Annotated in this window: 35 protein-coding genes; 11 read left to right on the forward strand and 24 right to left on the reverse strand. The window is 47.1% G+C overall.

The window, feature by feature from the left end:
- Both NC997_RS25055 and petH read right to left on the reverse strand, forming a co-directional pair.
- Positions 1-767 (reverse strand): ATP-dependent metallopeptidase FtsH/Yme1/Tma family protein (locus tag NC997_RS25055; protein ID WP_190523917.1); only part of this gene is annotated, 767 nt, incomplete at its 3' end.
- Positions 768-1320: 553 nt separating this feature from the next.
- On the reverse strand, positions 1321-2607 hold the full coding sequence (gene petH, locus NC997_RS25060) for a ferredoxin--NADP reductase (RefSeq protein ID WP_190429953.1): 1287 nt from the start codon (positions 2605-2607) through the stop codon (positions 1321-1323).
- Positions 2608-3170: 563 nt separating this feature from the next.
- Here petH and NC997_RS25065 point away from each other — a divergent pair.
- Together NC997_RS25065 and NC997_RS25070 are read left to right on the forward strand one after the other, a co-directional pair.
- A complete protein-coding gene (locus NC997_RS25065) occupies positions 3171-4181 on the forward strand; it encodes a phosphoribulokinase (RefSeq protein ID WP_190414500.1) in 1011 nt (336 codons plus the stop codon).
- Positions 4182-4363: 182 nt separating this feature from the next.
- Positions 4364-4690 (forward strand): hypothetical protein, encoded by a 327-nt coding sequence (locus NC997_RS25070; protein WP_190523920.1) that lies wholly within the window; start codon positions 4364-4366, stop codon positions 4688-4690.
- Positions 4691-5097: 407 nt separating this feature from the next.
- On the opposite strand, the gene NC997_RS25075 is transcribed toward NC997_RS25070, so the two are convergent.
- The 4 genes from NC997_RS25075 to NC997_RS25090 all read right to left on the reverse strand — a co-directional run bounded on the left by NC997_RS25075 (position 5098) and on the right by NC997_RS25090 (position 8139).
- Positions 5098-5415: a hypothetical protein gene (locus tag NC997_RS25075; protein ID WP_190523923.1), complete on the reverse strand. Its 318-nt coding sequence runs from the start codon at positions 5413-5415 to the stop codon at positions 5098-5100.
- Between the two features lie 54 nt (positions 5416-5469).
- Positions 5470-6894 carry a radical SAM protein gene (locus NC997_RS25080; RefSeq protein ID WP_190523926.1) on the reverse strand — a complete coding sequence of 475 codons (1425 nt, stop codon included), beginning with the start codon at positions 6892-6894 and terminating at the stop codon, positions 5470-5472.
- Positions 6895-6965: 71 nt separating this feature from the next.
- A complete protein-coding gene (locus NC997_RS25085) occupies positions 6966-7397 on the reverse strand; it encodes a hypothetical protein (protein WP_190523929.1) in 432 nt (143 codons plus the stop codon).
- Complete coding sequence (locus NC997_RS25090) at positions 7354-8139, reverse strand: prolipoprotein diacylglyceryl transferase family protein (protein WP_190523932.1); 786 nt, start codon at positions 8137-8139, stop codon at positions 7354-7356. The genes NC997_RS25085 and NC997_RS25090 overlap by 44 nt, the downstream gene beginning before the upstream one ends.
- A 395-nt stretch (positions 8140-8534) precedes the next feature.
- On the opposite strand from NC997_RS25090, the gene NC997_RS25095 reads away from it, so the two are divergent.
- Positions 8535-10409, forward strand: coding sequence for a PAS domain S-box protein (locus NC997_RS25095; protein WP_190523935.1), 1875 nt, complete (start codon positions 8535-8537; stop codon positions 10407-10409).
- A 29-nt stretch (positions 10410-10438) separates the two neighbouring features.
- Here NC997_RS25095 and NC997_RS25100 read toward each other — a convergent pair whose 3' ends face one another.
- The 6 genes from NC997_RS25100 to NC997_RS25125 form a co-directional block, all read right to left on the reverse strand.
- Positions 10439-10855 carry a hypothetical protein gene (locus NC997_RS25100; protein ID WP_347276024.1) on the reverse strand — a complete coding sequence of 139 codons (417 nt, stop codon included), beginning with the start codon at positions 10853-10855 and terminating at the stop codon, positions 10439-10441.
- 125 nt (positions 10856-10980) lie between these two features.
- Positions 10981-11958: a protein translocase subunit SecF gene (secF, locus tag NC997_RS25105; protein ID WP_190438399.1), complete on the reverse strand. Its 978-nt coding sequence runs from the start codon at positions 11956-11958 to the stop codon at positions 10981-10983.
- Positions 11955-13373: a protein translocase subunit SecD gene (gene secD / locus NC997_RS25110; RefSeq protein WP_190523938.1), complete on the reverse strand. Its 1419-nt coding sequence runs from the start codon at positions 13371-13373 to the stop codon at positions 11955-11957. Before secD ends, secF begins: the two co-directional genes overlap by 4 nt.
- Before the next feature lie 137 nt (positions 13374-13510).
- Positions 13511-14494 carry an alpha-ketoacid dehydrogenase subunit beta gene (locus tag NC997_RS25115; RefSeq protein ID WP_190523941.1) on the reverse strand — a complete coding sequence of 328 codons (984 nt, stop codon included), beginning with the start codon at positions 14492-14494 and terminating at the stop codon, positions 13511-13513.
- Between the two features lie 314 nt (positions 14495-14808).
- Positions 14809-15153 (reverse strand): DUF4870 domain-containing protein, encoded by a 345-nt coding sequence (locus NC997_RS25120; RefSeq protein WP_190523944.1) that lies wholly within the window; start codon positions 15151-15153, stop codon positions 14809-14811.
- A gap of 138 nt (positions 15154-15291) precedes the next feature.
- Complete coding sequence (locus NC997_RS25125) at positions 15292-17511, reverse strand: ATP-binding protein (protein WP_190523947.1); 2220 nt, start codon at positions 17509-17511, stop codon at positions 15292-15294.
- A gap of 743 nt (positions 17512-18254) precedes the next feature.
- Between NC997_RS25125 and prfC the strand changes: the two genes are divergently transcribed.
- Positions 18255-19904, forward strand: coding sequence for a peptide chain release factor 3 (gene prfC, locus NC997_RS25130; RefSeq protein WP_190523949.1), 1650 nt, complete (start codon positions 18255-18257; stop codon positions 19902-19904).
- Between the two features lie 239 nt (positions 19905-20143).
- Here the strand turns inward: prfC and NC997_RS25135 are convergent, their stop codons facing one another.
- The 5 genes from NC997_RS25135 to NC997_RS25155 all read right to left on the reverse strand — a co-directional run bounded on the left by NC997_RS25135 (position 20144) and on the right by NC997_RS25155 (position 33638).
- Positions 20144-27865, reverse strand: a complete 7722-nt coding sequence (locus tag NC997_RS25135; RefSeq protein WP_199305995.1) for a hybrid sensor histidine kinase/response regulator — start codon at positions 27863-27865, stop codon at positions 20144-20146.
- 229 nt (positions 27866-28094) lie between these two features.
- Positions 28095-30956 carry a methyl-accepting chemotaxis protein gene (locus tag NC997_RS25140; protein WP_190523952.1) on the reverse strand — a complete coding sequence of 954 codons (2862 nt, stop codon included), beginning with the start codon at positions 30954-30956 and terminating at the stop codon, positions 28095-28097.
- Positions 30957-31041: 85 nt separating this feature from the next.
- Positions 31042-31572, reverse strand: coding sequence for a chemotaxis protein CheW (locus tag NC997_RS25145; protein WP_190414516.1), 531 nt, complete (start codon positions 31570-31572; stop codon positions 31042-31044).
- Positions 31573-31683: 111 nt separating this feature from the next.
- A complete protein-coding gene (locus NC997_RS25150) occupies positions 31684-32049 on the reverse strand; it encodes a response regulator (protein ID WP_190414517.1) in 366 nt (121 codons plus the stop codon).
- A 284-nt stretch (positions 32050-32333) separates the two neighbouring features.
- Positions 32334-33638, reverse strand: coding sequence for a response regulator (locus NC997_RS25155; RefSeq protein WP_190523955.1), 1305 nt, complete (start codon positions 33636-33638; stop codon positions 32334-32336).
- Positions 33639-34162: 524 nt separating this feature from the next.
- Between NC997_RS25155 and hmpF the strand changes: the two genes are divergently transcribed.
- A complete protein-coding gene (gene hmpF, locus NC997_RS25160) occupies positions 34163-35974 on the forward strand; it encodes a pilus motility taxis protein HmpF (RefSeq protein ID WP_242031216.1) in 1812 nt (603 codons plus the stop codon).
- A 77-nt stretch (positions 35975-36051) separates the two neighbouring features.
- Here the strand turns inward: hmpF and tilS are convergent, their stop codons facing one another.
- The 5 genes from tilS to NC997_RS25185 form a co-directional block, all read right to left on the reverse strand.
- Entirely contained in the window at positions 36052-37122 is a 1071-nt protein-coding gene (gene tilS, locus NC997_RS25165) for a tRNA lysidine(34) synthetase TilS (RefSeq protein WP_190523956.1), read from the reverse strand.
- Entirely contained in the window at positions 37122-37424 is a 303-nt protein-coding gene (locus NC997_RS25170; RefSeq protein ID WP_190414523.1) for a KGK domain-containing protein, read from the reverse strand. The genes tilS and NC997_RS25170 overlap by 1 nt, the downstream gene beginning before the upstream one ends.
- 78 nt (positions 37425-37502) lie before the next feature.
- A complete protein-coding gene (locus tag NC997_RS25175) occupies positions 37503-38528 on the reverse strand; it encodes a glycerate kinase (RefSeq protein WP_347276025.1) in 1026 nt (341 codons plus the stop codon).
- Between the two features lie 32 nt (positions 38529-38560).
- Positions 38561-38917 carry a DUF565 domain-containing protein gene (locus NC997_RS25180; RefSeq protein WP_190523958.1) on the reverse strand — a complete coding sequence of 119 codons (357 nt, stop codon included), beginning with the start codon at positions 38915-38917 and terminating at the stop codon, positions 38561-38563.
- A 281-nt stretch (positions 38918-39198) separates the two neighbouring features.
- Positions 39199-39351, reverse strand: a complete 153-nt coding sequence (locus NC997_RS25185; RefSeq protein WP_190523959.1) for a hypothetical protein — start codon at positions 39349-39351, stop codon at positions 39199-39201.
- A 169-nt stretch (positions 39352-39520) separates the two neighbouring features.
- On the opposite strand from NC997_RS25185, the gene NC997_RS25190 reads away from it, so the two are divergent.
- From NC997_RS25190 to NC997_RS25200, 3 genes are all read left to right on the forward strand, one after another.
- Positions 39521-44947, forward strand: a complete 5427-nt coding sequence (locus NC997_RS25190) for an ATP-binding sensor histidine kinase (RefSeq protein ID WP_190523960.1) — start codon at positions 39521-39523, stop codon at positions 44945-44947.
- Positions 44948-45117: 170 nt separating this feature from the next.
- Positions 45118-45660, forward strand: a complete 543-nt coding sequence (locus tag NC997_RS25195) for a hypothetical protein (protein WP_190523963.1) — start codon at positions 45118-45120, stop codon at positions 45658-45660.
- Positions 45661-45940: 280 nt separating this feature from the next.
- Positions 45941-47866: a glycosyltransferase family 39 protein gene (locus NC997_RS25200; protein ID WP_190523965.1), complete on the forward strand. Its 1926-nt coding sequence runs from the start codon at positions 45941-45943 to the stop codon at positions 47864-47866.
- A 61-nt stretch (positions 47867-47927) separates the two neighbouring features.
- Here the strand turns inward: NC997_RS25200 and NC997_RS25205 are convergent, their stop codons facing one another.
- Complete coding sequence (locus NC997_RS25205) at positions 47928-48242, reverse strand: hypothetical protein (RefSeq protein WP_348239123.1); 315 nt, start codon at positions 48240-48242, stop codon at positions 47928-47930.
- Between NC997_RS25205 and NC997_RS25210 the strand changes: the two genes are divergently transcribed.
- A complete protein-coding gene (locus NC997_RS25210) occupies positions 48215-49360 on the forward strand; it encodes a peptidoglycan DD-metalloendopeptidase family protein (RefSeq protein ID WP_348239124.1) in 1146 nt (381 codons plus the stop codon). The genes NC997_RS25205 and NC997_RS25210 overlap by 28 nt on opposite strands.
- A gap of 127 nt (positions 49361-49487) precedes the next feature.
- Entirely contained in the window at positions 49488-50414 is a 927-nt protein-coding gene (locus NC997_RS25215; protein ID WP_190523969.1) for an acyl-CoA desaturase, read from the forward strand.
- A gap of 203 nt (positions 50415-50617) precedes the next feature.
- Here the strand turns inward: NC997_RS25215 and NC997_RS25220 are convergent, their stop codons facing one another.
- Positions 50618-50839, reverse strand: a complete 222-nt coding sequence (locus NC997_RS25220) for a hypothetical protein (protein WP_190523971.1) — start codon at positions 50837-50839, stop codon at positions 50618-50620.
- Positions 50840-51027: 188 nt separating this feature from the next.
- Here NC997_RS25220 and NC997_RS25225 point away from each other — a divergent pair, with 188 nt between their 5' ends.
- Positions 51028-51330, forward strand: a complete 303-nt coding sequence (locus NC997_RS25225; protein WP_190523974.1) for a hypothetical protein — start codon at positions 51028-51030, stop codon at positions 51328-51330.
- Positions 51331-51414 lie beyond the last annotated feature (84 nt).

A 51414-nucleotide genomic window follows, 5' to 3' on the forward strand; every position in this document is an offset into this window, starting at 1 on the left:
TCGCGGACGCGGGATGCACCAACGCCGACGAACATTTCCACAAATTCACTTCCGGAGATGCTGAAGAAGGGAACCCCGGCTTCCCCGGCGATCGCTTTGGCGAGTAATGTTTTTCCGGTTCCGGGAGGACCAATTAACAGAACGCCTTTGGGAATTTTCGCGCCGACTGCGGTGAATTTCTCTGGTAGTTTGAGGAAGGTAACGACTTCTTCGAGTTCTTCTTTGGCTTCTTCTATGCCTGCGACGTCGTCAAATTTGACGCCGGTTTTGGCTTCCATCTGAAATCTGGCTTTTGATTTGCCAAAGTTCATGGCTTGCCCCGGACCGCCAGGAATGTTGCTAGAGCGACGGAATAGGAAGAACAGCCCAGCAATCAACAAAATCGGAAAAATTAAATTCCCCAAAAATCCCCAGATAGCTCCATCGTTGCGAGCGGGATGGGTATCAAAGCTGATATTCGCGTTTCTGAGCTTAGCAATCAATTCTGGGGCAGTGGTTGGCAAATCTACCCGCAGCCGTTGGATGCGGTTATCGAGATCCGGATCGACGGCTTCGACAATTGCTGTCCGACCCCCATCGTAGAGGTCAACACTGGTAACTCTTTGGGCATCTAGGTATTCCAGAAAGCGCCCATAGGTCATGCGGGTACTAGCAGTGTTTTTGCCCATATCGGTGGGAGCAGCAGCAAATGCCCCTTGCCAGAGGAAAAACCCTATGACTAAGGCGGGTAATGTCCAAAGTACTAATATTCTCCAGGAAAATTTCATAAATCGGTTGTCTCTAGATACGGCTAATAGAAGCAGATTCAGCGCAGATAAAGCGTTATCACAAACAAGGGATGAGAGCTAGTTGAAGGAACTGAAACATTCCTTTTTTTACCTAATCGAGCAAAACTTTAGGCAGGAAATCCTAGCCAAGAGCTGGATTTGCTACCACCAGGACATTTAGGCTTGTCCCTATAGGGCGAACATTGGCACCTTAAACGTGAACTTAATTAAATTTAACTTAATTCTCATCATTGGATCAACTGACTGCTTCACTTATATCCTTTGAGGGGTTTTGTCAAGAGAAAATAATCATTGCAGATATTCATCTGTGCGAATCTACGCCCACGCCTGAATATCTTGCAATGAATCAGGAAAATAACCTTCCTCCAAAGGATTGACGCGCCTGCTTCCCAGTTTCAATTCTGGTAAGACAGACGCGCCAGTTGGCTTGAAGCGAGCGCCATCAAACTGAGAAACCCAGTTTCTTTAAGAAACTGGGTTTTTATGAGAGTCAAGGAGAGACGACTAGGCAGGACTTCCAGCCAGTAGTAACCTAGTAGGTTTCTACGTGCCAACGACCAGCCTTCTTGATCGTTCTTTGGTATTCGCTCCAAGTCACCCCATCCTTGGCAGCAGCGGCGGAGAGGGCTTCATCAATGCCCCCTTCCATACCCTTCAAACCGCAGATATAGGTGTGGGTATTCTCTTGCTGAATCATTTTCCAGAGTTCATCAGCGTGTTCAGCCACCCGATCCTGAATGTACATTCTGCCGCCTTCGGGGTTTTTCTGTTCCCGGCTGATGGCATAGGTGAGGCGGAAGTTTTCAGGGTACTGCTGTTGCAGTTCTTCAAGTTCTTCCTTGTACAGGATGTTGGGGCTGGTGGGAATCCCGAAAATGAGCCAAGCTAAACCCTTGTATTCGTAGTCGGTGTTAACTGCTCTTTCATTTTCCTTGAACATCCGCCACAGGTAAGCGCGGAATGGCGCAATACCCGTTCCGGTTGCCAACATGATCACGTTGACATTCGGATCTTCTGGTAACAACATTTCTTTACCAGTTGGTCCGGTAATTTTCACATCGTCCCCAACCTGGAGATTGCACAGATGGGTAGAGCAAACACCATAGACCATTTCGCCCGTTTCTGGATGCTTATACTCTAGTTGCCGGACACACAGCGATACAGTCTTGTCATCAACCTTGTCGCCATGACGAGTCGAGGCAATCGAGTACAGTCTTAGTTTGTGGGGTTTGCCCTTGTTGTCATTTCCCGGCGGGATGATGCCAATACTTTGACCTTCTAAATAACGGAGATCCCCTTGGGAGATGTCAAAGATCAGGTGACGAACGGTGCCGATCCCACCCTCACCAACTAACTCTTCATTACTCAGACACTTACCAATAAAGGGATTATTCGGGCGGTAGATATTAACGGGAATATCTTTTTCCGTTTTTTCCTTCGCTTGAGTCATAGGCTTACTCTCTTTTGGTGCTTGAGTGTCCTGTGCGACGGTTTGCGAAGTGGCAGGAGCATTCGTTGCACTTGACTCAACGCTTGCGGCAGCAGGGGAGCTGGGGGAGCTACCCTTAGAGCCATTTGCTCCGTTGTCAGCACCCAGAGGGTGGATGCTGACAATTTTGCCGCCCAAACGAGCGATCCGTTGCATTTCTTGATTCATGCGATTGTAGGGCACTGTGATAAACACGCTGCCACTACGACGAATCGGGTAGTTTACGTTGTCAGTTGCTTCGTTCTGACGCAGGCCCACCACTTCATAAACAAAGACGCGGCTACCAGATTCTGAATTGGCAGTACCGTTGGCTGCTGTGGAATTGTACATTGCTCTTAAATATCTCCGAACCCACCTTCTGTTAACATTCTGCTACAAAGCGGTCTTTCCACCACATATCGCTCTGCTGACCGAGGGCAGGTAAAAGAGGGCAATGACTGAATCTGGATAGTTTCTGGATAGTTAACGTCGCTAATATTAGGGATATTCTTCCTCGCCGGATGGCGATTGGGAAACCCTTCGCTAGCTTTTTTTAGGGTAGCCAGCAATTTATTTAAATAATGTCTCCATTGAGTCAATTTAATTTTTCCTTTCTAAAAATGCACGGCACGCCGTAGCATAAATACTGAGCGAGATGATTCCACTGGGGTTAGCTTGTAGCGTCTATCCCGTTCTGGTAAGATACTGTGTAACATCTAGTATTAAATACTTACTGGACGAAGCTTGAGTCTTCCCCAACGGGCCTTACTCTAGGGTGCTGTAAGCTCCTACTGGTTATGCCTTCTTGCTGTGTCGCAAGAGCTGCAAGAGTAACCAACGGGGTGCCCTCCGGGCTGAGGATTTAGATTGCTTAAAACTCAATGAGAAAAAATTTTTTGCGTTAGAGGGAAGCTATGACCAGTCAGCTGGATCGCGTGGTTCTAATTGGTGTTGCTGGAGACTCCGGATGCGGTAAATCTACATTTTTGCGCCGATTAACAGATTTGTTTGGGGAAGATTTCGTCACGGTGATTTGCCTGGACGATTACCATAGCCTGGATCGGAAACAGCGCAAAGAAACTGGAATTACGGCGCTGAACCCCAAGGCGAATAACTTCGATCTGATGGCCGAGCAGATCAAAGCGCTCAAGAACGGTCAGTCCATTGAAAAGCCAATTTACAACCACGAAACCGGCGAGATCGATCCTCCAGAGCGAGTCGATCCTAACCATATTATTGTGATTGAGGGGCTTCATCCTTTGTATGATGAGCGGGTGCGATCGCTCCTCGACTTCAGCGTTTATCTCGACATCAGCGATGACGTTAAGATTGCCTGGAAGATTCAGCGGGATATGGCTGAGCGCGGGCACCGATACGAAGACGTACTCGCTGCCATCAACGCTCGCCGCCCAGATTTTACTGCCTACATCGAGCCGCAGAAGGAACACGCTGACGTTGTGATCCAGGTGTTGCCGACGCAATTAGTCAAGGAAGAGAAGGTAGGTCAAATCCTGCGGGTGCGCTTGCTTCAGCGCGATGGCGTGGAAGGCTTTGAGCCAGCTTATCTATTTGATGAAGGGTCTACGATTGATTGGAGACCCTGCGGTCGTAAGCTAACCTGCGGCTACCCTGGCATCAAGATGTACTATGGCCCAGACTCTTACTATGGTCATGAGGTGTCCGTTCTGGAAGTAGATGGTCAGTTCGACAAGCTAGAGGAAGTCATCTACATTGAAAGCCACCTCAGCAAGACTGCGGCTAAGTACCACGGGGAACTGACCGAACTGTTGCTCAAGCATCGGGAATATCCAGGCTCTAATAACGGAACTGGCTTGTTCCAAGTGCTGGTCGGTCTGAAGATGCGGGCAACCTACGAGCGGTTAACGTCTGGAAAGAGCCAACCGTTGGCAGCGACGAAAGTATAAACTAGACCCCCAAGGGTAGGGATGCACGCTCGTGAGTCCCTACGACTGCGTTCAAAGCCTTCTAGCAAGGGCTATCTAAGTGAATTGCTGACGCGAGAGACTGACAAAAGGCTCTCGCATTTTATTTTAGGTATCTAGGTTTTAATAGAGATATAAATTTTGGGATTGGGTTGAGTAGAAATATGAGAGTGTGGGTTGCCAGTTTTTTGCTGCTGTTTGGCTTTGCAGAAATCTATCAGTGGTTGAAACAGTTCACGCTGCCGTTGCCGGTGTATATTCTGGGAGGTGCGTTTTTAGCGATCGCATCTAACTACGACAAACTATCTAGCTTTCCTTTTTTGCGAAGCCACGAAGACGAACCAGCGTCGATTAAAGACCAGACGCCGCTAGCCATGCGTTCTGTTTCTAGCCAATCTCCATCGAACCTCACGCCTCAATCGCCTCGTCCCATTTCTTTCAAAATCGAAAAGAAGACGAAAAAAGGCGCGAATAGCAGCCACTCAATCTAGTGCCACTGGGTCGGGGAATTTAATATTTACCGGCTTACCCAAAGGATGAAGAGCCAGCAACCACCGTTGAGTAAAGCAGTAAGAACTGCACCACTAATCACTCCTTTCATCAATCCCCATCTTTGTTGCCGTCTTAGCCAAAAAATTATTGGGATTACATACAGAAGTTAAGACAATCCAATATAAAAAATTAATATTGCTACAATTTAAGCGATCGTATAAATATACAATAAATTCACGATTATAGACGATAAAAATCCTAAGATAACCAAAACTAAAATATGTATTCCTAATAGTAAGAATATACTGCTAATCATTTCAGTGATTTCATTCCTTGAGCGCATAATTTTGTTCTTATAAACATGAAATTATTGCTGCTATATTAGGGTGTTATAAAATTTAGCGTTTTATTTAGGACTAAAGTACAGTAAATAGCAGGCTCCATTTAATAAAGCGGTAAGAACTGCACAAATAATCACCCCTTTCACCATTGCCCCTCGCTGTCGCCGTCTTAGCCAAAAAATAAGCGGAATCACATATAAAAGCTGCCATAAGAATATAGAAATAGCAGAAAACGCCCAAACGATTAAAATAGCGTATCCTCCTCCTAGCAAAGCAGCAACAGGAAAACTTACTAAAAATACTGCTAGACCAGCGATAAGATGCATACCTAATAACAACAGCATTCCGGAAAGTACCCCAAGCAATTCATTTTTATGTTCCATAAAACTCCTGCTGAATTAAACTAATATTTGTTGTTAATAATGGTTTTAGATAAATTAAACCAAGAGGGGACGATTATTAACCAAGTGATATCCAGCACTTCCCTCGCGGTAAAACATATTAAACGTATCAAATGGAATAATCCTCCCATCGGGATGCACAATGTGGATGCAGGAACGTTTTACAGAACGGACATCAAAGTTAAAGGGGTCGAGAAACTGGACAATCATCACCCGGAATATATTTTCGTAGGTAATTCCTTCAGGAACAGGTAGTAGTGGCAAACAACAAAGTAACTGTTTTAAAGATGTTGCAGAAGATGCGGGTGAATGGCTAGTGGAAAACAAATTAAAAATATTTCGCTTTAGCTCATTATCCTGTTCATAAAGAACAGAATTTGGCATGATTTTTACAAAGGTATTTGGCTCCAAAAGTCCAGTTAAGGGTATCACTTTGCCCTTAACTTTCAACGCGTAAGCCATTGCTAAACAATCGGGATGGCAAGGAACTGGGAGAATATCTTCTGGCTTAAAATAGGGACTCTGCTGTAAGATAGAGCGACGAACTTCTGTGAGAGTGTAGCGATCGCGCTCATGCTCAAATCCCTCCAGACGCCCTGCTGCCTGAATCGGTTGAAAGGTAACACCCCGCACGCATCGCTGTTGCAAGGCGTATTCGATAATTTTGCCGATTTCGCTGTCGTTTAGCCCTTTTTTCAGGGTAACGACCAAAGTTGTAGAGATGTTAAACTCGTTGAGATGTGCGATCGCTTGTTCCCGAATCTCTCGCAAATCTGCCCCACGTAACTCCTCTAATGCTGCCGCCTCAAAGCTATCAAATTGGAGATAGACTTCAATTCCGGGCATATATTGACTTAAGCGATCGCAAAAATTTCGGTCTTTGGCAATTCTAATACCATTGGTATTGATCATTAAATGGCGAATTGGCTTACTTTTAGTAATATCCAGAATTTTAAAAAACTCTGCATGAATCGTTGGTTCGCCCCCGCTAATTTGCACAACCTGGGGTTCTCCTTCATTCGCCACCACCGCATCAATCATCCTTTCAATTTGCTCTAAGGTGCGATGACGCCGGGATTGACTGGAATGTTGAGAAACTTCTTCTGTGCCCGAATCTGCGTAACAAATTGGGCAAGAAAGATTGCAGCGATCTGTTACTTCTACTAAAGTTAAACAGCTATGTTGTTCGTGATCGGGGCAAAGTCCGCAGTCATAGGGACAGCCATATTTTATGGGAGTATTAAATTTAAGCGGCATATCTCCTGGTTTGATAAATTCCTGGGAGAGTTTGTAATAATCGATATCATCAGCAATTAAGACTTCTTGATGTCCGTGGGTAGGACAGTGCTTTACCAGGTAAACGCAATCATCTCGAAAGATAATTTTCGCCTCTACTTTGATGAGACATTTAGAGCAAACGCTGTTAGTTAAAGCATAGAAAAGGTAGTTTCGAGTAGGCATATATTTTTTTCTAAAATGAATACAATGGGTTAGTCAGCTTTCTTTGTTGATTCTAAATGTATGGAAGGGATTCACAGGTTTCCAATTATAGGAAAATGCTTCTTTATCATTTGCAACTCAGTTATAAGATTTGCGAGGAAAGATTGATCGTTAGAAAAATTAAAGGTTAAAGTGTTGCCATTTCCAATTGGATAAGTTGTTTTTCCATTCCATTGGATGTGTCCTAAATTATTCATTTCTGCTTTTAGGTTCATCAATCCTTCCATTGTATTTAGTTCGGCAACACCAGATAGCGTTTGAGACATCTCTTTAAGTTGTTCCAAGAAACTAAATATTTCCTCAGTCCGTATATCACCGAAAAAATTAGCGTGATAACCAGGTAAAATTATCTCAATTTCCGAGTTAATCCAAGTTCTATCCCAATAATCGTCTGTATCGAGATTATTTATCCCTTGAATATCAATAATTACTTTTTCTTGATTCCCCTTGACAGTAAATTGCATTGGATGGTTCAAAAACGAACAATTTTATAATACTGCTCCGATAATATAAAATTCCTAATAAACAAGCAATTTGAATAGCACTTAGTCCCAAGATAGGGTGAAAATCGGGTTTTATAAAATCCATGAAAAAGCGAAAGCTTAAATAAGAAACCATGTAAAACTTAAATAATTCGCCTTCTTGCCGATGGTAGCGGCTGCGAATTTGTAAAAATATCATTAAAATTAGTAAAAAAATAACTTCATATAATTGAGTTGGATGCCGGGGAATGCCATCACCAAAATCTACTCCCCAAGGTAAATGAGTGGGAATGCCGTAAGTGCGATCGCTTAATCCCGTCAAAAAGCAGCCAATCCGTCCCACTGCCGTTCCCACAATCAAGGGATAAACAAAAACATCGCCGGTAGATCGATTGACACCAATCATTTTCTTGGTAATTTCTACACCAATCAATCCACCGAGTAACGCCCCTACGACCGTTTTTCCTTGAAGGAGAACCAAAAAGAATAGTTGCCAATTATTCCCAATTAAATCGATGTGCTGTAGTAAAACCAGCGCTTTCGCACCAACTAGCGCCCCAACCAAGCCACCGACAATTACCGAACTGCGCTGCGTGGGTGCGAGCGCGTCTTTGCGAGCATTTTTGATTAATAAACGGAAAGCGATCGCATACGCCAACGACTCAAACAAAATATGAGGGTGAATCCGCACCGAACCCAGCCACAAATAAACCGGGAAACTCATTATTTGTATCTCCGCTTGCGGATAGTGCCTCTTCATGGCTGAAAATATACCCGACAAGCCCTGTTGCCTGGAGCTAGACAGAGGTTGCCTAGACGATACCATACCCAGCCAAGCTTGTAGAAGCTATATTTCCTGGAACTCTTCACAGAAGATTGCTATCCTCTGCTTAAGGATTAAAAATTTCTTGCCAGCGATATATAGCAAGGCATTTTACATGCAAAATCTAAATCTTCCGTATAAAAATTGTTAATAACTGTCAAGTAATAAATAAAAAACTATATGATGTGTAAACATGCATCGCCAGCTTTGAGAATTCATCAGGACTAGAGTCTCCGTCAACATCAGGGAAAGCATAAAGGAGATGATTTGAGCGAACTAGGTAGGTAAAGTGAAAAATGGCAATCCCAGCGGCAGAATCCCCAATTACCGAGAGCAGCAAAGTGGAAGTAGAGAATAATCGTTTCTTCACACTGTCGCTGGATATGTTTTTCATCGCTGGTTTCGACGGCTATTTCAAGCGACTGAACCCGATGTGCGAAAAAACGCTGCTGTTCACATCTGAGGAATTTCTAGCCAAGCCGTGGATCGCATTTATTCATCCCAAAGACCGGGAATCTACTCTGATTCAATTGCAGGAACTATCCAGCACTGGGGAGACGGTCACTTTTGAAAACCGCTTCCGCTGCAAAGACGGAACCTACAAATGGCTGCTGTGGAATGCCGCCCTGTGCGCGGAAGAACAATTAATTTACGCCGCGGCTCGTGACATTACCGAGCGCAAACAGGCAGAAGAGGAACTGCGGCAAAGTGAAGAGCGTTTCCGCTTGTTAATCAAAAATGTCAAAGACTATGCAATTTATATGCTCGATACCAGTGGGAAAGTTATTAGTTGGAACAAAGGGGCGGAAAGGCTGAACGGGTATCAGGCAGAGGAAATTATTGGTCGGCATTTCTCCTGCTTTTTTCCTTCCAACGAGATCAGGAGCGGCAAACCTGAGCAAGTTTTAAAAAAGGCAGCATTGAACGGTCGGTATGAATGGGAAACTTTACGCTTACACCAAGACGGGTCGCAGTTTTGGGCAAATGTTGTCGTCACAGCTTTACGAGACGAAGATGGACGACTGCGCGGCTTTGCCACAATAACGAGGGATATCACCGAACGCAAGCGATCGCAAGCAGCGCTGGAACAAGCAAATAACGACTTAGAAAGACGAGTCGAGGAACGCACCGCTGAATTAAAAGCCGCCAATGAGCTGCTAAAGAGGGAAGTTAAAGAGCGTCAGCAAGCGGAGAAAGCTTTGCGACAATCAGAAGCGCAATTGCGAGAAAAAGCAGCAAAGCTAAAACAAGCCTTAAGCGAATTAAAACAAACTCAAACCCAGCTGATTCAAAGTGCAAAAATGTCCAGTCTGGGACAATTGGTTGCTGGTATTGCCCACGAAATCAACAATCCTGTCAGTTTCATCTACGGGAATCTCGACTACGCCATTCACTATATTCAAAGCTTGATCGAGTTGTTGCAACTTTATGGAAAACACTCCCCCGAACCCCCTGAGGAAATCCAGGATCTGATAGATGAAATCGATCTCGATTTCGTGATCGCAGATATGCCGAAACTGCTGTCCTCAATGAAGTTAGGGGCTGACCGCATTCGGCAAATTGTCGCCTCTCTGCGGAACTTCTCGCGCCATGACCAAGCAGAAAAGAAGTCGGTCAACATTCACGAAGGCATTGACAACACTCTGAGATTGCTGCAAGACCGCTTAAAAGCTACCGCTACCCATCCGGCGATCGAGGTCGTTAAAGAATATGGCGACCTACCATTGGTGGAGTGCTATGCCGGTCAGTTCAACCAGGTATTAATGAATATCCTCAATAATGCGATTGATGCCCTGGAGGAGGCAGAGGGACCCAGAAGCAAAGGGGCACAGGAGATGGTATCTCCCTGGCTTTCTGGCTCCCCGGCTCCTCAGTCTTGTATTCGGATTTGTACCGAGGTCAAAGACAGCGATCGCATCGCCATTCGGATTGCTGATAATGGCCCTGGGATGAACGAGGAAGTCCGTCGTAAGTTATTTGACCCCTTCTTTACCACGAAACCGATAGGCACAGGTACGGGACTCGGCTTGTCCATTAGCTATCAGATTGTCGTCGAAAAGCACGGCGGTCAATTGACTTGTGTTTCCGAACCGGGAAAAGGGGCAGAGTTTTTAATTGAAATTCCGATTCGGCAGACTCGTTCCGAACCAGCTCTGTCTCGGTGCGCCTGAGAAACAATTAAAAGTTAGAAATTAAAGTTTTAATTGATTTGACAAACCCACTTCCAAAGTGGGTGACTTTGCCCTTGCTGGCGAATCCGATATACCTGTTGCTCTAAGCGATGCTGTTCCCGACTGGATATTCCTAGTAAAATATTGCGACTTTGCCACACCAATACAGAAGCTGTCATGCCAATGCACAAAGCAAGTCCCAGGGCTGGCAGTGGATTGTAATAAAGTCCATATCGCACTGCCGCCCAGGTAAAGTATTCCCGCAATAGAGAAATTGGGTAGCGCAAGCCCCAGAGACTCAAGGGACCAATGGTAATCCAAAGCAACCCAGCGACCAGCCACCTGCCGTAGACAGTCAGCCGGTGTAACCTTTGCACTTGCTGTTGGAAGCTTGGGTCATCAGTATGGCTGAGGGGGTTGCGAGTCAGAGGTTCAGAAGGGCACAGGGGTAGAGGAGAAGTTGAATCTAGATTATCCTGTACTTCCCCACTCTCCGGCTCTCCAGCTCCTCTGCTCCCTTGCTCCCAGCGATCGTCTCTTGCCTGATTCATTGCTTCTTGCCTTATGCCCTTCAGATTTCATCAGAAGCTTTGGGTTCCGTTGCCGCAATAGCGATCGCTTGACCCGTCCGTTCTCTCCACCAAGCTAAAAGGGTACTCGCAATGAAGATACTGGAATAAGCACCAGCGGCAAACCCAACAATCAGCGCTAAAGCAAAGTTTTTCAGCGTTTCTCCACCAAAGAAAAAGATGGAAAACAAAGTCAACAACACCGTAAATGTAGTGTTGATCGAGCGAGTCAGGGTTTGATTAACCGCGTCTTCGACAATCTGGTTAATATGCTCTCCAGGATTCAGTTTAATGACTTCCCGAACCCGGTCGTAGATCACCACCGTATCGTTGACTGAGAAACCGATGATCGTCAAGATAGCGACGACAAATAAGCTATCGACTTCAGTACCGAACACCAAGCTCAAGATGGCGAAAAACCCTAGGGTGATCAAAACATCGTGGAGCAAGGCAACAAAGGCGAACAAGGAGTAGTCGAACTGGAAGCGAAAGGTCAGGTAAACAAAAATACCCACAAAGGAGAGCAAGATCGCCAGTAAACCAGAGGCAAATAACTGGCGTCCGAGAGTCGGCCCCACCGTGTCTATCTGAGTCTTTTGGGGATCGAAGGCTCTGAGTTGGTTTAAGGCATTTTGCAGCTTGGTGCGTTGGTCAACATTCAACGCTTTGGTGCGAATAGACACACCCGGCTGAGTTTGCCCTTGAGCGTTCCTGGTTAACGCTTGGATGCTACTGTCACCCAAACCCTGAGCTGCGATCGCTTCCCGAACCGTCGCGATATCAATCGGTCGATCGCAGTTGTTTGGTTTAGAACAATCGAGTTCAAACTGCAACCGCGTACCGCCGACAAAATCTAGACTGGGACGTAACGGCGCACCGATCTGCGTCCAGTTGATTACCATCGCAATCAGTCCACTCAGGATCAGGACGGCAGAAATCGTCCACCAGAGCGATCGCCGTTTGATTAGATTTAATTTCATGACCCTACCTCTGGCTCAGACTTCCTTGACGCCTGCAAATTCGGACAAAACCATTGTGGCTTGCGTAATTCTGGAAAGCTGATCGCTGTCATGAGTAGGGTACGGCTACAGGTAATTGCTGTAAACATACTCACTAAGACTCCGATTGCTAGCGTCAGGGCAAAGCCTTTTACCAGACCCGAACCCAGCCAAAACATAAACCCACAAGCAATTAACGTTGTGACGTTACCGTCCAAAATGCTGGAAAATGCCCGATAAAAACCAGATTCTACCGAACGATATAAACTCTTCCCGGCTCTTAATTCTTCCCGCGTCCGCTCAAAAATCAGTACATTGGCATCGACTGCCATCCCGATACTGAGAATAAAACCAGCAATCCCAGGGAGAGTCAAAGTAACGCCGAGTAAAACAAAGCCAGATAAGCACAATAGCGAATAAATGACTAGCGCTATCCCAGCAATTGCCCCCGGTAAGCGGTAATAGACGCCGATGAAGATCAATACCAAAATCAGACCACCGATAGAGGCGTAAATACTGCTTTGGATACTATCTCGCCCCAGGGTTGCCCCCACGGTACGGTTTTCAATGATTTCCACTGGGTAGGGTAGGGCACCGCCCCGCAGCTGGACGACCAGCTCGTTGGCTTCTTCTAAGCTAAAGTTGCCTGTAATCTCGGCACCTCCGCCGCTGATGCCTTCTTGGGCATACTTCACTTCAACGGTAGCAGCGCTGAGCAGTTCTTCATCTAAGAAGATTCCCAAAGTGCGTCCCGTCCCAGCAATATTTTTGGTCAACTGGGCAAAGCGTCCGCCTCCTACTGGATCGAAGGAAATGTTGACGCTCCAATTGTCGCTCGTCTGAAAAGGTCGGGCGGTGGCTCCCGTGAGGTTTTTGCCTGTCAGTGGGGGATTGGTGCGCTCAAACAAAGCTGCGATCGCTTGGTTACTCCGCTGGAGAGCTTCCTGATTTTTAGCGATCTCCGCTTCGTCTTTCGTCTTTCTCAACTCATCCTGCTTCGCTTTTAATTCCCGTCGCAGCTGTTGTTCAATTTGCAACTGGGTTTCCGAACCCGGTTTTTGTTCGCGGAAATCCAATTGAGCAGTGCCACCCAGCACCCGTTCTGCTTGCTCCGGATCGCTGACCCCCGGTAGCTGCACCAAAACCTGGTCTTGTCCGACCGTTTGCACAATTGCTTCAGAGACTCCAAGACCGTTAATCCGGTTCTCTACGACTTTCTGAACTGCTTCTAAATCTTCTCGCGTGATTTCTTTGCCTTCAGTGGGTTTCACCTGAAGCGTCAGTTGCGATCCCCCTTGAAGGTCTAATCCCAGCCGAATTGGAATCCTGGCAAGCACGGTGATAGAAGCAATCACCAGAACCAGAATTAAGGCTAATAAAGAACGCTGTCTCTGCATACCACGACCCGCTCAAACAAATGCTATGATAATCCCTTTTGGGCTGGTCGATCCGGATTGATTGTCAGCGGGCATTAGTCATTAGTCATTCGTCATTGGCAATTGACTCAGACTAGGGACTAAGGACTAATGACCGATCACACTTGGAGTGCCATCATCTTTTGCACGGCTTCCACAATTTGCTCGGGTTGGACAATCGTCAACCGCTCCAGCGTTCCATTATAAGGTGTGGGGATATCCTGGGAAGATAGCCGCAGAACAGGTGCATCTAGCTCATCAAACAGCCGATCGTTAATTGAGGCTGTCAATTCTGCCGCAATCCCGCCGGTTTTCATGCATTCCTCTACGATAATCACCCGGTGGGTTTTCCGGACGGAAGCGCCGATGGTATCGAAATCCAGTGGTTTGAGGGAAATCAGGTCAATCACTTCTGGATCGAAACCTTCTTTTTCCATCTGTTTTGCCGCTTGCATAACATGGTGACGCATCCGCGAATAAGTCAGGATCGTGACATCCTTACCTTGCCGCACCACTTCTGCCTTATCTAAGGGCAGCACATATTCTTCCTCTGGTAAATCTTCTTTCAAGTTGTAGAGGAGGACGTGTTCAAAGAATAAAACCGGATTATCGTCGCGGATGGCTGCCTTTAACAATCCTTTGGCGTTGTAAGGTGTGGAGCAGGCGACAATTTTTAAACCCGGTACTGCTTGGAAATAAGCTTCTAGGCGCTGAGAGTGTTCGGCACCCAATTGACGACCGACGCCACCTGGCCCCCGAATCACCATCGGAATTTTGAAGTTGCCGCCGGAAGTATAGCGCAGCATTCCAGCGTTGTTAGAAATTTGGTTAAAGGCAAGGAGCAAAAAGCCCATGTTCATGCCTTCAATAATCGGTCTGAGACCTGTCATTGCAGCACCTACTGCCATGCCGGTGAAGCTGTTTTCGGCAATGGGGGTGTCGAGTACGCGCAGATCACCATATTTTTTGTACAGGTCTCTGGTGACTTTGTACGAGCCGCCATAGTGACCGACATCTTCACCAAGGACAAATACGGCTGAGTCGCGGGCCATTTCTTCGTCTATGGCTGCGCGGAGGGCGTTGAAGAATAAAGTTTCTGCCATCGGTACAGGAGAGAGGAGTTTGATCGGGTCAGATTAGGATTTTAACCTCTTGAGGCTCTAGAATTTTGCCAGCGATCGCACATCGCTCTGGATTGGTGAACCGGAAGCGATCGCACTTTGTACATCGTCAAATCTATCGCAGTATTGACAAAAGCTTAAAAATATGAAATAACCCGTCCTCTTTGAGAAAACGGGTTTTACTGGAAAATCTATGATTAATCAACCTACAGCATTCTTGACTTCACGTACTTTTTAAGAGCCATGCAAGTAAAAAGTGAAACTTAAATAATTTTTCCTTTTTACTTTTCCCTTTTTTAAAGTAGGCGGAAGATGAAGGGATAGCGGTAGGGTTGATCGGGATTACCCAAACAATGAGTAATTGCCAGAATCGTCAGTGCCCAATGAACGACAAACCCCATAGGCACGAGGATAAAGCCTAATAAACCAAGAGTGATAAAGGTTAAGAAGCCAATAATCGCTCCATACAACCAAACATTCAAGTGAAAGTTGATTGCTTCTTTGGCATTGTCTTTCACAACTGGGTCATCGGATACAAATAACATCGCGACGGGTATCCCGATAGACACCAGTGTCGTGCTAAAAAAGATCGAGCCATGAGATAGTACCGACAACAACTTTCGCTTGTCCGTGTCGTACATCTAAACCCCCTATTGCTTCTCTTGCGTTGCCTCTAGTCAAGACTGTAACACGCGATCGCTGGGGGTGAGCCGCACGCTAGCGAACGGCTTTCCGTACCCGAAAGGCACAAAAGCTTCTGGTACTAAAGCAGAGAGAAGTTATCCTGAAACAGCCGCAGAATTTCGGTCACTGACCGCAGTCGTTTGCTGATGTTGCTGCCGAATTGGAATCGCGATCGCGAACTCTGCCCCCTGTCCCGGTGCTGAAATGCATTTCAAGCTGCCGCCGTGTTTTTCGACTACAATTTGATAACTGATAGATAACCCCAAACCTGTGCCGCTACCAACAGGTTTAGTTGTAAAGAAGGGGTCAAAAAGCTTTTGGCGTACCTCCTCCGTTATCCCAAGACCATTATCAGAAATCCGAACCACAACTTGACGATCGTCTTGAACTTCAGTGCGAATCCGAATCCAAGGCAGGGACGCTGGGGAACAAAGCTGCTGGGGAGAGTGTACCAAATTCTCCTCTGCACTTCTGCGCCTCTGTGCCTCTGCCTCTTCTAAGGCATCAATTGCATTGGTGATGATATTTATAAATACTTGATTCAGTTGCCTCGCATAACACTCGATGGGGGGCAGATTGCCATACTCTTTAATAATTTCAATCGCTGGGCGTCCCAGTTTCCCTTTCAAGCGGTTTTGCAGGATCAGCAGGGTACTGTCAATGCCTTCGTGGAGATTAACCGCCTTCACCTCTGCCTCATCCAAGCGCGAGAAGTTTCGCAACGATAAGACAATTCCGCGGATACGGTTCGTCCCCGCCTTCATTGAGGACAGCATTTTGGGTAAGTCTTCCTGAAGAAAATCTAAGTCAAGGTTCTCCACGACTGCGGCAATTTCAGGAACAGGTTCGCAATTGTGTTGCTGATAGAGGCGAATCAGATGTAGTAATTCTTTTGTATATTCGTCGGTGTGAATTAGATTGGCGTAAATAAAGTTAATAGGGTTATTAATTTCGTGAGCAACACCAGCAACCAATTGACCCAAGCTAGACATTTTTTCGCTCTGAATCAATTGAGATTGGGTTTGTTTCAACTCACATAAGGTTTTTTCTAGATGAAGTGTCTGTTGTCTTAATTGCGCTTCCGATTTTTGTAAAGCAATTTCTGCCTGCTTGCGTTCGCGAAGCGCGGCTTGCCGTTCGCTAATATCGCGTACTATTACCAAAGCTTCTGATTCTAAGCTACGCGCATACCGAGCCTCATAATCGTGCTGGTTGCCGTCTATGGAAGTCATTTGATACTCGTAGAGTTGTGTTTCACCGGAAGCGATCGCTTTCGATACGTTGTACATGGTAGCTTCAGCCAACTCGGTAGGTAATACCTCCCACACGCTTTTCCCCAAAAAGTGACTGGGAGGCATCGCCAGAGCATCTTCTCTGGGCGCTTGAAAGTCCATAAAAGTCCCATCACTGCAAATCCGAAACAACATATCCGGTAGGGCTTGGATGAAGGCGCGATTTTTCGCTTCGCTTTCCCGCAATGCCGCCTCTACTTGCTTGCGTTGAGTAATGTCGCTTGCTACGACTACAATCCCTTTACGGCTTCCATCTGGGTTGAATAAGGGCACCTTGGCGACATCAAACTTCTTCGCTGAACCATCGGGTAATAAAATCTCTTCTTCGTAATGGCTAATGGTTTCTGCACGCCACGCTCTTTCATCGGATTCTTGACAATCAAAAAGAGCTTCTTGATAAAATTCTGTATACTCTTCTAGTTCTGCGTCTGTCTTGCCCTGATAATCGACACCTTCGAGCTGAAAAAGCTTCAGTCCTTCTTGATTCGAGATCAGCCAGCGTCCTTCACCGTCTTTCATATTCACCACGTTCGGAACCGCATCAATCAGGGTATTCAGCCAGTATTCTTGACTTCGCAGCTGCGCCTCTATCTGCTGACGTTCCTGAATTTCTGATTTCAGTCGGCGGTTGGCTTCCTCGATCTGAGCGGGACTGGGCAGTGCTAGGATGTTAGGAATCAATGACATCAATACAATACCTGTCGCCACAGAAATCACAGCAGCTACAGCTTTCACTAACCCTGACAGCCAATACATTGGGTGCCATAGGGTCCAAATTTCCAACACATGACTCGTCCCACAAGCGATGATGAAGCTGCCAAACAACAGAAATACCCAATCAAAGGGCAAATCGCCTCGCTTGCGGACAATGTAAACCAACAGCAGCGGAATTGAATAATAAGCCAGGGCGATTAAACCATCTGACAGAATATGCAGCCACACTAGCCCTGTTTTCCATAAGTAGCAGTGTCCGTGCGGGATAAATTGCCCGGAAGTAAAAAGATTGTGCAAGAGTGATGGCATAAAGTCTCCTTGGGGTTGCTACTTTATAGCTGAATATCGCTCGCTTGCGAGAGCTGGCACGGGTAGGTCTGCACCGGATAAATTACAGTGGTTTTGCTCTTGCAAAAAGACGGTTGGTTTCTTAGCGTAGAACTTAAAAAAAAACTTGCTTTGCTTAGCGCCTTGTATTTGGATTCGTCAGCAGTGCGTAATTTGAGATAGGAGACGAGTATTAACGGAATATATCCGCTTAGAATTAAATTAAGTAGATAGATATAAAGAAAGTGCAACCTTAAACGAAACTTCCCTGCGTTCTCAGTTCACCCACAAGTCGGGGGAAGAAGGGTGAGAATTTTTATTGACGAAAGAGAGAAACTTTCTCCCTTTCTTGGGGCGAAAAGTCTAAACAGAGGTTTCCTCTGTTAGCATTAGGTTCTCGCGAATGGAGGAGCAAAGCTTGTCAACACAGCAGGCGAATGGGCAAGGTTTTCCGGTTAATTGGACTTACCTCCTTAGACAAAACTGCTAGCGAATTGCGGCTAGCAGGAGTGAATCTAAATTTTTGATGAAGGTGAGAGTTGTTAATCGGGAATGTTACTGAAAGAAGCGATCGCGTCTTAGTCCAATCGGAAACCTAGAACGAATAAAAGTAAAAAGGCTATCTCCGGTTTGGGTTGTTCCGTCTGTTGTATACGGATACGCTTCATCGTTTCACAATCGAACCTTTTATAATTTTTGTTGAAAGTACCGAACCAGGCATCCGAATGTTTACTGATTTCCAGTCCCCAGAAGCAACCACTCAATCTGAAATACAAGCAGCGGTTGAGCGTCGGCGTAACTTTGCGATTATTTCTCACCCTGACGCTGGTAAAACAACGCTGACCGAAAAGCTGTTGCTGTACGGAGGTGCGATTCACGAAGCGGGGGCGGTGAAAGCTCGTCGGGCGCAAAAAAAGGCGACTTCTGACTGGATGGAGATGGAGCAACAGCGGGGAATTTCGATTACCTCGACGGTGTTGCAGTTTGCATATCACAACTGTCAGATTAATTTGCTGGATACTCCGGGACACCAAGATTTCAGTGAAGATACGTATCGGACGCTGGCGGCAGCAGATAATGCGGTGATGCTGATTGACGCAGCGAAAGGTTTGGAACCGCAAACACGGAAGCTATTTGAAGTATGCCGGATGAGAAAAATCCCCATCTTCACTTTTGTGAATAAACTCGACCGCCCCGGACGGGAACCATTGGAACTGCTGGATGAAATTGAGCAGGAATTGGGATTGCAAACCTATGCCGTAAACTGGCCAATAGGAATGGGCGATCGCTTCAAGGGCGTCTACGACCGACGCCAGCAGAAAATTCACCTATTTGAGCGCAGCGCACATGGCAAGCGGGAAGCCCTGGATACCGTTGTAGACATGGGAGATCCCCGAATTGAAGAACTGCTAGAGCAAGAACTTTACTATCAACTCAAAGAAGATTTAGAACTCCTGGAAGGCGTTGGCTCAGAACTGGATCTAGACCTCGTTCACAATGGCACCATGACGCCCGTGTTTTTTGGTAGCGCCATGACCAACTTTGGGGTGGAGTTATTTTTGGATGCGTTTCTCGACTACGCCCTCAAACCCGGTTCCAGGCAAAGCAGTAATGGTGCAATTCCACCCACTTACCCAGAATTCACGGGTTTTGTCTTCAAGCTGCAAGCCAATATGGACCCGAAGCACCGCGACAGGATAGCCTTTGTGCGCGTCTGTACCGGCAAGTTTGAAAAAGACATGACAGTGAATCATGCCCGTACTGGCAAAACCGTTCGCTTGTCTCGTCCTCAGAAACTATTTGCCCAAGATAGAGAATCGATTGAAGAAGCGTATCCCGGCGATGTTATTGGATTGAACAATCCTGGCGTCTTCGCAATTGGCGATACGATTTATACGGGTCAGAAGCTAGAGTACGAAGGTATTCCCTGCTTCTCTCCGGAATTGTTTGCTTATCTGAAAAACCCCAACCCTTCTAAGTTCAAGCAATTCCACAAGGGGGTTTCGGAATTGCGGGAAGAAGGTGCAGTGCAAATCATGTACTCAGTGGATGAAGGCAAACGCGACCCAATCCTAGCAGCGGTGGGACAATTGCAATTTGAGGTAGTGCAATTTCGCTTGCAGAATGAATACGGTGTTGAAACTCACACAGAATTATTGCCTTATAGTGTGGCTCGTTGGGTAGCCGGTGGCTGGGAGGCTCTGCAAAAAGTGGGACGTCTTTTCAACACTGTGACGGTGAAGGATAGCTGGGGGCGTCCGGTGCTGTTGTTCCGAAACGAATGGAATTGTCAGCAGGTGCAAGCGGATCATCCAGAGTTGAAGTTAAATTCTGTAGCGCCTGTAGCGGCGGGGCAACAACCAGTAGATTTTTGACCCAAGCGCTTGGTGAAAGCCAATACCTCACTGGTTTCCTGGGTCATGATTGATGTTTCCCAGCCTGAAACAGGCTGGGTGCCACTGTCCCGCCGGAGCCGGATATCAAAAAAGGTGGACACTTGCCCACCTTACCTACTCTCATCTTCCGTTTTATCTAGAAGGTGGACACTTGCCTACCTTACCTACTCTCATCTTCCGTTTTATCTAGAAAGGGCGGGGTTTCCCCGCCCTTTCTATTAGGCATTCGTGTTAATACTCAGCAGCACCTCACCTTTGATCATCCGTTGGGCGGCATCGAGGAGCGCTTCTTCCAGATAAGGCTTGGTAAAGTAGCCCTTGGCTCCCAACTGAGCTGCCATTTGCTGGTGCTTGCTAGCGCCACGAGAAGTTAGCATGGCTACTGGCAGATGGTTGAGGCTGGGGTCTTTCTGAATCCGTGAGAGCAACTCGAGTCCGTCCATGCGAGGCATTTCAATGTCGCAGAAGACAATCTCGCAAGGCAGACCCGACCGAAGTTTATCCCAAGCTTCTTGACCGTCACGGGCTTGTTCCACTCGGTATCCTGCCTTGTTAAAGGTCATGGAGAGAAGTTCGCGCACCGTAATTGAGTCATCTACAATCAAGACCATCGGATCGGTCTTCACTGCTGGAGCCTCTACAGGAAGGGAAACACCCGCCTTATCCCACAGAGAAACGTTACGGTCTTTGCCAATCCGACCCGTCGCTAAGTCAATCAGCTCTAGAACGTCAGCAATGGGCATGATCCGACCATCCCCTAAGACAGTAGCACCTGCGACGCCTAGGGGCTTGGGCACAGGGCCTTCCAGTTGCTTAATCACAATTTCTTGTTCTCCCAGCACCTGATCTACTTGGACGGCGATAAAATTGCCAGCACTGCGTAGCACGACAACCGAAATCATGTCATCTTCCCTGTTTCCACCATAAACGGTGCCTCGACTGAGGTGACGCTGGTAGGTCAGTAGTTCCTCTAGAGGTTGGAAGGGCATGAGAGAGTCGCGCCAAGAGATACAGGTCTCACCTTCTGAGTTCGTTTGAATGCGGTCTTGGGGCACATCCAACATATCTTCCACCCCATCCATCGGGAAGGCAATGCGAGCTTTGTCACTCAGGCAACAAAGTGCTTTGCAGATACTTAAGGTAAGGGGCAGACGAACGGTAAAGGTAGTGCCCTTGCCTAGGGTGGAGTCTGTTGTGATTACACCGCGAATTTCGTTCAAACTGGTGCAAACCACATCCATCCCGACGCCGCGACCTGAGAAGTCATCGGCTTTGTCTTTGGTACTAAAACCAGGATGGAAGAGCAGATCGTAGACTTCCAGACGGGTCATGGACTTGGCTTCAGATGCGGTAATCAGCCCTTTTTCGACTGCCTTTGCCTTTACCCGTTCTGAATCAATGCCTGCGCCATCATCCGAGACGGAGATAACGGTTTGGTTGCCTTGATGGAAGGCTCGGATGGTAATCCGACCTACGGGAGGCTTTCCGGCGGCTATACGCACTTCTGGCGGTTCAATGCCGTGAGTGATGGCATTGTTCACCAGGTGCGTCATCGGATCGTAGAGGTGTTCCAGGATCACTTTATCGATCAAGGTTTCCCGACCCTCAATCTGTAGCTCGGCTTGTTTGCCGCACTTGAGAGAAATCTCGCGGACGGCACGGGGCAAGCGGTCGGCAGTTTGGGCAAAAGGCACCATGCGCGATCGCGTCAATCCCTCTTGCAACTGAGTCGTCACCTGCCGCAGCATCCGGGCGACTTGGTCGGTTTCATCAACGAGGAATTCAATGTCAGCCGCCGACTCTCGGACGCGGACAATTAGCTCAATGATTTCTTGGGAAAGGCTGTGGAAAGGCGTAAACAGATCGAGTTCCAATTCACCCAAACCAAAACGGCTGTTGGCGGGAGCCTCCTGCGCTGCCGACGTATGGTCAGGTCGGGCGTTGAACCGATTGCTTTGACGACTGGCGAGTAGAGAGCTTTCTAGGAGCGATCGCTCGTACCGATCCTGCATCCTCGCTCCCACGTCACTGAGTTGCTGTACCTGGTGCAGCAAGTTATCCAGAAATTGTCGCAGGCGTTCTTGATCCTGTTCCAAAGTGTTCCGGTTCACCACTAATTCCCCCACCAGGTTGCTGAGGTTGTCTAGGTGCTTAACCGGCACCCGCATGGTCTGTTCAAACACTTTAACCGGACGGGGACGATTAACCGGGCGAACTTGGCCTGGGCTTGTTTTCACACTACGTGGCCCACCCATCGTCTCCTCAGCCTGTCCCAACAGTTCCTCCAAATCCCCAAATCCATCGTCAAGGGCGTCTGCGGATGTAGTTGTTTCAGCTATCGGCTTCGTAGGAGAACGCTGCGATTGAGCAAATTGAGGAACAAGCTGAGGTTCATCATCCCCCAAGAGAGCTTCCAAGTCAGCAAACTCATTCATGTCTTCTGCATCAAAAGCCGCTGGCACGGATTCCTCTTCGCCTAGCAGTGCTTCCAACTCGTCAAACTCATCGTTACTTGCCAAGTTAGATGCTGGTTCTGCGAACACTTCCTCACCCAACATTGCCTCTAATTCGTCAAACTCATCGTTTTCCACTAATGAGATGGCTAAGTCTTGGTCTTGTTCTCCAACTGTCTCTAGCAAAGACAACTCATCTAAAACAGCAGCCTCTGAAGGATTTGCAATCTCTTGTTGTTCTGTCACTAAGTCCCAGAGATCGTCAACTTCCTTCAACTCATCTGCGTCAGACGCTTGGTTTTCTGAAGGAATTTCTCCAATTAACAGATTCTCTTCAAAATCCAATCCATCCCCAAACTCTACTGGTTCGCTACCTAAGAGATCCTCTAACTCGGAAGCTGCCTCTTGAGACACCGCTGCTGAGTCGATTCCCCACTCGGCATCGTCCATGTCGCTGCTAAATAGGTCTAAATCTGCTAATTCCAGCGCTTCTGGAGTCGATGCAGATGATGCTTCTTCTCCAAACATCGCTTCCAGATTCTCTGACTCCACTGGCACCCCAGCTAAGTCGATTCCCCACTCAGCTTCCGTATCGTTACTGCCAAATAGGTCTAGGTCTGAATCTGCTAATTCCAGCGCTTCTGGAGTTGGTGCTTCTTGTTCCCCAAACATCGCTTCCAGATTCTCTGACTCCACCGGCACCGCGGCTAAGTCGATTCCCCACTCAGCTTCCGTATCGTTACTGCCAAATAGGTCTAGGTCTGAATCTGCTAATTCCAGCGCTTCTGGAGTTGGTGCTTCTTGTTCCCCAAACATCGCTTCCAGATTCTCTGACTCCACCGGCACCGCGGCTAAGTCGATTCCCCACTCAGCTTCCGTATCGTTACTGCCAAATAGGTCTAGGTCTGAATCTGCTAATTCCAGCGCTTCTGGAGTTGGTGCTTCTTGTTCCCCAAACATCGCTTCCAGATTCTCTGACTCCACCGGCACTGCTGCTAAGTCGATTCCCCACTCAGCTTCCGTTTCGCTGCTAAATAGGTCTGAATCTGCTAATTCCAGCGCTTCTGGAGTCGGTGCAGATGATGCTTCTTCTCCAAACATTGCTTCCAAATTCTCTGGGGCTTCTGCAGGCACTGCTGCTAAGTCGATTCCCCACTCGGCATCGTCCATGTCGCTGCTAAATAGGTCTGAATCTGCTAATTCCAGCGCTTCTGGAGTTGGTGCAGGTGCTTCTCCAAACATTGCTTCCAGATTCTCTGACTCTACCGGCACTGCTGCTAAGTCGATTCCCCACTCAGCTTCCGTTTCGCTGCCAAATAAGTCTGAATCTGATAATTCCAGCGCTTCTGGAGTCAATGCAGGTGATGCTTCTTCTCCAAACATTGCTTCCAGATTCTCTGACTCCACCGGCATCGCGGCTAAATCGATTCCCCACTCAGCTTCCGTTTCGCTGCTAAATAGGTCTGAATCTGCTAATTCCAGCGCTTCTGGAGTCGGTGCAGATGATGCTTCTTCTCCAAACATTGCTTCCAAATTGTCTGACTCCACCGGCACCGCCGCCAAGTCGATTCCCCACTCAGCATCGTCCATGTCGCTGCCAAATAGGTCTGAATCTGCTAATTCCAGCGCTTCTGGAGTCGGTGCAGATGATGCTTCTTCTCCAAACATTGCTTCCAGATTCTCTGACTCCACCGGCATCGCCGCCAAGTCGATTCCCCACTCAGCTTCCGTTTCGCTGCCAAATAAGTCTGAATCTGATAATTCCAGCGCTTCTGGAGTCGGTGCAGATGATGCTTCTTCTCCAAACATTGCTTCCAGATTCTCTGGGGCTTCCACCGGCACCGCCGCCAAGTCGATTCCCCACTCAGCATCGTCCATGTCGCTGCCAAATAGGTCTGAATCTGCTAATTCCAGCGCTTCTGGAGTTGGTGCAGGTGCTTCTCCAAACATTGCTTCCAGATTCTCTGGGGCTTCCGCAGGCAACGAGGAATCTAAGAGATCCTCATCAAGCTCGAAAGCTGCGTCCACAGGTACTGCTGCTGAGTCGATTCCCCACTCAGCGTCGAATTCAGTAGCTAACAGATTTTCTTCATTTAAATCCAGCGCATCCAGCGCATCGGTACTGGAAGATGGCTCATCGCCTAACATTGTTTCTAGATTTTCTGCGGCATCCAGAGATTCTTGAGATGTTTCCTCTGACGGCAGCTCTAAAAACGCATCGGTTGTAGCGAAGAAATCATCGGAGGCGTCTGCCGAAACAAGGGACTCTTCCTGACTAGGATCAAACAAACTGGATAACGGCTCGCCTAGGCTAGCATCAAAAGCATCTGTATTTCCATCGGATAGGCTCATGCTGGCAAAGTCCAGAGAACTATCCCACTCAGTTGTTGCAGTTGCTTCTGGCTCTGCCTCAAAGAAGTTATCTAATGCGTCAAGTTGGGGCACTTCATGGCTTTCCCCATTCATGTCAAGAGATTCATCTAAAGATGCGAATTCTGTTGTTTCTAGCTCTGCTGCTTGCGACCCAAAGAAATCACCTAACTCATCTACCGAGACAGTTTCGGTAAGATTAGGAACAGCGTTTAGCGCCCCATTCGCATCTGCATCTTCTTGTAGCGCTAGGTTCTCGATCTCGCTACCAGTGCTTTCCGCTTCACTTTCCCAATCCAGGCTAAAGGGACTGGTTTGTGGATTGTCCAACTCCAACAAGTCCAGTGCTTCTTCGTTCCTTGCGTCTGAGGCGCTTGTATCCAGTGCAAATGCATCTGGAGACGCCCAATTGCTGGGAATATCTAAATCGTCTAAAGCTGAGAATGGCTCTTCAACCAAAGTTTCATTGAACTCCAGTTGGTTTTCCCAATCTTCTAGGTCTTCTCGTGCCGTTCCTGGCATTTGAGCTGCTGTTACTTCTGAGAAGCCCGCGGGTTGGATTGTCTCGTCCCACGCCAAGTCTGTTGCTGACCAATCCTCTAGGAAAGCTCTGTCAACGCTGCTTGTACTGGCATCGATATCTTCCACACCTGGTATGGCAGGCCAATTAAAGTCGAGGTTAACATCTCCTACCGCATCCGCTTCGATTTCGGGTGCGATCGCTTCTGACTCAAAAGGAGTTCCTATTGCTGCACTCAAGTCCAGCAGGTCGTTTGTCTCGTTTCTTGGCATCGTTTCTTCAAGCCACATATCTGTGTTGTCATCCAACATCAGTTCCTCGAGAACATCGCCATTGTCTGCTCTGGCGTGTGGGGTTTCAAACAGATCCAAGTTGCTAAAGTCGGGTTCTTCTTCCCAACCTGCTGCCGTTAAATCAACTTCATCTTCCAACAGGCTCCCCATCTCCAAATCGCCTGTCAAAGCTGTACTCGTACTCTGCTCATCCTCAAACACAAAATCTGGTAAATCGTTACCAGTCGTGGCGATTGGCTCGGCGGCAGCAACACTATCGAGTACCTGCAAATCCTCGCTCGACCAATCTGTAGTCCAGTCCGACCCTTCTGTAGACATGATCGATGGAGTTTCTAACTCTTCTGAAACTTCCTGGTTGCTGTTCTCGGCTGCTTCGCCAAACAGCGTTCCTGTTGTCATCAATTCCCAGTCTGACGACTCCTGACTCGCTGCTGCCTCGATCGAGTCATTTTCGTTAGTATCTATACCCACAGCACCAAACAGATCTTCATCCGAATCCGACTCTAACGCTTCAGATTCTGTCGCCAAGAGTGCCAAGTCTAAATTCTCAGAGGTAAGAATGCCTAATAAATCTTCATCTGTAGCAGCCGCAAGCGACTCGCTTAAAAGGTTGGCATTCTCCTGTTGCTCAAAGCCTTCATCTTCTAAGAAACTGTCACTCCAGAGATTGGCTAAATTCTCTGATGGGGTTGCTTCTGAAGCTGCGCTTGGGGCATCTGCCGCAAACAGCAGGTCAGAAAAATCATCATCTCCATTTCCATCTCCATCTAACACGCTACCTGCGAACAATTGTGTAGCATCTTCCCGTTCGCTTTCGGCTGAAGGCGTTTCGCCTTCCTCTACTAAGTCTTCTCCAAATCCAAATAAAGTTAAATCATCTTCCTCGGTTGCTGAAGTGGCAGATTTTCCTAACCCATCTGTATCACCACCCAGTAAGTCAGAAAAGTCGTTTTCTTGTTCAAGATTCAACCATTCCTGACGCTCTGTGCCCATATTCTCTGCCCCATCGCCAATGACTTGTTCTTCTTGCCAGGTTTCATCCAGATCCGGGGCTTCCCCTTCAAACAAATCAGCAAGGCTATTGAGTTCTGCCATGCCGACTTCCGGCCCGTTGGGATCGACTGGATGATTAGCAGATTCCTTACCCCGACCTGATTTGATACTCGGTTGAGAGAACGTCGTATCTGAATTCGCGGAGGTTAGGGAGGGTTCTTTCAACCCAAACCCAGCCCCCGATTCACCAGCCGCAAACCGTTCTTCTTGGATAAATGTCTCTGAGTAGTTGAAACGGTCGGTTGCTTTTGGTCGGCTTTGACGGGTTCCGGCTTCTGCTGGGGTCATAGAATGCTGCGATTGTACAGACGCGATTCGGGTCTGTACATCGGCAGTCGTTGCTCCAGCTAGTTCTTGGGCTGAATAGATGAGCGCGGGTTCGGCATCCAGTTGATCCAAAAGCGATGGAGTGGCGGAGGATGGTAGGAGTGCATTGAGCTGGGAACTCGGCTCAATTGAGCTAGCGTGACCTGCTAGCACCAGTTCTTGGGCTTGTTTAATTTCTTTAATAACGACAGTAGCCAGAGTGCGATAGGAATTTTCTGGATTTGCGATCGCGCTTGCCGAAGCCTGAATCAGTTCTGACCACTTCGGGCATTCATATTGTTCGCCCATCCGTTCCAAAGAGCCGCAGATTTCCTGAAGCTGTTGTCTGCACCTAGGTTGGTCGGTTTGTTTAAATAGCTGCAACATTTCGCGCAGCTGGTTGAGTACGTCGCTTTGAAAGCGTTTTTGGGCTTGCCCATCTCGAAGGTAGCCGCCTGCCGCTGTTGCCGCCCCTGCCTCTTGAGCGCCGCTAGCCGCCTCTAAGGAAACATTCCCGCCAGCCCCATTCACTAGGAATGCCATATGCTGGTTCAGTTCCTCAAATACCGGCTCGACCCCTGACATGATACCGTTAGCAATTTCCTCAGTTAAACCAAATGGGCCGCTGAGTTGTTCTATCAGTTCCTTGAGGGTATCTGAAACCTTCAAAAAGAGGGACTCTAGTTTTTGGTCAATCTTCACCGGACACTCTTTGAGGACTTTGAAGCAGTCTTCTAAGCGGTGGGAGGTTCTCTGAATACTGTTGATTCCCAGCATTGCCGCCCCGCCTTTGACCGAATGGGCGGCGCGGAAAACTTCATTCACCATTTCAGAATCTTCAATCGTGCTTTGCAGATTCACCAATCCCTGTTCAATGGTATTGAGGTGGTCTTTCGCCTCCTCAATGAAGTAGCCCATGATTCGCTGTTGTTGCTCCGGCTGCATAGCAGTATCCTTCAAGAGTGCTGAGTGCTATTGACGCCCATACGGCGGCTTCCCGTAGGGAGTGCTGACTAGGAGAAAGAAGTTTTTTTCTCCACTAGATTGCTTTTAATGTACCCAATCTATTCAGAATCGACATCATTGATTTTTGCCCGATTTGTAGAAACCCGATTAATCGAGTTTTTAGGGCTATTTTCAGTTGTTTTTGCCCCACAATTGCTGATTGCTCAATTTATTTCCCCTCAGTAGCTTCGATGCGGAAGCGTTCGACGGAAGTTAGCAGGTCTCGTGCCACTCCGACCAAGTTTTGCAGCGCAGTGGATACCCGTTGCGCTTCTTGAGAAGTTTCTTGCGCGGTCAGTTCCACCGATTGCATCACCTGGGCAACAGCAGAAGAAGTTTCTGTCTGTTCCACGGTGTCAGCAGTAATCGAGCGAACCAGGGCATCGATCCGATTTGACACCTGAATGATGTCTTCCAAACTCCGCTTTGCCTGTTCTGCCCGCTTTGTTCCATCAATTACCTGTTGAGTACCTTCCTCCATTGCCATCATCACCGAACCCGTTTCGCTCTGGATTTGCAGCACAATCTGTTCAATTTCCTTCAAAGCTTTCGCGGCTCGGTCTGCAAGTTGTCGCACTTCATCAGCCACCACAGCAAAGCCCCGACCCGCCTCACCGGCACGTGCTGCTTCAATACTGGCATTGAGTGCTAGGAGGTTGGTTCGAGAAGCGATCCCTGAAATTAACGCAACAATCTTAGAAATTTCCTGAGAAGATTCAGCAAGACGTTTAACTTTTCGAGTCGTTTCGGCAACAGTTTCCCTAATTTGCAGAATCCCTGCCACCGTGCGTTCTACAGATTCACCACCCTTCAAGGCTGTGGCAGAGGCGGCGCGGGCGACTTCTTCTGCTTCTCTCGCATTTTCAGCAACCCGTTGAATCGAGCCAGTCATCACCTGAACCGAGTTGAGAGTCACCGCTAGCTCTTCTGCCTGTCGCAGCGCATCGGAAGACAAACCGCGAGCGAACACTTCACTGTCAGTCGCTCCTCTACTGACTTGTCGAGCCGCCATCTTCACCTGTTGAACGATTTCCCGCAGGTTTTGAATGGTCAGGTTAAAGGAGTCGGCAACGGCTCCCAAAACGTCTGCGGTGACTTCTGCCTGCACGGTTAGATCCCCACGGGCAGCACCTTCTACATCATCCAGCAGTCGAATCACTTGACGTTGCAAGTCTTCTTTTGCTTGTTCTTGCTCTTCAGCTTTGCGTTGAGCTTCGGATGTAGTGGTCAGGATGACGCGAGCCATTTGGTTGAACCCAGCGGCAAGGGAACCGAATTCGTCTTCTGAGTAAACGGTTGCCTGGGCATTAAAGTTGCCACCAGAGACAGACTCAAACTGGGCTTGGAGGTCTTCGGTGGTTTTTTTGATTTGCCGAGTCGTGATTCGTCCTAAAGCCAGGGTAGTCCCAAAGGTGGCGGCACCCGCTGCCAGACTCATCACCCAGCTGGTGTTACGGAGGTGGGAGATTGTAGTATTTTTACTGTCTTGGGGAGCAGCACTCGCGGAGATGAAGCTGACAAGTGCAACGACAACGGCGGAGACAATTCCGGCAGCGGCGGCAGAGATCAGCGGTTTTTTACTCAGAGGGGCGTTTTCAAAGGCAGCCAAAGGGCCTTGTTCAATGGTGACATTTGGCTCTGCTTTGGAGCCTTCTGGAGTAAAAGAAATCGTTCCGGGGCTTTGTTCGGAGGTTCCGGTGATGCTGAATTCATCATCGTGAACGCCCAAGCTTGAACTTCCGGAGGATTCGGTAAAAGTTCGCGTCTCTACTTTCCGCTTGGAATCTCCAGATGCCCGTCTTGAAGAGGTTCCCAAGTCAGAAATTCCTGCGGAGAATCCTTGGCTATTGCCTTCTGAATGGGACAGATCGAAATCCGGAATGCTCCCTAAATCGTCTCCAAAATCACCAAATTCGTCTAAGAAGTCGCTGCTACTTTCATTGAGCCGGTTGCGCTGTTGATTTTCTGAGGAAAACGAGTCATAGCCAATGGCATCGTCAAAGGCTTCAAAGTCAAATTGGTCATTTCGGGTATTCCCGTTTTGATCGGAGTGGGCGACATAAGTAGCATCGTCTTCGTAGGGATGAGTCTCAAACGGGCGGTGACGGGATCGGGTGGGATCGTTGCTACTGGTATAAGGTTCGGTATCGCCTAAGGCATCCTGACTGTCATATCCGAAACTTTCCTCCTCTGTTCTTCTGGATTCCAGCTCTCCGGATCTCATTAACAGTGTTTCGTCTTCCAGAGGAAAGTAATTGAAATTGGGTTCTTCTAAAGTGTCGGAAGAATTGGGAATTTCAAATGTCGAATTGTCATTCTCGAAGTTGCCCGATGGCATTTGAAATTCACGATCCGCCGTTTGATCGAAGTCAGTAAAGGCGTCGAGCGGAAATGCCTCTGCATCAAAATCTGTATTGGTTGCGGGCGCTCCAGCCTCGTCATCCAGAGAACTGGGCGACCATGATTGTGCAAAGGGGTCGTGATAGGCTTCTGGTGTTTGTGCTGTTGCACTATCTGTATAGTCCGAGCTGACAAACGGATTCGCCGCTGAGTAAGACTCTATATCCTGAAAATCTCCGGAGTCGAAATCATCTAGAGAAGAGATGTCCTGAGTTGCCATCTCTGGTTCTTCTAGGGATGGCCATGCTGCGTTGGCTTCTGGAATCGCATAATCATCATGGTTGAGTGCAAATTCGTCTGGTTCCAACTCGCCACCAACGGGATCGGAAGTTGCACCAACCGATTCGGAGTAGTTTTGGCAAGAGAGGGCGTATTCTATTCCGTTGTTGGCACAATCGATAAACTCTTGGTCGTCGGTGAGCTGAGGCACCAACTCGTATTGTTCTTGCGCGATCGCGTACTGCTGTAATCCATAACAGTAAATATGACCCCGTAGAATCCGAGCATTTGGGTCATTGGGAAAATTTTCGACTAACCGATCGATGATGGCAGCTGCCTCTTCGTAGTTGCCCAGCGTGTAGGCCGAAAATGCGTGTTGATATTCTTGTGTGTAATCTGTACTTGATTTCATTTGCTTCCCCCAAAACAAGTAAAAATTAAAAATTAAAAATTAAAAAATTCATTTTGCCTTTTTACTTTTTAATTTTTAATTGATTTCATGCTGCCCATCGCGCTGAGCGAACAATTGCGACTTGGTCTAATAGTCGGAGAAACTGATTTTTCTCTTTGTCTAATAACCACTCACCCTTAAGAAAAGGTGCCATACTGTCTGGAACGTTAGTAAGCATCTGTACCTGATCGATATCGAGCCAGTCCATGCCGACAATACGCTCAACGGCTAAGCCTAACATGGTGTCCTGGTCTTCAACGGCAATCACTGGAATCTCAGGTTTATCTGTGTTCAGGGCAGATGAATCCCCTAAAAACTGCCCGAGGTCTGCGACCCAAATCACTTGCCCGCGCCAGTTCAGCGTTCCTAACAGGAGGGGAGAAGCGTTGGGAATTGGAGTAATCCTGTCTGGTGATGGAGAAACCACTTCACGGATTCCACTGGCTCCTAGGGCAAATTCGTTACCGGATGGAACGTAAAACCGCAGGTGTAATTCACCTTCAGGACTCTCCAGTTCCTGAAATCCGGGTGAGTGATCTTGACCGCTGCCTGTTAAAAAGTCCGGATTGCCGACCATTCTATCTCCTTAGCTGTTAACTGTTAGCTGTTAGCTTTTGTTACTTCTCGAAACCTAAAAGCTACTAGAACTTTGGAGGTTAGTAGTTTTGGGCTAATGGCTAATGGCTTGTTAGCCTCGTAGCAGCTGTTTGACCGTCCCTATTAGCTCGGTTGGCTGAAAGGGTTTGGCTATATAAGCGTCTGCACCTTGTTTCATCCCCCAGTAGCGGTCAAATTCTTCTCCTTTCGACGAACACATTACCACAGGAACATTCTGGGTTTTTGGGTCGGCTTTGAGCCGACGACATACCTCATAACCGTTCATTCGGGGCATGACAATATCCAATACCACTAAGTCGGGACAAGACTTGAGAATTTGTTCCAAGGCTTCGACACCATCAGTGGCAATCGTTACAGTTAACCCACTTCCCTTGAGGAGGTCTGAGATCATTGCCCGTTGTGCGGGACTGTCTTCTACAACCAGAACTACACTCATAACTCCCTACCTACCTGTCTGCCGGTTCAAACATGAACGCTCGTAAGCCACGATTGGTTCACCCCTCAACCATGTCATGACTTAAGTATCCCATCTAACTTTAGACTCCTGTACGGGCGCTGTTTACGAGATGTCTCCCCTACTTTGGAGAGTCGCTGGTAAACGATTGCCCCCACGACTTGCTTAGTATCTGTAGTCGGTAGCCCGTCGTTGATAGTCCCTAGTCCATAGTTTATTCCTAATTTCATCATTGAATGAAGCCCCGCCTCATCGGTGGGGCAATTTTACCCGACTCGTACATCTGTTTCTTCTATCTCTCGATTTAACTCTGTAGCGTCTAAAGGTTCTGATATCGTTGATTCCTTTTCACCAGGGCCAATATATCTCTCTAGTAGCATTAATAACTCACTTTCTCCAAAAGGCTTGGTTAGGTAGTCGGTTGCGCCTACCATCCTGGCTCTGACCCGATCGATAAATCCATCTTTGCCAGTCAGCATGATGATGGGGGTCTGTCGAAAAGCGGTTGATTTCCGGAGCATGGCACAAATCTCATAGCCTTCGAGGTCGGGCATTGCAATATCACAAAGAATCAAGTCGGGTTTGAGTTGGAAGACGAGACTGAGTGCTTTAAGAGGATTGCTAATCGCGGTTGCCTCATAACCTTGTGGTTTTAGGATATATTCGACGGTTTTACCGATGGCAACGTCATCATCGATACAGACAACGCGAGGAATTTTGTTGGCTGGGGTCGAGTCGGATTCTATGCTAATTCCGACTCGGCGACTGGCTGCTGTTTCGTCGCTGGTACAACTTTGCAGTTGTACCCAACCTTGTTGTACATAGGGATAAATGGCTCTTGCCACAGTTAAAATTTCACGATTTAGATATCGGGCTAGCTGCCGTAGGGAGGTTTTTCCATCTAGCTGGCGATCTAGGGTTTTAAAAGCATTTTCTGGCAGGGCAGCGCGTAAAGAAACTGCATCGGCAATGACTGGGCAGTGATTGGGAGATTGAATGTGGGGATGAAATTGTTTCCACTCCTGCACCTGCTTCATGATCTTGGCGACGAGGGGGGCAATTTCTAGGGTGGTAAGTTGTGGTGCTAGCGCTGGGCCAATGTCGAAGATGAAGGAGCCTTGATGAAGGCTGAGGAGGTCGAATAAGGTTTCATGCACCATACTGCGGATGATGCTGCGCCCTTGAGCAGGGGTCAAAATATGATTTTCCAACAGTGCCCACAAGTAGCCGTATTCGGGCGCATTAATCGCATCAATTAAGGGGACTTCCAGAGTTTTGAGGGAGGTTTCGGCTCGATAACGGCGTAGGTAGTCGCGCAAACGCAACAAACTGCCGGTTCCATCGCTAGCATAGGCGATTTGTCCGTTGAGGAAGAAGACAAACCAGAACGGCCCTGGTTCTTTGAGTTTTGCGTCTCGGTAGGGGATGCTGGTACGTCGCGCCCCTGCATGCTCACCCGTTCCTTGAACGGGTGAGCTGTATGCCTCCACGAATAATTCGCCTGTTCGCTGACCTAATTCGATCAGTTGCAGGATGCTGCGTATATCAATTTCATTTAACGTTCCCTGCATGTAATGAAAATGCGCTCCTAATAACCGTTTGAATCTGAGTTAATGTTGCATTTGTCAAGTTTTACACGGTGCCTGCTATAAAAATCTTTACAATTAGGTAGTTTTTCTTTGAGTAAAGGATGGAGCCAGATAATACAGTACCAGGGAAAGAGATTCTGGCGAAGGCACAATCTTTACTGACAAAAGTAAAACCCATGCAAGTTATTTGTCTGGTTGCTTTTGCCGGGTTCAATTAGAAATGGAACTAGCCGAGAATTGTCTGTGGCAGGATTGCCTAGGATTCAAGTTAAATATTAAATAAGAAAGAAATCGAAACATATTTAGTTTAATTTAAGACTTGACGTAGCTGCCAACACGGGCTAAATTACGGAGTCTTCAGGGAGAAACTGACCAAAAGGCGATCGCGTTTTAGATCGGGGTGTGAATTCAAAGGTGGAAGCGCCTCGTGGGTCGGCACTTCCACAACAAGGTCTGAAAAGGTTAGGATCGTTCTGGTATGAAGCCTGGGCGAGAATTATGGCGGTATGGCTCTGGTGGGACCAGAGATCGGTCAACAAGCGGGCACAAGATACATCAAGAGGACCATCAGCGTGCTGTATCTAGCAGAAGTACAAAAAAAGAGTGGCGGTGTTTTTGGTGGTGGCAAGGCTGAACTAAAACTGCTGGCTTGTCAGCAGAATGACCAGAGTTGGCGTGCTGCGTCTGATGAAGTGATTTCCGCTCCTGAAGAAGCCAATAATTTTAATGGTGGCGTCTTGGTGCTGGTTGAGCTAAGCGGGAATCGCCAAGTGCAGCGTCCGCCGACAGAGGCGGGGCGTCAGTTGGTGAATATCTTGCAGAATTTCTCTCGCCAACTGGAAAAGTCGAAAACTCAGGAAGAAGAAATTGAACAGTGGAAGCAGTCGCTGACTTATCAGAGTCAGGAGCTAAACCGGCGCGAAATGGAAATGGAAGCGCGGGTGGAACAGCTGCAACAGTTGGAGGAAGACTTTGAACGGTTGGAGGCGCAACGTCAAGAAATTGACAGTTCGCGGGAGGAAATTGAGCGACTGCGGGAAGAGTGCGATCGCAACCGCATCGAGATGGAGGGAGCGTGGGAACACTTGCGGGGCGAGCAGCGCCGCTTGGAGGAACGACAGGCGGAGTTCCAACAGGGAACGGTATTAGATGAGGAGCAAGGTCAAAAGATTCGGGAATTACTAGATCGTTTAGCTTCGGCGATCGCTCCTACGGAAGCAGTGCGAGAACAACTGAATCTGGCTTTTGAAATTGTCAACGGGCAGCAGGGAACCCTAGATCAGCACTGGCAAAATCTGGAGCAACAACGCAACAATGCCCAACAGAAGCAAGCAGAAGTAGACCAGCAAACTCAAGAACTGCAAAGGCGCACGGAGGAGTTAAAGCAGGCTCAAGAGGCTCTGGAAAAAGTGCGTTTAGAGCGGATGGTGCTTCAAAACTCCCTGGAGATCAAGCAGGAGTATGCTCAGATGCAAAGTCTCCAGTTGCGAAATCAGGAGGAGCTGTACGAGCAACTTCACCGTCTGGCAACAACTTCAACGGGTGTCAAAATTAGCCAAAAGGTCGATCTGGAAGCGCTGGAGAAAATGCCCCTAGGCGAGCTGCAAGAAACCGTGCAAAATCTTCAGCAAGATTTGGAAAAAGTGATGCGCTTTGTCAATGACCAAGAAGAAGAGTTGACCTTGCAGCGTCAAACGGTTGAGGAATTGCAGACGAAGATCGAGCAAGCCAGCGAGTATGACCGCCTCAGTTTGGAAAATGAGCTAGCAGAGGAGCAGGATTGCTACCAAATGCTGGATGAAACGCTGGTGGGTCAACGCATCTACCTGCGGGAGCGAGAAGAAGTTTTAAATCAACACTTGCGGGTGCTGCGGCGACGGCAAGGGATTGTGGACAATGAAGGGCAGGACAATCAAAAGATTGACTTGGGTCCGGTTCTGAGTCAGTTGGAAGGACAACGACAACAACAGGCAGAGGAACTACAAAAACTGGAAAGCCAGATTGAGCAGGTGCGGATGAGCATTCAGCAAGCTCAAGGCATGATTGACCATCAAGCTGGCGAACAGGAGCAAGAGCGTCAGCAGATTAAGCAGCTAGAGCAGAAATTGCAGGAAATGAGGGCGGCGGCGGCGGAACTCGTGGGCAAGGTAAATACCTATCAGGAAACGCTACAGCCAATGCAGGATCGCTTGAATGAGATGCGGCAGAAGTTGGAGGCAATCGTGGGGACGTTGGCTCAGGTTCAGGAAACGGGTGACTATCAGCTGCAATCAATTACTGAGATGCGGCAAGTTCTCCTCACCTTGATCGGTGGTTAGTTGAATGCGGCATGAGAATTAAAAATTAAAAATCCAAAATTAAAAATGAATCGTTCTGAATTTTTAATTTTGGATTCTTAATTTTTAATTGAAATCCAAACTCCATCGACTTGTGCGATCGCGCCCCCAGGAAAGGGATCGGTTTGAGAGCGGTTGGGAGCTGTAATTAAGGCAATCAGCTTTTCGATTTGCTCGAAGCTGGGGGCGATGGGTAGAACTGAGGCGAGGAAGTGCCGCATGACGCGACGTTGCAGGGCTAAGGGGGCTTGACGCAATACGAGGCGATTGAGTCTTTGGTCACGTCTGTAGTCAGTGCTGAGTGCTGTAGGGGCGGGGTTTTCCTGCCTATGCTCAAGGCTGAGTGGCGAGTCTTCGTTTTCTAGGGCTTGTTGCAGCAGCTTCTGAGCGGCTTCTTCAAGATATTGCACCTCTGCCCGTAAAAGTTCTGCTGTCTTTGCCAGTGCTTGCTCAACTTGGGGGTTGAAGTGAGTTTGTAAGTACGGCAGTAACTCTTGGCGGATACGGTTACGGGCATACTTGAAGTCTTGATTGGTGGAATCTTCCCAAACGGGAATCTGAAATTCTTGGCAAAATTGAGCGGTTTGTGCCCTAGTGACTTCTAGAAGAGGGCGCACCAGTTGCAGTGTTGGATGCAGTGTTGAAGTCAGCGGACGCTGCCAGGTTAGGGCTTGTAATCCATCGGCACCACTGCCGCGCATCAGGTTATAAAGGAGGGTTTCGGCGCGATCGCTCGCTGTATGACCTGTGACAATGTATGGGAAGTTGTTGGTTTGGGCGATCGCGCTTAAGGCTTGATAACGCCACTGTCGCGCCGCCGCCTCTGAAGAGATAGATAGCATTTCTGAGGCGGTTTCCAAGTAATAGGAGACTTGCCAGGTTCTCGCCAACTGTTCCACATGGTTGGCATTTGCTTGGGAATCCGGACGCCAGCGATGATCGCAGTGAGCAATTCCCAGATGCCATCCCCACTTTGGCTGCAAATCTAGCAGTAATTTGATTAAGCAGAGAGAATCTTGTCCCCCGGAGACTGCAACTAATAGGGGCTGGTTTCGCGGTAAGAGATGGCGATCGCGTAAAATTCGATGCAATTGGGCATGGAGAGGCGTCCAAGGGGGAAGATTAGGCATTAGCTATCATCTTCTTTGAGTTGCTGACGAATATCCTCTAGTGGTGATTCTGGCTCATCCGGGCAAAATTCTAGAGTTACTCTAACCTTTCCTTGTTTCCAGTTAGCACCGGGTCTTAGAACCTTGCAATCTATACCCTCACTAAACCACTTTATTTGCTCACCAGTTGCTCCTACCTGAGCCTGCATCCGGTTAATGAATTCACCCACTTGGAAAGTGGAGTGATTAATTAAAAGTCTCTGAGTATTTGTATTAACACACAAAACATTGTCCGCTTCTATCCGCTCGAATCCATTATTCATGTGAATCTCCAGTTCCAGCACTTGTTCTAGATTTTTTCAGAAGTAGCCGCGAGTTTACTTGTTAGGCTGCTATTGGTTTTAATCAGTGCGATCGCTCGGTTGATAAACGTCACCGGGAGAGTGGTCGGGATTAATCTCAACCACCAAGTTTACCGTCCTGGAATTTCTCGTCAGCGGTTTGATAAATAACTCTGGGTGGAGCGATTTCCAGAAATACTTGACAAATTCATCAATTTCTGAATCGGTCATGCCAGATTTACCAGCGGCAATCATGTCGTGTTCTGCCTGCCGTCGCCACTGCACAGACAGACGATAATTAACGGGATACAGCATCATCAGCCGATCTAACCGTTCCCACAAAGGTACATAGTCCTGCAATCGGGCATTCATGTCACGGGCAAACGTTCGCTCAGCGGCGGTTAGAATCGGCGGTGGCGCGTTGTCAAAGGCAGCGGGGTCTATGGGACGGACGCCGACAAACCACCCTTCAAACAGGATGATATCGATGTCTTGGACAATTTCTGGCTGCGTCCTATCACCGGCACCTTCCCAGGCAGATTTATCAAAGCGGGGGACTGGAATCGGTTGTCCGGATGGCTGACGCAGACAGTCCAAAACGTCTAAACCCAATTGAATATCGTGGGTTCCAGGTGGCCCGCGCCAGAGCAAGCGGGGATCTTGCTTTCTTAAGGCAAGGCGATCGCGATAGGTTTTGTAGAGGTCATCCAAGGATAGGCTGAGTGTCGAGTTCCCTAGGTATTTGAGAATTAAGGTAAGGACGGCTCCCAGAGTCGTTTTGCCAGTTCCCTGTCCCCCTAAAATCCCCTGGATAAGAGGGCGTCCTAACTGTTGCCGATCTTGCGCTAGTTTTGTGGCTAGAGGAAGCCAGAGGTTCCACAGCGTTTCTAAACTGAGGACTAAGAACTGCGGGCTAAGAACTGAGGAAAGATGGGGATAGATTAAGAGGAACAAATGCGATCGCTTGCGAACGACTTCCTCCACATTGGCGGGTGTGATGCCAAAAGCTTTCGCCCGCAATTCATCGGCTAGCACCTGTGCTGCCAAATGTTCCAACTGTGCTGAAGTCGGCGTTTTTCTAGCGATCCAATCGTTAAAAATTTGGCGAAGAGAGTTTATCACGAACCGATTTTAAAGGCTTCAATAAACAAGCTGTAAGTCAGACCAATTTTCAGGGCATTCAACATTTCTGTCGCTAATAAGCGGTTAGGAACGCCTTCACCTGCGGGCACAATTCTTCGGTTTCTGCCGTAAACAAACCAATTCACGCCTTCGGTGAAGAAAATCAACAAACCAGCAGCAATTACATCCCAGTTTGCGGCTTGTCCCGCCGTGGTGGGAATGGCGGTGCCTAGAAACACCCCCACTAACAAGCTTATTACCACCAGCGATATCCGTCGCCAGGGATTGCGAAACCATCGCCTCAGCTGCTGGCTGACAACATCAAAGAGATTGTTGAGACGAGTCCTTTGCATCTTTGAGGATGACTCCGCAGTAGTGTCCTTTCCAAAAGCTTTTTTAATTATCGGATGCTCTTACCATTTATTCGCTCGAAGAGTTTTATAAAAGCGGAGGAGGCGCTAAGCGCGATCGCCGCCTTAATAAAGATTTGTGTTTGTAATATATAGATTTATTTAAAATAAAAGATTTTCTTGAAAGTAAGGGCATTCTCAATACAGATGAGATGATGTGTCCGTGCCTTCTCCTATGCCAAACAGCATACAGATAGCCCTGGCAACGGTAATCAGGAGGCGACTTAGGATTGGAGCGATCGCGCTGCGGCAATGGGGTAGAGATCGCTCCATTTTACATATTCAGCATAGGTTTGCACTTCCTCCAAATCATTTTCTACATTTTCTAATTGTGAGGAACTTATAAAACGCAACAACCAAAACCCAACAACTCTCATACGCTCTATGAGATTTAAAGATTGAATTGAAAGTTTATAGAAAAAAGTATCAATTCAACCTGTGTTAATTTCGCGATAACTTATCCTAGATAAATTTCTCTAAGCAAGTCTCCTCTCCTAGCATCTATCAACATCACACGCCAATACTATACTGATTAAACTTCCGAAAATGAGCATCAACCTAACGGGTTATCAGCTTTCCACTTTACCTCTTCATGAAGGAGCTAAAACAGTTATTTATCAGGGGACTAGAGAGGCTGAACTAATCTCTGTAAGTGTAAAAGCCCTTAAAGCCGAATATCCCACTCTTGAAGAAATTTCTCGATTGAGACATGAGTATAAAATTTTACTCCCTTTGGATATCGAAGGGGTTGTTAAATCACTGGCATTAGAAAACTATAACAACGGTCTAGCGTTAGTATTAGAATATTTTGACGGAGAATCTCTAGAAAAAGTTATCAAATCTCCCCTGAAAACTGATTTAAACCAGTTTCTTCCGATTGCTATTCAGCTAGCAGATACCCTTGCCGCCTTGCATCAAAACCAGATTATTCATAAAGATATTAAACCACACAATATCCTAATGAATTCTAAAACTGGTCAAGTTAAGATTATAGATTTCAGCATTTCATCGCGTCTTTCTAGAGAAACTCAAACACAAGGTAATCCCACTTTACTAGAAGGCACCCTTGCCTATATGTCGCCCGAACAAACAGGGAGAATGAATCGGTCGATTGACTACCGTACCGACTTTTATTCGTTAGGCGTCCCCTTTTATCAAATGCTGACGGGAAATTTACCTTTCTCTTCTACTGACCCGCTGGAACTTGTTCATTTTCACATAGCTAAACAACCTGTTTCTCCCAACCAAATCAATCCAAACATCCCGGCATCAATTTCAGCGATTGTAATGAAATTATTAGCTAAAAATGCTGAGGATCGATATCAAAGTGCCCAAGGATTCAAGGTAGATTTAGAGGAATGCCTCGTTCAATTGCAAAGAAATGGCAAAATTGAAGATTTCCTGCCAGGTCAGCGAGATAAATCTGGGCAATTGCTCATTCCTCAAAAACTGTATGGTCGTGAAACTGAAGTAACTACCCTAATGGATGCCTTTGACCGAGTCAGTGCTGGAAATACTGAGATGATGCTAGTTTCTGGTTATTCAGGCATTGGTAAATCTTGCTTGGTTCAAGAAGTTCATAAACCCGTTGTGCGTCAGCACGGATATTTTATTGCGGGTAAGTTTGACCAGTTTAAGCGAAATATTCCTTATGCTGCTCTGATTCAAGCTTTGCAAGAATTAATCCGGCAACTATTAACAGAAAGTCAGGAACAGATAGTTTTTTGGAAAGAAAAGCTAGAAAATGCTTTGGGGTCGCAAGGTAAGATTGTTATTGATGTTATACCCGAAGTCGAGCTAATTATTGGAGTTCAGCCAGAAGTTCCGCACCTAGAACCCAGTGAATCTCAAAATCGCTTCAACCGGGTGTTTCAACAGTTTATTCATGTCTTTACAAAGCCAGAACATCCGTTAGTTATTTTCTTAGATGACTTACAGTGGGTAGATTCAGCTTCTTTAAAATTCATCGAACTGCTGATGACTGAACCCGACAGTCAATATCTGTTAATGATTGGTGCCTATCGAGATAATGAAGTTAGCCAAACTCATCCGTTGATGCTGGCTTTGGACGAACTAAAAAAAACAGAGGCAGTTGTCAATAACATTATTCTTCGTCCTTTGGATATTGAAAATGTCTATCAATTAGTAGCTGATACCCTTCAAGAAACCGAAAGATCGAAGGAAATCGCTGAGCTTGTCTTTCATAAAACTCAAGGTAATCCCTTCTTTTTAACACAACTGCTTCAGACACTTTATTCTGAACGCTTTTTACGTTTTGACTTTGTTGAAAGTCGCTGGCTCTGGAATCTCGATCAAATTCAAAGGATTGGGATTACAGATTATAACGTCGTCGAACTGATTGCCAGAAATATTCAAAAATTGTCGAAAAAAACCCAAGAAGTCTTAAAATTAGCTGCTTGCATTGGAAACCAATTTACCTTAGAGGCTCTATCTATTGTCAATGAGCAATCTTTAATCAATACTGCTGACGATTTGTGGGAGGCGCTTCAGGCTGGTTTAGTTTTACCTTTGAGCAATACTTATAAGATCCCTCTATTTTTTGACCAATCAGAAAAAGGAGATTTTCTGATTGAAGATATCAGGATTAGTTATAAATTTTTACATGACCGGGTGCAGCAAGCGGCTTATTCTTTGATTCCGGAAGAGCGGAAAAAATTAACCCACCTAAAAATTGGTCAGCAGTTGTTACATACAACAGCTAAATATGCGCTGGAAGAGAATATTTTTGATATTGTTAACCAGCTAAATATCGGGGTGGAGTTGCTTGCTAAGCAAGCAGACAAAGATGAACTTGCACAACTCAATCTGATGGCTGGGAAAAAAGCCAAAGCAGCATCGGCTTATGAAGCATCTGCCAGATACTTAACCGCAGGACTAAGACTGCTTACTGAAAATAGCTGGCAAAGCCACTACGATTTAACGCTCACACTTCATCTTGAGTCAGCGGAAGCAGAATACTTAAATATCAACTTTGAGCAGGCAGCTACTTTAGCTGAAGTTGCCCTAGAACAAGCGACAAGTTTAATCGACCAAGTAAAAGTAAACGAGCTACAAATACAGATTTATATCTGTCAATTTCAGATGGTTAAAGCCGTCGATACAGGGCTACAAGTTTTGGAACGGCTGGGAATTACTCTCGTAACGTTAACAAGCGACGATAGTTTGGTAGTTGAGTTGCCCGGAATCGCAGACTTAGATAAGATTCCCCCAATGACAGCTCCGGATAAACTAGCCGGGTTGCGAATTCTAAAAACGATTTGTGCGCCTGTCTTCATGGCAAAGCCAGATATTTTTCCGCAGATAATATTAACCATGATTAATCTCTGTATTGAACATGGTAATTCGGCGCTATCTGCTTTTGCTTATGGTTTTTATGGCTTGTTGTTGTCAGGGCTTGGAAAGATAGATGCTGGATATCATGCGGGTAAATTGGCATTAAAGCTTCTAGAACAATTTGATGCTAAAGAACTCAAGGCGAAAGTCTATAACTTGTTTAACGCCAATATTAGACCGTGGAAAGAACACGCTAAAAATAGTGTTGTTCACTTCCAACAAGGGCTTCAAAGCGGCTTGGAAACGGGAGATATTGAATGGGCAAGTTATTGTGGGGCTAACTTTTGCGGATACTTATATTTTACGGGCGATCGCTTAGATTCTATCGTGCAGCAACAAGCCCCTTACATTGAGGTACTTGTAAAGATAAATCTGCCAACAGCTATCCATTTTGCGAATATCTGGAGACAACTGGGATTAAATTTTCAAGGCAAAGCTGCGGATAAATTTCTATTGATTGGAGAAAGTTTTAATGAAGCTGAAACCTTGCCCCAGTTAATTGAATCGAAAGGTGGCACTGGCTTGTTTGTTGCCTATGTTGCCAAGACAATTCTTCTGTATCAATTTAAAGATTACGAGGGCGCGATCGCTAACGCAGCTTTAGCAACAGAGCAAGCTGGATCTGCATTTGGTTTTATGCAGGTTGCTGTACTGAATTTCTACCATTCCTTGGCTCTTTTGGCTCATTATCCCCAAGTTAACGATATCGAGAAACAACAATACCTAAATACAGTAAATGCCAATCAAGAAAATATGAAACACTGGGCGTATCATGCGCCAATGAATTATCAACATAAATACGATTTAGTAGAGGCAGAGAAGGCGCGGATATTCAAACAAACTTCTAGCGCGATGGAGTTGTATGATATCAGCATTCAAAGAGCCAAACAGCAAGGATATATCCAAGAAGAAGCACTGGCTAATGAACTAGCGGCAGAGTTTTATTTCTCACTTGGTAGAGAGAAGTTGGCTCAGTTTTATTTAACTGAAGCATACTATACCTTTATTCGGTGGGGAGCAACGGCAAAATCTAAAGATTTAGAATCAAGATATTCTGAGTTTTTCTCCCGTCTGTTGGTTAGAGAAACGATTAGCATTGAGAAAACTCTGACGACTACCTCCACAACAGGAACAGGTTCTGCTGCACTAGATTTGGCAGCAATTGTAAAGGCATCGATTGCTATTTCATCAGAAATTGTTCTCGAACAATTGCTAGAGAAGTTGATCCATATTTTGGTTGAGACAGCCGGAGCGAGAAAAGGGATTCTTCTATTAAAAGAAGCCAATCAATGGTTGCTAGTTGCTAAAAAGCTTTTGGGCAAACAAAGTTGTTTAGTTTTGCCTTCAATTTCCCTGGAAACTTGCGATGATCTACCGATTTCGCTGATTCACTACATCGAAAGAACTAAAAAAACGGTGGTTGTAGAGTCCGCAGCTACAGAAGGACTCTTTATCAATGACCCATACATTCTGAAAAACCAACCCAAGTCCATCTTAGGGTTGCCTATCTTTCACAAAAGACAGTTGACGGGAATTTTTTACTTAGAAAATGACTTGGCTCAAGGAGTTTTTACCTCAGAACGCTTAGAAGTTCTAAAAGTATTGACATCCCAAGTCGCCATTTCAATAGAGAATGCCCAACTTTACAAAAACCTGCAAGGTTACTCTCACGAACTGGAAATTAAGAATAGCGCTTTATCACAAAAAACTCAGGAACTAGAACAAGCCCTTCATCAGTTACAACAAACTCAGACTCAATTAGTTCAAACTGAAAAAATATCTAGCCTGGGACAACTGGTGGCGGGGGTAGCCCATGAAGTGAATAATCCGGTTGGGTTTATTGGCGGTAATCTGCATCATGCTTCTGGGTATGTACACGATTTGATTAACTTAGTTAATCTTTATCAGCAACATTTTCCCAATCCACCTGCCGAAATCGAAGAGGAAGCTGAGCTAATTGAACTGGATTACCTGATGGAAGATCTGCCCAAATTGCTCACTTCGATGCAAGTGGGAACTGACCGAATTCGAGAGATCATGCAGTCTTTACGCAACTTCTCGCGGGTTGACGAAGCAATCGGAAAGCCTGCGGACATTCATGCTGGGTTAGAAAGCACGTTGATGATTCTACAGCATCGTCTAAAAGCGAACGCGGAGCGTCCGGCAATTGAGCTGGTGAAAGAGTATGGCGAGTTGCCGTTAGTAGAATGTTACGCCGGACAACTTAACCAGGTGTTTATGAATATTATGGCGAATGCAATTGATGCAATCGATGAGGTCATGAGTAAGAGGAAACGGGGAATCGATAATCGACCCGAAAGTGTGAATTACCCCTTGCCGAAGATTTGGATTCACACGGAAGTCATCAATGGTGAAAAAGTAGCGATTCAGATTGCTGACAATGGACCGGGGATGCCGGAAAAAGTTCGACAACGTCTGTTTGAACCCTTCTTTACAACGAAGCCAGTAGGCAAGGGGACGGGGCTAGGTTTATCCATTAGCTATCAGATTGTCGTAGATAAACATGGTGGGCAATTGAGCTGTGTCTCAGCGCCAGGAGAAGGGACGAAGTTTATGATTGAGATTCCGCTCAGGACAGCCCTTTCAAAAGTGTTATAGGGGCGGGAAACGCCCAAAGCTTAAGTACCTAGAAGCGTTACCCAAGATTCTTGTTTTGTGGCGTAGATGAAAAATGGCGATTGGCGCGATCGCTCACGCGAGGAGTCCATCTTTGGCGGAGCTTTTTGCTATTAAGGACGGTAAACTCCTGAAAGACTATCCAAAAGCTTATGATTTTAAAGGTTTACCCTGGGTTTCTGATTGCTGTGCTTTTAGGACTCATCGGGTTAGGACTGGGACTGCTTCAGGAGCGGGTGGAACTCAATTGGGCAAAGTTAGATGCTTCGTTGCTCTCAAAAACGAATGCTTCGCTGCGGGAAAATCCTCCCGGCGTAGGAAAGTTGCCGAACTCTACACCAGTTGCCTCGCCCACAGACGATCGACAAATCCCGCTCATTACGACTCGTCAGGGACTTTTACGGGTGACGAATCAAACCGAGTATCCGCTGCGGCTGGCGTTGCTGACTTATCAGCCACCCACGACATCTTATGGGGAGCCAGCACACTGGGATTTTGCCCCAGGAGAAGGGGGGAGCCAGGGCGTGACCTTATCGTTGCCTGGAGGGGATTTGCAGCTAAAAAAGGGGGATATTTTGGTGGCATTTGCCCAAGATGGTTCCCGCCGGTATTGGGGACCGTATGTTGTGGGTGAGACGCCTCTACCTGTCTGGAATGCTCAGGTGTCGGAATGGCAACTGGTTTTGCAATCTTAGGTCGTAGATAGTCGGGGGTCATTCGTTTATAGTCAGCGGTTAGGAGTCAGTTGTTTTTTCTCCTCTACGGACGAATTACCCATGACTTCCTATCAAGTACCCATTCACCGCTGACAATTTAGGGAACACATAGGTTTTGCCAGAGTCAGGAAGTGCTGCTGGGTAGGCGGGAGTCATGACATCTTGCAATGGGTGCGCTGGCGTCGCATTTCCAGCTAGATTAAGGTCTGGGAAAATGCCTTTTGAGGTTGCCCATTACTGACGGACGGTTCGGGGGTTCATGAAATTTAGGGTTGAGCGAACGGTTAGAAGTTGGTGGAAATCTTGGGAGAAGCATCCCAGCAGGCTGGCGGGTCTATCGATTCTGTGGGTGCTGGTGGTTTGCTGGCTGGCTTTTGTGTGGAATTTAGGGAATATCGGTCTGGTTGATGAAACTGAGCCGCTGTTTGCTGAAGCTGCCCGCCAGATGACGGTGACGGGAGATTGGATTACACCGTATTTTAACGGGGAGACGCGCTTTGATAAGCCGCCGTTAGTTTACTGGCTGATGGCGATCGCGTATAAACTGATTGGCGTCAATGAATGGGCGGTGCGATTGCCTTCGGCGCTGTCTGCGATCGCTGTGACGGGATTAGGCTTCTATACGTTGCGCTACTATGGGCTTCCTTCTCCGAGTGCGGTGACGGGGCAAGCTAGGGATGGGATGATAACGCAGCGTCAGTTGTGGCTATCGGCTTTGCTGGGTGCAGCGGCGATCGCTCTAAATCCAGAAATGATTGTCTGGGGACGCACAGGCGTCTCTGATATGCTGCTAACCGGCTGCGTGGGTTGTGCGCTACTTTCTTTTTTTCTTGGCTATGTCAACACCCAACCCGCGATCCAAACTCGTTGGTATCTCGCTTTCTACGTGCTAGTTGCCTTGGCAATCTTGACGAAAGGGCCGGTCGGCATTGTCTTACCCGTTCTGATTATTGGGGCTTTTCTACTTTACCTGGGCAAGGCTCAGGAAGTGTTGCGGGAGATGTTTCCGATTCGGGGCTTGGCACTGGTGTTGGTTTTGGCAGTGCCTTGGTATGTTTTGGTGATTTTGCGGAACGGCGAAAACTACGTTAATAAGTTTTTTGGTTATCACAACTTGGAACGCTTCACAGGCGTTGTTAATCACCACTGGGCACCCTGGTATTTTTACTTCCTAGTGGTGCTGCTGGGTTTTGCGCCTTGGTCGATTTATTTGCCGGTAGCGATCGCCCGTCTCCGCTTTTGGCAGCGCAGCAAATGGCGGAACTCCCCCCGTTCCACTCATTTAGGTTTATTTGCTCTATTTTGGTTTGCCGGGATCTTTGGCTTCTTCACCGTTGCGGTGACAAAACTCCCCAGCTATGTGCTGCCTTTAATGCCAGCAGCAGGAATTTTGGTGGCACTTTTGTTCAGCGACCAATTGAGGACTGGGGTGAAAGGACTGAGAACTGAGGAAGAAGTCGGTAGTTCAGAATTAGCAGTTAACCAGCCGGAAGGAGAATTCCCCACTCAGTCCTCAGTCCTCAGTCCTCAGCCCTCATTCCTCCGTCCTTTGTTTTGGAGTGGCGTTGTCAATGTGGTGTTTTTATCAGTTCTGGCAGGTGCGCTTCTATACAGCCCAAACTTCTTAGGATATGACCCTGCCGTGCCCGATCTGCGCCAAATGGTTCAACGATCTGGTTTGACGGTGTGGGGAGGCATCATCTGGGGAGCAACCGCTATTTGGACAGGGTGGTTGCTGCTGAAACGACGGCGGTGGCGTTGGCTGTGGACTTCAAATCTAATCGGATTTATGGCTTTTATCATCTTTGTGGTAACGCCTGCCTACTTCATGATGGATCGAGCACGTCAGATGCCGCTGCGGGAATTATCGGCACGGATCGCCCAAGTCCAGCAGCCAGGAGAAGCCATATTAATGATTGGTTTCAAAAAACCGAGTGTCGTATTTTACACGCAGCGCCCGGTGAATTACTTTGCCAAAGTTAGCTCGGCAATGGAATACATTGAAGCGATCGCGGCGACTCAACCCAAGCCACCTTCGGTATTGATTTTGACTGAGCCTAAATATTTAGAGAACACAAAAATACAGCCCAAGGAGTACCAAAATTTAGGCAAAGCCGGTGCTTATCAACTCATTCGGTTGTCAAAACAAATCGTCGCCAGTGTCCAGCATCGACACTCTAGCTAAATGCTAAATTGTTAAACTGCCGCAGCTTGCAGTCATATTAAGCCTGGATAATTGCCCGTGATTAGAACACCTCACGCCCAATGCCTCTGTCTTTTCGCTTAGGGGTTGGGGTGGAGAGGGACAGGAAAAGCAGTGGTTCGGCAATGCTTGTTCGGCAAGCCGACTGGAATATTAGGTGAATAAAATTTCTGGTGGCATCATGATAAAATTCGGCGTTTTGGCACGACTGAGTTTGAAAGGATGAAAGCACCATCTTCAGGAAAAAGGAAAAATTTTTGGCATCAGTGCCGATTGCCGGTTGTTGGTAGCCTAATTTGTAGCCTAATTTTCCTTTGGCTTTTGCTAGCGATGCCGGTGCTCGCTGAAGATTTACCATCGCCGTCACCCGTCACAATAGAAACGCTGCGACAGATGCAGCAACAACTAGATCGGCAGCGGTCTAATTATTCTAAAGAACGCGATCGCTTATCAAAACTCCAAAAAGCCGCGAAGGGACAACTCAGTGGCTTGCAGCAAAACCTGGAATTAACAGGTACCCAGCTTAATGACTACCAGTACCAATTACAAAGAGCCACTCAGGAATTAAAGACGTTACAAGAGGATCTGGCGAGCGCGGAACGCTCTTATCAACAAAAGCAAGCCGCCACAGTTGCCCGTTTGCGTTTCCTGCAACGCCAGCAACTCTCTCACCAAGGATGGGGAATCCTGCTTTCTAGCCAAAATCTCAGTCAATTTTCCGACCGGCGTCGCCAGATCAAATTGGTGTTTCAAGCCGACCAACAAATCTTGAAAAACTTGAAGGCGGAAGCTGACCAAATCGATCGCCAAAAAACCGAGATCGAACAGCAGAAAAACCAAATTGCTCTGATTACCCAGCAATTGCTGGCACAAAAAGCCGACTTTGAAGTTCAGACACAGGCTCAGCAGCAGCTCATTCAACGCTTGAATACTAACCGGCAAGCCTTAGAAGCCGCCGAGAACGTTTTAGCAGAGGATTCCGCAGGGATTAGCACTCTCATTCAAAAACGAGTTGCAGAAGCGAAGGCAAAAAGAGAAAGAGAAGCGGCAGCGAGCAAAGCCATTCTTCGCGGGAGGGACATTATTCGCGGATCGGGTATTTTCAGCTACCCCAGCGATGCGGGAATTACAAGCAATTTTGGTTGGCGAGTCCACCCGATTCTGGGCTACCGCCGTTTCCATTCTGGTCTTGACTTTGGGGGAAGTTATGGCAGCACGATCCGCGCCGCCAACAGCGGAGAGGTAATTTTTGCCGGATGGTATGGAGGTTACGGGAAGGCGGTAATTATCGACCACGGCAATGGCATTACTACCTTATATGGTCACGCCAGCGAAATCTATGTTTCGGAAGGACAATCTGTAAACCGAGCCGATGCGATCGCGGCGGTTGGTTCTACTGGCTTTTCTACGGGACCCCATCTCCACTTTGAAGTCCGTAAAAATGGTACACCCGTAGACCCGATTACCTTCCTTTAGACCTTCCTTTAGGCTTATGGAAACAGACTCGTATCAGCCCTAAAATGGACAATTATTCGGGAATTTAACGGCAAACAATCAGATATTCTTAGTTTTATTGCGCGAGTAGTCTATTTCAACCAAACAAGTGTCAATCTCTTTCTCCAATCCTTCTAAAATCAACAATTTTCAGAAAACACTGAATGTCATCGTCGTCGCCATGCCTGTGGTGGGATTTATTGCTGCGACCCTGGCTATCATCTTCTGGGAACGTGGGGTCCAGCCGCTGGATCTCAGTCTACTCGTAGGAATGTATGCCCTGACTTTCTTTGGCATCACTGTGGGGTATCACAGGTTTTTCACCCATCGTGCCTTTCAGGCTGGGGCATTTGTGCGTGCCTTTTTAGCGATCGCTGGCTGCATGGCAGGTCAAGGCCCAGTCGCCAGCTGGGTGAGCCACCATCGCTGTCATCACCTCTACTCAGATACTCAACAAGACTTCCACTCACCAAATATTCACGGAGAAGGGTTTTGGGGAGTTGTTCAAGGCTTTTGGCACGCCCATACTGGCTGGCTGCTAAACGTCGATTGGACGCCCCCATACCCCTATGTCTCGGATCTCAATCGTGACAAAGTTGTCCAAAAAATCGACCAGCTCTACATCCTTTGGGTGCTACTTTCTCTGTTAATTCCGACGCTTCTGGGTGGAGTCTTAACCGGGTCGTGGTCAGGAGCATTGAGAGGCTTAATCTGGGGCGGAGGTATCCGGATTTTCCTCTTGCACCAGTTTACTTTTAGCGTCAACTCAGTCTGCCACCTTTGGGGAAAACGCCAATTTCCCACAGAAGATCAAAGTAAGAACAATCTTTTCGTCGCCATCATGACCCTCGGTGAAGGATGGCACAATAACCACCATGCTTTCCAGCACTCGGCAAGGTTTGGACTCAGATGGTGGCAACTTGATTTCGGTTGGTTAGGTATCCTCGCCCTCAATCGCTTAGGGCTTGTCTGGAATGTCAAAGTTCCATCCTCAAGCGAAATCGAACTGAAAAGCATCACTTCTTCAGTTGGATAGTGAGTGAATTTGATCCATTAGCCGCTGAAAGCATCTCATTTTGATATAAAACGCCTGGACTAACTCAAAAATGTTGTTAGGCGTTGTTAGAAAGCGTTAAACCCTGATATCCGAAAATTTCCTAGGGGCACGGCAATGCCGTGCCCCTACTTTTAGTGGAGATTACCTGCCTCTACAAATTAGGTTTATAGGAGTTTTCACTCTTAGTGCAATATAAAGAACCTCACCCGCAACCCCTCTCCGTGAACGGAGAGGGAATATTGAATCCCTCCCGGAAAAGCGGGCAGGAGTTGGGGTGGGGTTAAACCATACTGTATCCAATAGAGAATTGCTAGATTTTCTACCGCCATGTTTATGCAACTTTGGCGAATCTGCGATCGCGCAGTCGTCTCGCCTGCGATTAGACAAGTGTAGAAAAATTTCACGCGCTGTTAGTGATTAATGGTTATTCCTCTGTAGATATGAATGGTGCTGAGTTGAAAACTCATCATTAGTACCATTTCGGCGTTGTTGCTCTACATCGTCAGGCTAAGGTTGCCTCACCGTTGGGTGAGAGCAAATCCAAAATCCCCAATTGCTACTGACACATAACCATTAACACGCTAAATCAACTATGTCATATTCTTCTGTTCCTACCGGCATCCGAGATATCTTGAGCGAACGGTTTTCTCTACTGCCTCTGAAATTCTGCATCGATTGCTGGGGGACAGACAAGATAATGACCAATGAAACTTTTGATGACTCGCTTCCTCAACTCACTTTGCAGATTCATCATCCCGGAGTCATCCGGACGCTAATTCTGAGTCAAGATCCTTTGGTTCTAGCGGAAGCTTACCTTCGGGGCTTTTTAGACTTTACAGGTAACATCGACGATCTGATGCTCTTAGCGGTGCTTAAACGAAAAACAAGACTCTAAAAAGGTATAATACAGGCATGGCAACCATTTCACGTTATGGTGTGATAAATGAAAGAGACAACTCCCGCCGCCATGCCCCCTTGC

This window comes from Trichocoleus sp. DQ-A2, assembly GCF_039961915.1.
In the GTDB taxonomy this organism is placed as follows: domain Bacteria; phylum Cyanobacteriota; class Cyanobacteriia; order Cyanobacteriales; family FACHB-T130; genus FACHB-T130.

Coding starts and splice junctions, on each gene's coding strand:
- petH (WP_190429953.1), bottom strand. CDS start 2,607: ATGTACAATTCCACAGCAGCCAACGGTACTGCCAATTCAGAATCTGGT.
- hmpF (WP_242031216.1), top strand. CDS start 34,163: ATGGCTCTGGTGGGACCAGAGATCGGTCAACAAGCGGGCACAAGATAC.
- NC997_RS25070 (WP_190523920.1), top strand. CDS start 4,364: ATGAGAGTGTGGGTTGCCAGTTTTTTGCTGCTGTTTGGCTTTGCAGAA.
- NC997_RS25150 (WP_190414517.1), bottom strand. CDS start 32,049: ATGAGTGTAGTTCTGGTTGTAGAAGACAGTCCCGCACAACGGGCAATG.
- NC997_RS25085 (WP_190523929.1), bottom strand. CDS start 7,397: ATGCAATTTACTGTCAAGGGGAATCAAGAAAAAGTAATTATTGATATT.
- NC997_RS25195 (WP_190523963.1), top strand. CDS start 45,118: ATGATTTTAAAGGTTTACCCTGGGTTTCTGATTGCTGTGCTTTTAGGA.
- tilS (WP_190523956.1), bottom strand. CDS start 37,122: ATGCCTAATCTTCCCCCTTGGACGCCTCTCCATGCCCAATTGCATCGA.
- NC997_RS25115 (WP_190523941.1), bottom strand. CDS start 14,494: ATGGCAGAAACTTTATTCTTCAACGCCCTCCGCGCAGCCATAGACGAA.
- NC997_RS25190 (WP_190523960.1), top strand. CDS start 39,521: ATGAGCATCAACCTAACGGGTTATCAGCTTTCCACTTTACCTCTTCAT.
- prfC (WP_190523949.1), top strand. CDS start 18,255: ATGTTTACTGATTTCCAGTCCCCAGAAGCAACCACTCAATCTGAAATA.
- secD (WP_190523938.1), bottom strand. CDS start 13,373: ATGCAGAGACAGCGTTCTTTATTAGCCTTAATTCTGGTTCTGGTGATT.
- NC997_RS25185 (WP_190523959.1), bottom strand. CDS start 39,351: ATGAGAGTTGTTGGGTTTTGGTTGTTGCGTTTTATAAGTTCCTCACAA.
- NC997_RS25080 (WP_190523926.1), bottom strand. CDS start 6,894: ATGCCTACTCGAAACTACCTTTTCTATGCTTTAACTAACAGCGTTTGC.
- NC997_RS25145 (WP_190414516.1), bottom strand. CDS start 31,572: ATGGTCGGCAATCCGGACTTTTTAACAGGCAGCGGTCAAGATCACTCA.
- NC997_RS25210 (WP_348239124.1), top strand. CDS start 48,215: ATGCCGGTGCTCGCTGAAGATTTACCATCGCCGTCACCCGTCACAATA.
- secF (WP_190438399.1), bottom strand. CDS start 11,958: ATGAAATTAAATCTAATCAAACGGCGATCGCTCTGGTGGACGATTTCT.
- NC997_RS25180 (WP_190523958.1), bottom strand. CDS start 38,917: ATGCAAAGGACTCGTCTCAACAATCTCTTTGATGTTGTCAGCCAGCAG.
- NC997_RS25065 (WP_190414500.1), top strand. CDS start 3,171: ATGACCAGTCAGCTGGATCGCGTGGTTCTAATTGGTGTTGCTGGAGAC.
- NC997_RS25155 (WP_190523955.1), bottom strand. CDS start 33,638: ATGCAGGGAACGTTAAATGAAATTGATATACGCAGCATCCTGCAACTG.
- NC997_RS25170 (WP_190414523.1), bottom strand. CDS start 37,424: ATGAATAATGGATTCGAGCGGATAGAAGCGGACAATGTTTTGTGTGTT.
- NC997_RS25200 (WP_190523965.1), top strand. CDS start 45,941: ATGAAATTTAGGGTTGAGCGAACGGTTAGAAGTTGGTGGAAATCTTGG.
- NC997_RS25140 (WP_190523952.1), bottom strand. CDS start 30,956: ATGAAATCAAGTACAGATTACACACAAGAATATCAACACGCATTTTCG.
- NC997_RS25225 (WP_190523974.1), top strand. CDS start 51,028: ATGTCATATTCTTCTGTTCCTACCGGCATCCGAGATATCTTGAGCGAA.
- NC997_RS25205 (WP_348239123.1), bottom strand. CDS start 48,242: ATGGTAAATCTTCAGCGAGCACCGGCATCGCTAGCAAAAGCCAAAGGA.
- NC997_RS25125 (WP_190523947.1), bottom strand. CDS start 17,511: ATGCCATCACTCTTGCACAATCTTTTTACTTCCGGGCAATTTATCCCG.
- NC997_RS25090 (WP_190523932.1), bottom strand. CDS start 8,139: ATGAGTTTCCCGGTTTATTTGTGGCTGGGTTCGGTGCGGATTCACCCT.
- NC997_RS25095 (WP_190523935.1), top strand. CDS start 8,535: ATGGCAATCCCAGCGGCAGAATCCCCAATTACCGAGAGCAGCAAAGTG.
- NC997_RS25135 (WP_199305995.1), bottom strand. CDS start 27,865: ATGCAGCCGGAGCAACAACAGCGAATCATGGGCTACTTCATTGAGGAG.
- NC997_RS25120 (WP_190523944.1), bottom strand. CDS start 15,153: ATGTACGACACGGACAAGCGAAAGTTGTTGTCGGTACTATCTCATGGC.
- NC997_RS25075 (WP_190523923.1), bottom strand. CDS start 5,415: ATGGAACATAAAAATGAATTGCTTGGGGTACTTTCCGGAATGCTGTTG.